Raw genomic sequence first — 57,433 nt, 5'->3', positions numbered from 1 at the left:
TGGCGGTCGTCAGGTTGTCGAGTAGCAAGCGGTGCAGTGCGTCGCTGATGGTCATTAGGACCTCTTTTGGAGCGTGGCGGCTCAGACGGGTCTGAATCGCGCGCGTGAACTGGGCGCTGATACGAGGAAAATGCAAAAAACAAACCAAGGCTCCGAAAAGAAGCGCTCAGGCCCTGAAACAGGCGTTTGACGCTCGTTTGCGCGGCGTTCTATCAGCGTTAGCGGGTACTTTCGAACCAAAATGGGTTGAAATATGGATGTGGTGCAGCATATTGCACCAATACAGTGCGCAAACCTGAGCGGTGTTCAGAAGAAAGAAAAAATCCCGACTTTTTCTTCTTCGGGCTTATCCGCGAGCGGACATTCCGGGCGTTGGCCGTAATCGGTCAGGGTGCAGGGCTTGATCTGGCGCTTCTGCGCCAGAGAGATACGCAGCATGTGGAAGGGCTGATTAGCCGTGCGTTCGACAATCCGCCCGTGTTCGTCGAGGATTTCCACCGCCAATTGATGGGTGCCGCGATCGATATTGCTCAAGGCGAACACCGGGCTCGGGCCGGGATCGGCAGTCGGTTGGCCGTCCAGTAACAACCGATAGTGATGGCCGCGCTGCAAAGTGGGTTCGTTGGTGACACTGACGATCACTTCCCCCGCGCTGCTGCGTACCGAAGCGTCCGGTTCCGGTACGAGTACGCGAAGCATGTCGTAGTGAAACAGTGGTTTTTCCTCAGGCTTTTTGGGGGCTGCTTGCCGTGCTGCATTGCCGGGGTTGGCCGACATGCGATTACCCGGCGCCAGTGTGACTCGCTTGGCGTTTCCAGGGCGGGGTTGATCGGTGAAGACCCGATTGCCCTGGGCGTCGACGTAGGTGTAGACCTCGGCCTGCACCGGCAGGGCGGTCAGCCACAGGCTCATGGCGATTATCCAGCGCCTCACGGGAGGTGTACCCGCTGCACGGTGAAGGTGAGGGTCGGGCTTTGCTGTACCAGGCTTTCTCCGGCGAGCACCTGCACCGCGAGACTGTGTTCGCCGCGATCGATGTTCACCAGTTGCAAGCGCGGCACATTGCTCGGCTGGCCATACGGTTGACCGTCCAGCAGCAATCGAAACAGATGCGACCCTTGCAGGCGTGGCTGAATCTGCACGCCGACGGTGAAGGTGCCGTTATTGGCGCGCAAGGCTTCATCGCTGGGCAGGCCGGTCAGTTCCAGCACTGAATACACGGCGTTTTTGTCTGCGTGTGCGGCCGGTTGTTCGGGCGCTATCGGCGCTTGGCGTTCGATGCTGTTGAGTGGTGGCAACTCGACGGCCTGACTCTTCACGCCATCGGGCGGTTGATTGCTGTAGGCGGTATTGCCGCTGGCGTCGGTGTAGCGGTAGATCTGCGCGATAGCGGGCTGGGCGATCAGCAACAGGATGAACAGAAAAACACGACCCATAAAAAACGACCAATAAACAAAAGCGTTGGGTTGCAGCATAGGTCAGGGTCAGGTGTTGGCCCACGTCACTTACACCCTGACACGAAAGATCAATAAATCTCGCCAGCTCCTATGGATGGACGCCGCACAATTCGGCGGTGGCGCGTACCAGTGCAAGCTCGCGCAGCGGCACTTGGGTTGCGGCTTTATTGGCTTTGGCCAGCCATGACGGGCAGTGAGGATCATTGCGATACGGGGTGAAATCGGCCAATTGCTGCAGCAGGCGTGTTTGCAGCAGGTCGAGTTGCGGGCGGATCAGGCCAACGAGGTCGGGGCGAGGGTCGTTGGGTGCTTTGCCTTGTGCGTGCCAGTCGGACAAATGCGCGTACTGCACTAACTTGTTGGCTTCGATCTGCGCCGAGAAGAACTGCTCAACGGCTTCATTGCTCAATTTATAGTAGGGCGCCTCGGCGAGAGCGTCGGCAATGACTTCGCGTTCACGCTGACGATCCTCGACAGGCTTGCCGCTGTCCCACTTGCTCAGCGCGACCTTGTCAGCAATCACCAGTCGCTCCTGAATGGTGCTGAGCAGCGGGGCGAGGGCCGCGGGTGCCGGGGTTGGAGCTGGAGCATGAGTGGCAGTGGTGGCAGCGCAGGCAGTGTTGGCGAGCAGGGCGGTGAACAGTGCAAGGCTCAAACGTAGGTACATGGGATGTCTCTTCTTCATTCCGTGGAAAGGCATGATGCCTATAACAGTAGGCCCGATAATAAGCGTTCGCCCACAAAAAAGGCCTCCCGAAGGAGGCCTTTTCGCATTACGCCGCTTGCGCGAGCGTTACTGGATCAGCAGCTGTAGTACAGCTCGTATTCCAGTGGGTGTACGAAGGTACGTACTTTGATTTCTTCTTCGCTTTTCAGGGCGATGTAAGCGTCGATGAAGTCGTCGCTGAAAACGCCGCCTTTGGTCAGGAACGCACGACCTTTGTCCAGCTCTTCCAGGGCTTCTTTCAGGCTGCCGCAAACTTGTGGGATCTCTTTCGCCTCTTCAGGCGGCAGGTCGTACAGGTTTTTGTCAGCCGCATCGCCTGGGTGGATCTTGTTCTGGATGCCGTCCAGGCCAGCCATCAACAGTGCAGCGAAGCCCAGGTACGGGTTGGCTGCCGGATCCGGGAAGCGAGCTTCGATACGGCGAGCGCGAGGGCTCGACACGTAAGGAATACGGATCGAAGCGGAGCGGTTGCGAGCCGAGTAGGCCAGCATCACCGGAGCTTCGAAACCTGGGACCAGACGCTTGTAGGAGTTGGTCGACGGGTTGGTGAAGCCGTTCAGGGCCTTACCGTGCTTGATGATGCCGCCGATGAAGTACAGGGCGGTATCGGACAGGCCGGCATAACCTTCGCCAGCGAAGGTGTTCTTGCCATCTTTGGCGATGGACAGGTGAACGTGCATACCCGAACCGTTGTCGCCGTACAGTGGCTTAGGCATGAAGGTCGCGGTGCGGCCGTATGCATCGGCAACGTTGTGTACGCAGTACTTCAGGGTCTGAACTTCGTCAGCCTTGGCGACCAGGGTGTTGAACTTCACACCGATTTCGTTCTGGCCGGCAGTCGCCACTTCGTGGTGGTGAACTTCGATGACCAGGCCCATTTCTTCCATGGCGTTGCACATGGAGGTACGGATTTCGTGGTCGTGGTCGAACGGCGGAACCGGGAAGTAGCCGCCTTTGACGCCTGGACGGTGGCCTTTGTTGCCGCCTTCCACGTCCTGGTCGGACATCCACGAACCTTGTTCGGAGTAGATCTTGAACATCGAGCCGGAGATGTCGGACTTGAACTTCACTTCGTCGAAGATGAAGAACTCAGGCTCTGGACCGACGAAAACGGTGTCGCCGATACCGGTGGACTTCAGGTATTCCTCGGCGCGCTTGGCGATGGCACGTGGGTCACGGTCATAGCCTTGCATGGTCGAAGGCTCGATCACGTCGCAAACCAGGATCAGGGTCGGCTCTTCGGTGAACGGGTCCAGAACGGCAGTGGTGTCGTCCGGCATCAGGATCATGTCGGAAGCTTCGATGCCTTTCCAGCCAGCGATGGAGGAACCGTCGAACATTTTGCCTTCTTCGAAGAAAGCTTCATCCAGCGCATCGCGAGCCGGCATGGTCACGTGGTGCTGAGTGCCTTTTGTGTCCGTGAAGCGCAGATCAATCCACTTGACGTCATGATCTTTGATGAGTTGAACCGACTTCGACATAGTGTCCTCCGGGTGGCTTCGGGCTTGGTAATGGATGCCCTTACAATGTGGGTGATGCCGGCGCGAATACTCTGCCTTGGCAACCTGCCTCACAAGGGAGCAAATTGCATGCCAGTGCCCCGGATTGGATTTATTGCCCCAATATCACGCTTATAAGGGTGCAAGGCGCTTTAAAACAGAAAATCTCGCCCTTAAATGTAGCGCTAAAATTAATAAATGACCTGTTTTGGTGCGTTGAAAACCTTCTGCACATTAACTGGTTAAACCTTGAGCAATTTCCGCTATAATCCGCGCCCCCCTTTTTCGGCTGGCCCTGCGCGCGCTGTTTTCATGAAACTAATCGTAAAAGTCTTCCCCGAGATCACCATCAAGAGCCGCCCGGTACGGACGCGTTTCATCCGTCAATTGGCCAAGAACATCCGTGCCGTGCTCCGCGACCTGGACCCGGCTGTGGTGGTGAACGGCGTGTGGGACAACCTCGAGCTGGAAACGCACGTCAGTGACCCCAAGGCCTTGAAGGACATGACCGAGCGCCTGAGCTGCATGCCGGGCATCGCGCATTTCCTGCAGGTCGACGAGTACCCGCTGGGCGACTTCGACGACATCGTCGCCAAGTGCAAGCAGCACTATGGTGATTCGCTGGCCGGGAAGATCTTTTCGGTGCGCTGCAAGCGTGCCGGCAAGCACGAATTCAGCTCGATGGACGTCGAGAAATACGTCGGCAGCCAGCTGCGTCGTCAGTGCGGCGCCGCCGGGATTTCGCTTAAAGCGCCTGAAATCGAAGTTCGCATCGAAATTCGCGACAAACGGTTGTTTGTGATTCACAGCCAGCACAACAGCATCGGCGGCTACCCGCTCGGCGCGCTGGAACAGACCCTGGTGCTGATGTCCGGCGGTTTCGATTCCACCGTCGCGGCATACCAGATCATGCGTCGCGGGCTGATGGCCCACTTCTGCTTCTTCAATCTCGGCGGGCGTGCCCACGAATTGGGCGTAATGGAAGTCGCGCATTTCATCTGGAAGAAGTACGGCAGCTCCCAGCGCGTGTTATTTGTCAGTGTGCCGTTCGAGGAAGTGCTGGGAGAAATTCTCGGCAAAGTCGATAACAGTCATATGGGCGTAGTATTGAAGCGTATGATGTTGCGCGCTGCGTCCCGGATCGCTGATCGGCTGGACATCGAGGCGCTGGTCACTGGCGAAGCGATTTCCCAGGTTTCCAGCCAGACGCTGCCGAACCTGTCCGTGATCGACTGCGTGACCGACAAGCTGGTGTTGCGCCCGCTGATCGCCAGTCACAAGCAGGACATCATCGACCTGGCCAACGAAATCGGCACCGCCGATTTCGCCAAGCACATGCCGGAGTACTGCGGGGTCATTTCGGTGAACCCCAAGACCCACGCCAAGCGTCCGCGCGTGGAGCACGAAGAGAAAGAATTCGATATGGCAGTGCTCGAGCGTGCGCTCGAGAACGCCAAGCTGGTGCCGATCGATCGCGTAATCGATGAGTTGGGCCAGGACTTGCAGATTGAAGAAGTCAGCGAAGCGCTGGCCGGTCAGATCGTCATCGACATCCGTCACCCGGATGCCGCCGAAGACGACCCGCTGGAGCTTGCTGGCATCGAGGTACAAACGATGCCGTTTTATGCACTGAACGCTCGTTTCAAGGAACTGGACCCTACTCGCCAGTACCTGCTCTATTGCGACAAAGGCGTGATGAGTCGCCTGCATGCCCACCATTTGCTCAGTGAGGGGCATGCCAATGTGCGCGTTTATCGACCGAGCTAAGAGCCCGGGGCTGTTTGCCTGTGGCCTGCGTCACCGGCCCCCCGACTCTGCCGTCAAGCTGTAACGGCAAGGCCTGACTCTACTGTAAATCGCTGCCAAGACTTGTCAGCACACCGAATCCTCTGATCGAGATACACAAGTGATCGAAAATCTACGTAACATCGCCATCATTGCTCACGTTGACCATGGTAAAACCACCCTGGTAGACAAACTCTTGCGTCAATCCGGCACTCTGGAGCGCAACGAGCTCAACGACGAGCGCGTGATGGACTCCAACGACCAGGAGAAAGAGCGCGGTATTACCATTCTGGCGAAAAACACCGCCATCAACTGGAACGGCTACCACATCAACATCGTGGACACCCCGGGCCACGCCGACTTCGGCGGCGAAGTTGAACGCGTAATGTCGATGGTTGACTCCGTTCTGCTGCTGGTTGACGCTCAAGACGGCCCTATGCCGCAAACCCGTTTCGTGACCAAGAAGGCCTTCGAAGCCGGCCTGCGTCCGATCGTGTGCATCAACAAGGTTGACCGTCCAGGCGCGCGTCCGGACTGGGTTCTGGACCAGATCTTCGACCTGTTCGACAACCTGGGCGCCACCGAAGAACAGCTGGACTTCAAAGTCGTCTACGCCTCGGCCCTGAACGGTATTGCCGGTCTGGACCACACCGACATGGCTGAAGACATGACCCCGCTGTACCAGTCGATCGTCGACAACGTACCTGCGCCGAAAGTCGACCGTGACGGTCCGTTCCAGATGCAGATCTCCGCACTGGACTACAACAGCTTCCTGGGTGTTATCGGCGTTGGCCGTATCGCTCGTGGTCGCGTCAAGCCGAACACCCCGGTTGTCGCTATCAGTGCCGACGGCAAGAAGCGTAACGGTCGTATCCTGAAGCTGATGGGTCACCACGGTCTGCACCGTATCGACGTTGAAGAAGCCGCCGCAGGCGACATCGTGTGCATCAGCGGTATGGACGAGCTGTTCATCTCCGACACCCTGTGCCAGCTGGACACCCCGGAGGCGATGAAGCCTCTGACCGTTGACGAGCCAACCGTTTCCATGACCTTCCAGGTAAACGACTCGCCTTTCTGCGGTAAAGAAGGCAAGTTCGTGACGTCCCGTAACATCAAGGAACGTCTGGACAAAGAGCTGCTGTACAACGTTGCACTGCGCGTTGAAGAAGGCGACTCGGCTGACAAGTTCAAGGTTTCCGGCCGTGGTGAGCTGCACCTCTCGGTACTGATCGAAACCATGCGTCGCGAAGGCTTCGAAATGGGCGTTGGTCGTCCGGAAGTGATCATCCGTCAAGTTGACGGCGTGAAGCAGGAACCGTTCGAAAACGTCACCATCGACACCCCTGAAGAATCCCAGGGCAAGGTCATGGAAGAGATGGGCCTGCGTAAAGGCGACCTGACCAACATGGTGCCGGATGGCAAAGGCCGTGTTCGTCTGGAATACAACATCCCTGCTCGCGGTCTGATCGGTTTCCGTAACCAGTTCCTGACCCTGACCAACGGTGCCGGCATCCTGACCTCGATCTTCGATCGCTACGACACCATGAAGTCCGGCGACATGTCCGGTCGTCAGAACGGTGTTCTGGTATCGGTAGAAACCGGCAAGGCGCTGACCTACTCCCTGGAAACCCTGCAGGCGCGTGGCAAGCTGTTCGTTGAACACGGTCAAGAGATCTACAACGGTCAGATCGTTGGTCTGAACAGCCGTGACAACGACATGGGCGTCAACCCAACCAAAGGCAAGAAGCTCGACAACATGCGTGCTTCGGGTAAAGACGAAACCATCGCTCTGGTCCCACCTGTTCGCTTCACCCTGGAACAGGCTCTGGAATTCATCCAGGACGATGAATTGTGCGAAGTGACACCTAAGTCGATCCGCCTGCGTAAGAAGATCCTGGACGAAGGCGAGCGTACCCGCGCTGCCAAGAAAGCCAAGAACTGAGTTAACTCAGGCTGAATGAAAACGCCCCCGGTCGAAAGGCCGGGGGCGTTTTTTTTGTCTGGGGTTTGTGCGGTGTTTGTCCCGGCCTCATCGCGAGCAGGCTCGCTCCCACAGTGGGCTGTGGTGTTCACATAATATGTGTTCAGCACCGAACCTTGTGGGAGCGAGCTTGCTCGCGATGGGGCCCTGTCAGGCAGCGAAGATACGGATCAGAACTTATCGAGGGTTCGCGGATTGCTCTCGCGCACGACTTCTTTTGGCTTGTACGCGCAATACCCAGGCCGTGGGCCGATTTTCGGGTGGTTGCGGCAAGTATCCGGGCGCTTTTCATAAATAGTGCACAAACGGCTCTTACGATCCAGATACAGGCAATCGTTGTTGCTCATGCGCTGGAGCGTGAAGATCTCGGACTTCTGGTTGTAGCGCTCGACGATGCCTTCCTTCTGCAAGCGCTTGGCGATGTTCTTGGGTGGATCGCCCAGTTCGAATTCGTCGACGATGCCGATGCGGATCAGGTCTTTGATCTTGACCTCGACCGGCAGCGTGCAGCAGCTGGACACGCATGAGCCGCACATCGGGGCAGAGTACTTGGCCCAGGTATCGAGACGGTCGATCTCCGCGGCGGCGATCAGGTTCGGCTTCATCATGTGGAATTACCAGCGTGCATCAGGGCGCGCGATCATACCGGGACTGGTGATTTTTTGAACGACCATTTGCCGGTTTTTTTATGGCTACACTGAATTTTTCGAGCGGTCGGCATGGCATCTGCATCTTTTCAACGTGTATCGGCAAGGGGATAGGCTCGATTCAGGCGATTGAAAAAACGCCGAACGAGTGCATTCATCTCATGTCAGACCGACTAGGCTCAGTCAATTTCATGCTCGTCCGAGGTCCTATCGATGACTCAAGAACCACTAGTTCGCGAAGCTGAAGTGGCCGCATTTCGCGACGCCGTATTGACCAAACTTACTTATGCAGTGGGCAAGGACCCGGATCACGCCTTTGACCATGACTGGTTTGAAGCGATTGCCCTGGCGGCGCGTGATCACATGGTCGAACACTGGATGGACCACACGCGGCAGATCTACCGCAAAGGCCAGAAGCGCGTTTACTACCTCTCGCTGGAATTCCTCATCGGCCGCTTGCTCTACGACAGCCTGAGCAACCTTGGCCTGCTCGATGTGGCTCGTGAAGCGCTGACCGAGCTGGGCGTCGACCTCGAACGCATTCGCCTGCTGGAGCCGGATGCTGCGCTCGGCAACGGTGGCCTCGGCCGTCTGGCGGCGTGCTTCATGGAAAGCATGTCGACGCTCGGCATCGCCGGCCATGGCTACGGTATTCGTTATGAACACGGCTTGTTCCGCCAGGCGGTTGTCGATGGCTGGCAGCAGGAGCAGACCGAAAACTGGCTGGATTTCGGCAACCCCTGGGAGTTCGAGCGGCCGGAAGTGGCTTACCCGATCGGCTTTGGTGGCAGCGTTGAAACCGTGACCGATGAGACCGGCAACTCCAAACAGGTCTGGTCGCCGGCGGAAACCGTTCGCGCAATTGCTTACGACACGCCAGTCGTCGGCTGGCGTGGCGCTAGCGTCAACACCTTGCGCCTCTGGCGTGCTCGAGCCATGGAGGACTTGCACCTGGAGCGCTTCAACGCCGGCGACCACTTGGGTGCGGTGGCCGAAGTGGCCCGTGCGGAAAGCATCTCCCGCGTGCTCTATCCTGCCGACAGCACCGAGGCCGGTCAGGAGCTGCGGCTGCGTCAGGAGTACTTCTTCGTCGCCGCGTCCTTGCAGGACCTGCTGCGCCGTCACCGCAATATGCACACCTCGGTACTGACCCTGGGCGATCACGCAGCGATCCAGCTCAACGACACGCACCCCTCGATCGCCGTGGCCGAGTTGATGCGCCAACTGGTCGATGTGTACGGCGTGGCGTGGGACGCGGCCTGGCAGATCACCGTCGATACGCTTTCCTACACCAACCACACGCTCTTGCCCGAAGCGCTGGAAACCTGGCCAGTCGGTTTGATGGAGCGGATGCTGCCACGGCACATGCAGATCATCTATTTGATCAACGCCCATCACATCGATTCGCTGCGCGCCAAAGGCATGCATGACTTTGACGTATTGCGCGCGGTGTCGCTGATCGAGGAAGACAACGGTCGCCGGGTGCGCATGGGCAACCTGGCGTTTCTGGGTTCCCACAGTGTCAACGGCGTGTCCGCCCTGCACACCCAGCTGATGCGCAGCACGGTGTTTTCCGAGTTGCACAAGCTGTATCCAGAGCGAATCAACAACAAGACCAACGGCATTACGTTCCGCCGCTGGCTCTATCAGGCCAACCCGGAACTGACCTCGATGATGGTCGATGCACTGGGCCCGGATCTGCTGGATAACCCGGAGCGGAAACTGATCGGCCTGGAGCCGTTTGCCGAGAAAGCAGCGTTCCGCAACAAGTTCGCCGAGCAGCGCCTGCACAGTAAAAAGGCCTTGGCCTATCTGATTCATGAACGGCTGGGGATTGCGGTCAATCCGGCGGCAATGTTCGACGTGCAGGTCAAACGGATTCACGAGTACAAGCGCCAGCTGCTCAACCTGATGCACACCGTGGCGCTGTATCAGGCGATCCGCGCCGAGCCGGAAGTCGATTGGGTGCCGCGGGTGAAGATCTTTGCCGGCAAAGCTGCCGCGAGTTATCACCAGGCCAAGCTGATCATCAAACTGACCAACGACATCGCCCGGGTGGTCAACAACGACCCGACGGTGCGCGGTTTGCTGAAAGTGGTGTTCTTGCCCAACTACAACGTCAGCCTGGCGGAAAGCATCATTCCGGCGGCCGACCTGTCGGAGCAGATATCCACGGCCGGTTTTGAGGCTTCCGGCACCAGTAACATGAAGTTCGGCCTCAACGGCGCGCTGACCATCGGCACGCTGGACGGTGCCAACGTGGAAATGAGCGAGCGCATTGGCGTCGAGCACATGTTCATCTTCGGCCTGACGGCGCAGCAGGTTGAGGCGCGCAAGCAGAATCACGAGTTCTATGCCGCACCGGACATCGCCGCCTCCCGTCGATTGGGGGATGTACTGCAAGCGATTCGTGGCGGTGTGTTCTCGCCCGATGAGCCATCGCGTTACACCGGACTGATCGATTCGTTGATCGAATATGACCGCTTCCTGGTCTGCGCCGACTTCGATTCCTACTGGAATGCCCAGCTGCGGGTTGAAGAGCACTGGCACGACTCGAAGGAGTGGTGGCGCTCGGCAGTGCTCAACAGTGCACGCATGGGCTGGTTCTCGTCTGACCGGACCATTCGCGAGTACGCCACGGATATCTGGAAAGCGCTGGAGTAACTTTTAGCAATAATTGCGAGCAAGGCCCAGCGGTTGTGGGGCCGGATCGATATACTAGGCGGCAGTTTTACCGGGCCGCAGTGTCAAAGGGCTCAGTCAAATTTGGACGCACAGGCAACCCAATGTGGGAGCTGTTTCACACTAGACTGAACCAGACGCTGTTGGGCCCGGACTCGCCCGGCAATGGGCCGCTTAGGGATATCGACCATGCAATGGATGTTCATGCTGATAGGGATGGTGCTGGGCTGGGTGCTCGATGAGTCATTCAGCGATGCGCTGATTGGCGCGTTGATCGGCCTGGGGATGGGGCAGGCGATTGTGCTCAGGCGCCTGAATTCACAAACGGACGAACAGCGTCGCCAACTGGAGCAGGCGCAGGTCGCCCTCGGCGCGGTCGAGCAACGGCTGGCGCTACTCGAAACCCATGGCGTCCAGTCAACTTCGGTCCCTGAGTCGACAACGGCCAGCGAGCCGACTATTTCTCCTGATATCGTCTTCGATCAAGCGCCTGAGCCTGGCCCGGCGCCGTTGTCTGCCGCGCAGGAACTGGTTTGGGAATTGCCGCCCGAATTCGAACCGGTACACGCGAGCATCACCCCTGAGCCTGCCGATCTCTGGGCCCCGCAACCCAGCGAACCACCACAACCGGCCGAACCCCGTGGTCCGAATCTGATCGAGCGCGGTATTACCGCCGCACGCAATTGGCTGTTCGGTGGCAACACCGTACTGCGGGTCGGCGTGGTGCTGTTGTTCTTCGGTTTGGCGTTTTTGCTGCGCTATGCCACCGAAGGCATGGTGGTGCCGATTGAGTTGCGTTACGCCGGGGTCGCTGCGGCCGCGTTGGCTTTGCTGGGTCTGGGTTGGTGGTTGCGACTGCGCAACACCAACTACGCGTTGATCCTGCAGGGCACCGGCATTGCCGTGCTGTACCTGACGGTGTTCGCCGCCATGCGCTTGCACCCGTTGCTCGACCCGTCGGCGGCGTTGGGCTTGCTGGTGGCGGTGACGATCTTCTCGGCGATTCTGGCGATCACCCAGGACTCCCTCGCGCTGGCCTGCGCCGCGGCGTTGGGCGGGTTTGCCGCGCCGATCCTGACCTCCACCGGCGCCGGCAACCATGTCGCGCTGTTCAGCTACTTCGCCTTGCTCAACACCGGCATCCTCGCCATTGCCTGGTTCAAGGCCTGGCGCCCGCTGAACCTGATCGGCTTCGCGGGCACCTTCGGCATCGGTTTCGCCTGGGGCGTGCGTTCCTATACGCCGGAACTGCTGTGGAGCACCGAGCCGTTTCTGATTCTGTTCTTCCTCATGTACCTGGCGATCGGCTTGTTGTTCACCCGCCGCAAACTGCTCGAGATGACTGACGCGCCGGAGGATGACAGCCGTGACGCGCTGCTGCGCTGGTCGGCGCGCAAGGGCGACTACGTCGATGGCACGATGCTGTTCGGTCCGCCACTGGTGGGCTTTGGCATGCAGTTCGCGCTGATCCATCATTTTGAGTTCGCTGCCGCGTTCAGTGCGCTGGCGCTGGGCATCGTGTACATGGGCCTGGCGCGTTTTCTCAGCGGCGGTCGAGCCCTGCTGCTGGCGGAAACCTGCCTGGCGCTGGGGGTGATTTTCGCCAGCCTGGCGATTCCGCTGGGTCTGGATGCGCGTTGGACAGCGGCCGCCTGGGCAGTGGAGGGCGCGGGAATTTTCTGGCTTGGCTTGCGTCAGCATCGGCCGTTGGCGCGGGCTTTTGCCTTGCTGTTGCAGCTGGGTTCGGCGCTGGCGTTCCTCAGCAAACTGAGCCAGGGCGACAGCAGCCTGCTGGCTGGCTCACCGCTCGGTGCGCTGATGCTCGGCGTGGCGTTGCTGTTCAGTTTCTATCACTTGCGCAACGCTTCGCCTGAGCAAACCGCGGCCTGGGAACGCAAGGGCCTGCCGGTGTTGGCCTGTGCGGGGCTGACGTTCCTTTATCTGCTGGCGCCGTTGTTTTTCTTCACCCACGGCACCGCGATCAGCTGGGCGCTGGCCGGTTTGGTGACGTTGTTTGTCGGCTTGCGCCTGCAATCGCGGACCTTCCTGTTTACGGCGTTCGCGGTGCAACTGCTGGGCGGTGTGTTGTTCCTGCTGCGGCTGCAAGGCGCCAGCGGTGAGGAGGCGGCGGTGTTCAGTGCTGGCTGGAGCGGTTTGCTCACTGCCTCGTTGATTGGCCTGGCGTTGATCGGCGGGATGCTGTTCGCCGCCCGCGACGACATGGTGCGCAGTGACGCGCGGTTGCTGCGTGGGCTGTCGGTGGTGTTGCTGGCCGGGTTGGTGCTGATCAATCTGGCGGTGCTGTTTGTGTTGCCGTGGCAAACGGCAAGCGCGGTTTGGGCCGCCAGTGGCCTGTTGATCATCTGGCTGAGCCTGTACTTGCAGCAGCGGGTGAGTTTTGTCTTCGGCTTGTTGTTGCAGGTGATCGGCGGCGCGGCATTCCTCATCGCCGGTCCCGAACTGCTCGGGCCGCTCGCCAGCGAAGGTCTGCGGCCACTGGGCCACAGCGGTTTCTGGACGCCGATGGTGCTCGGGTTGGCGGCGATGGTCGGTGCCTGGCGCTTGCAGCTTGGCAATCATGCCAGTGCGTTCGATGCCTTGAGTTTGCAGCGCTTGTCCGAGTTGTTGCTGGTGTGGGGCGCCGCCTGGTGGGCGCTGGCGCTGATCAGCGAAGTGCTGCGGTTTGCACCGCTGAACCTGCAAGCCACGCTGTTGCTGGGCCTCGCAGCGCTGAGCGTTGCAGTGTGGACGTTGTTGTCCCGGCGACTGCAATGGCCGGCACTGGGCGTGCTCTGCACGTTGCTGATTCCAGCGGCGGCGCTGGTATTGGTCGCAGCCTGGCATTCGCGTTATCACCCGGCGGCGAATTTCGGCTGGCTGGCGTGGGCGATGGTGTTCGGGATGCATTTCATCTCGTTGCGCCGCTTGGCGCCGATGCTTCCCGCGCGAGTATCGAGCGCGGCTCACGTGGTAGGTTGCTGGCTGTTGATCGGCGTGTTGGAGCTGGAGCTGCGTTATGGCTTGCTGGTGTTGTCCGAGCAATACAACGCCTGGCGCTGGCTGGGTTGGGCGATCTTGCCGAGCCTGTATCTGGTGCTGATGGCCGCACCGCGCGCCTGGCCGTGGCCGGTATCGACGTATGCCCGCGAGTACCGCGTGTACGCCGCACTGCCGCTGGCGCTGTTGATGCTCGGCTGGTTCTGGCTGGCGAACATTGCCAGCGACGGCACCGCCGAACCGTTGCCTTATCTGCCGTTGCTCAACCCATTGGAAATCGGCTTGCTGTTTGCCTTGTTCGGCGTTTATGCCTGGTCGCGCAGTGCGGTCAGTTCATTGGCGATTCGTACCGATTACGCCGAGCACGCCACGCAAGTCGTGGCCGGGGTTTCGCTGTTCGCCTTCTTCACCGCGCTGGTGATGCGCAGCGCTCACCATTGGGGCGGCGTGCCGTTTGAGCTGGATGCCTTGCTGGAGTCGATGTTGGTGCAGGCGGGCTTGTCGATCGTCTGGACCCTGATTGCCCTGAGCCTGATGATCGGCGGGCATCTGCGCCATCGTCGGGAGGTCTGGCTGGTCGGCGCAGGGTTGATTGCGCTGGTGGTCGCCAAACTGGTCTTTGTCGAACTGAGTAACCGCGGCGGTCTGGCGCGGATCGTGTCGTTTATCGGTGTGGGCGTGTTGCTGCTGGTGGTGGGCTATTTCGCGCCGCTGCCGCCCAAACGCGCCGAACCAACGCCCGGGCCTGAGAAACCGGCCAATGAATCTGAAGGAGTGTCGTCTTGAATCGGAAGTGGTCGCTGGGCGTTGTTGGACTCTGTGTGGCGTTGTCGGCCACGGCTCAGGAAGCACCGGCAGACTTCACCACGCAGGTGCCGTTGAGCCTGAGCGGCGAGGGGCCGTGGTATCGCCTCGAATTGCCGCTGGCGGTGCAATTGAATGCGCGCCAGACCGACCTCAGCGACGTGCGGGTATTCAACGCAGCCGGTGAAGTGCAGGCCTATTCGCTGGCGCGGGAACAGGCGCAGAGCCGCGAAAGCCTGGTGGTGAATGACGTTAAGTGGTTCCCGATTTACGACTCGGCCTCTGCCGGCGAGGCGTTGCCAAGTGTGCGCGTGCAGTCGAATGCCAGCGGCACGCTGGTGGATGTCCAGCCATCGAATCCGCTCAAGGCTGGCAAAGAAGTACTGCGCGGCTGGTTGCTGGACGCCAGTGCGATCAAGGCGCCGTTGCAGCAGTTGATCCTCGACTGGAGCAGTGAACGCGACGGCTTCCAGCGTTTCAGCATCGAAGCCAGTGACGATTTGCAGCATTGGCAACCGTGGGGCGAAGGCCAGGTGGCGCGCCTGTCGTTTGCCGACGAACGGGTCGAGCAGCATGAAGTCGATTTGCCGGGGCAGAGCGCGCGTTATCTGCGCTTGCTGTGGAAAACCCCGCAGGTGGCGCCCGCGCTGACCTCGGCGCAACTGCAAAGCGCCAGTTCCAGCTACCTGCCGCAGCCGTTGGTCTGGTCCGAGCCGTTGGCCGGCAGCAGCACCAAGGCCGGTGAGTACACCTGGCAATTGCCGATGGGCTTGAGCGTGGAGCGCTTGCAGGTTGAGTTGAGCCAGGCCAACAGCCTGGCGCCGGTGACCCTGTCGGGGCGTCGCGAAAGCAGCTTGCCGTGGCAGCCCTTGAGCAGTGGTTTGCTCTATCGGCTGACGCAAAATGGTCAGGACGTGGTGCAGAACCAATTGCAGCTGCCTGGCCATGTGGTGCAGCAGTTGAAACTGACTGTCGATGAGCGCGGCGGCGGCTTGGGCGCACAGGCTCCGACAGTGCGCTATGCCGTGCGCTCGACCCGGGTGGTGTTCCTCGCTCGCGGGGCGGGGCCGTACACACTGGCGCTGGGCAGCGCGACGGTTAAAACGGCGAGCTTGCCGCTGTCGACGCTGATTCCCGATTACAGTCCCAAGCGTCTGGCGACGTTGGGCCAGGCCAAGGTCGATGGTGCGGCGGTGGTGACTTCGCCGGCGACAGCAGTGGTGCCGATTGTCCCGGGCATGAACTGGAAGAGGATCGGCTTGTGGGCGGTGCTCTTGCTAGGGGTAGCGGGGTTGGCGGGGATGGCGTTCAGTTTGCTGCGCAAGCCACCCGTCAAATCCTGAAAGTGGGTGCTTCGCACCCAATCGCGATCAGGCTCGCTCCCACAGGGTTTTCGCCGTCCTTGTGGGAGCGAGCCTGCTCGCGATAGCGGCCTGTGTGCCGGCAAAAAACCGCAATTTGCCGCTACTCCTCACGCCACAACCCTCCCGATTCCGACTACGCTCAACCTCGCGCATGAACTCTATTCAGTGAATCTCGTCTGATAGGAGGAATTGCGCACCGACTCGCGTTAAACTGCGCGGGTTTTTAGCCCCCATTCCTTCGGAGCCTTCCATGTCCCGCGTTACCTTGAGTCGCTATCTGATTGAGCAGACCCGTAGCAACAACACGCCTGCCGATCTGCGCTTTCTGATCGAAGTAGTGGCGCGTGCTTGCAAGGAAATCAGCCACGCCGTTTCCAAAGGCGCCCTGGGCGGCGTTCTGGGCAGCATGGGCACTGAAAACGTGCAAGGCGAAGTCCAGAAGAAACTCGACGTAATCTCCAACGAGATCCTGCTCGAAGCCAACGAATGGGGCGGTCACCTGGCCGGCATGGCGTCCGAAGAAATGGACAACGCCTACCAGATCCCGGGCAAATACCCGAAAGGCGCGTACCTGCTGGTATTCGACCCGCTGGACGGTTCGTCGAACATCGATATCAACGCGCCGGTCGGTACGATCTTCTCGGTGCTGCGTTGCCCGAACGAATACCTGAGCCAGAACGAACCCTTGAATGAAAAGGCGTTCCTGCAGCCAGGCACCCAACAGGTCGCCGCCGGTTATGCCATCTACGGTCCGCAAACCATGCTGGTGCTGACCCTGGGTGATGGCGTGAAAGGCTTTACCCTGGACCGTGAAATGGGCAGCTTCGTGCTGACCCATGAAGACATCAAGATCCCGACCTCCACTCAGGAATTCGCGATCAACATGTCCAACGAGCGTCACTGGGAAGCGCCGGTACAGCGCTACGTGAGCGAGTTGCTGGCAGGTGAAACCGGTCCGCTGAAAAAGAACTACAACATGCGCTGGGTCGCCGCGATGGTGGCCGACGTACACCGCATCCTGACCCGTGGTGGCCTGTTCATGTACCCACGTGACAGCCGCGAGCCGTCCAAGCCGGGCAAACTGCGCTTGATGTACGAAGCCAACCCGATGTCGTTCCTGGTTGAACAGGCCGGCGGCGCGTCCACTGACGGTCACCAGCGCATTCTCGACATCAAGCCTGAAGGCCTGCACCAGCGTGTAGCGGTGTTCCTGGGCTCGAAAGAAGAAGTCGAACGCGCCACGGCTTACCACAAGGAATAAACCATGACTGCGCCCTGGCAGCCGTTGCTCGAATGGTGGTTCGGTTCAGCCGAAGCACCTGATGACGTAGCGGCTGACAAGGGCAAGTTATGGTTCGGTAAGCGTGACAGCCAGGACCTCGAAGCGCGCACGCGTTTCGGGGATCTGGTGGAACAGGCACTGGCCGGCGGATTGACCGAGTGGACGCAATGTCCCGAAGGTTGGCTGGCCCTGGTGTTGTTACTCGATCAGTTACCGCGAATGATCTTTCGCGAAACCCCCAAATCCTTTGCCGGCGACCTGAGAGCCCAGACGCTGGTGGCGCAAGGCATTGCCGCGGATTTCGATCGGCAACTGCGGCCTATCCAGCGGGTGTTCATCTACCTGGTGTTCGAGCATTGCGAGCACCTGGCAGTGCAGAACGAAGCCGTCTCACGCTTTGTCGACTTGCTGGCTGAGCAACCCGAGGCGGATCGTGCGGTGTTTGCCGATAACCTCGATTATGCCGAACGGCATCAGAAGATCATCGCAAGGTTTGGACGCTTTCCCCATCGCAATGCGGTGTTGGGAAGGGAGTCTACGGCTGAGGAGCTGGAGTTTCTTGCAGGGCCTGGGTCTCGGTTCTAGCTATTCGTTGTTGCTGATACCGCCATCGCGAGCAGGCTCGCTCCCACAGGGATTTCGCCGTCCTTGTGGGAGCGAGCCTGCTCGCGATGGGGCCTTCAAGGGCGTGTCAGATCCTGAAACTCCCCACCAACTGCTTCAGCCGCGCCGCTTGTTGCTCAAGATCGGCACACGCGCGCAAGGTCGATTGCAGGTTTTCCACGCCTTCCTGGTTCAGGGTGTTGATCTCGGTGATATCGACGTTGATCGACTCAACCACGGCGGTTTGCTCTTCGGTGGCGGTGGCCACCGACTGGTTCATGCCGTCGATTTCGCCGATGCGCTGGGTCACGCTGCCCAGGCGCTCGCCGGCCTGATTGGCGATGCCGACGCTGCTTTCGCTCTGGCGCTGACTGTCGGTCATGATGGCGACTGCCTCACGGGCGCCGACTTGCAGCTCTTCAATCATCGTCTGCACTTGTTGCGCCGAGTCCTGGGTGCGATGCGCCAGGTTGCGCACTTCGTCGGCAACCACCGCGAAACCACGTCCGGCTTCGCCAGCCCGCGCCGCTTCAATCGCGGCGTTGAGGGCCAGCAGGTTGGTCTGCTGCGAGATGCTGGTGATGACTTCGAGAATCTGCCCGATGTTCACTGTGTTGCTGTTCAGCGTTTCGATATTGCCGCACGAGTCGCTGATTTTCGCCGACAACTGCTGCATCGCCGCGATGGTTTTATCCACCACTTGCTGGCCTTCTTCAGCCAGGCTGCGGGCATCGCTGGAGTGTTGCGAGGCGAGGGCGGCGTTCTGGGCGATTTCCTGGGCGGCGGCGCCAAGCTGGTTGATCGCCGCAGCCACGCTGCTGGTGCGCGAGGCTTGCTGGTCGGAATTGAACATCGACGAGTTGGAAGCGCTGACGACACGCAGGGCGACTTCGTTGACTTGGCCGGTGGCCGACGACACTTCGCGGATCGAGGTGTGAATACGTTCGACGAAGCGGTTGAACGAAGTGCCTAGCGCACCGAATTCGTCCTGGCCATGAATCGTCAGGCGTTTGGTCAGGTCGCCTTCACCTTCGGCGATGTCATGCATGGCACGGCCCATGGTCAGCAACGGCTGCATCAGGACGCGGATCAGCATGCCGAGCAGCGCGATGATGATCACCACGGCAATCACCATGGCGATGATCGCCGAGGTGCGGAATTCGCTGAGCATCGAGAATGCGGTGTCCTGGTCGAGCACCAGCGCCACGTACCAATCGGCCGACGGCACGCCATTGACGTGGGTGAACGAGATGAACTGGGTCTTGCCGTCCACCTCGACTTCCTTCATGCCGGGGCTGACCTTCGGCGCGCCGGTGGGATAGGCCTCGGTGAGGCTTTTGAGCACCAGTTTGCTGTCCGGGTGAATCAGGATCTTGCCATCGGCGCTGACAATGAATGCGTGACCGTGGCCACCGAAGTTCAGCGAGTTGATGATCGCGCTGATGCTGCTCAGGTCGATGTCTGCACCGGCGACGCCGATCATCTGGTTCTGATGCTGCACCGGGGTAGCGACGGTGATCACCAGCTTGCCCGAAGAGGCGGCGATGTACGGTTCGGTAACGATGGTCTGCTGTGCACTGTTGGCGGCTTTGTACCAGCCGCGGGCGCGTGGGTCGTAGTCCGCCGCGCGATTGCCGGCCGGCACCGAGAACATCACGCCATCGGCACCGCCGAAGTAGCTCAACTGAAAGTTGCTGGTGTAGGCCGGCAGACCGACTGCACGTTTCAGGCTGTCCGGCGCCGGGCCGTCGACGGCCACTTGCTGGGCCAGCGATTGCAACAACTGGATGCGGCTTTCCAGCCAGGTCTGAATGTTGCTGGTGGTCAGGCTGCCGAGTTCCTGCATCGAGGACTCGGTGCTGCTGCGCAGGGTTTGGCGCTGACGGTAGTCGTTGAACAGAATGAAACAGGCGAACGCTACCGCGACCACAAGGGCAGCAGCGAGCAGGATCTTGTGGCTGAACTTCATGTTTCTGGTCATTTAAGGCGCTACCGCGGGAGGACTGATCAACGAGGAGCGTCAAATTGCCACAGGGCAGGCTTGGCGCTGCTTCTATGTCGACAGGGAAGCGCCAAAGATTAGGCGCGTTTTACGAAAACCGACGAAATACCGATCAGCGCAAAAAAATGCCTGATTTTGGTGCGAAATGTCGATTTTACCCTTCAAGAAATACCCGGTACCGGTGGGAACCAGAAGGGGGTTTTCTCTTCTAAGCTTCTGGTTGGCAGCCATGCCTTCCCCTTTTTACCAGGAGTTACACCATGTCGCTGCGATCTATCGCCTTGTTGTCTTTTTGCGTGCTGTTGGCTGCGTGCAGCAAGATCAACCAGGAAAACTATTCGAAACTGTCGACGGGCATGCCCAAGGCCGAGGTCGAAGCGTTGTTGGGTAAACCTGCCGATTGTTCAGGCGCGTTGGGCATGTCCAGCTGTACCTGGGGCGACAAGAACAGCTTTATCAGCGTGCAGTACGCCGGTGACAAAGTGCTGATGTTTTCCGGGCAAGGCCTGAAGTAAACCGGGGCCAAACGCCCACGGGAGAAAAATAATGATGCGGTTAGTAATAGCTCTTTTGGCCGGTCTGTTGTTGGTCGGCTGCGCCACTTCTGGCGATGATTCGCTGGCCCCGAAAACGGCCAATAGCGTCAACCTCAAGCGTTACCAGGGTAAATGGTACGAGTTGGCTCGCATGCCGATGTACTTCCAGCGTAACTGCGCGCAATCCGAAGCCCATTACACCCTCAAGAACGACGGCGAAATGGAAGTGCTGAACCGTTGCCTGACCCCCGAGTGGAAATGGGAAGAGGCCAAGGGCACGGCAACGCCACAGATTCCCGGCAAGAACGACAAGCTGTGGGTGAACTTCGATAACTGGTTTACCCGGTTGTTGCCAGGCATGAGCAAGGGCAATTACTGGGTGTTGTATGTCAGCGATGACTACCAGACCGCAATTGTCGGTAGCCCCAATCGGCGCAACCTGTGGTTGCTGTCGCGCAAGCAGGAAGTCAACGCCGATACCCGCGAGGAACTGCTGAGCAGGGCGCGTCAGCAGGGGTACGACACCACACGCCTGATCTGGCGGGTGTCGGACACCAAAATGGCCCAGACCTCGAAGTAACAGCCACCGCATACCCCATGTGGGAGCGGGCTTGCTCGCGATAACGATCGATCAGTAAACACAATTGCTGAATGTGTTGCCGTCATCGCGAGCAGGCTCGCTCCCACAGGTTTGTTGCATCAGCCCAAGAGGTCGCGCAGCACTTGGGTGAACGCGCGGTTACTGTCTTCTTCGCCAGCGTGATGCCCGTCGCGTACCACCCACTTGCCGTTCACCAGCACGTCACGCACCTGACGATCGCCACCGGCAAACAGCCAGCGGTTCAGAATCCCGTCGCCACTGGCGGTTGCCAGGTAAGGGTCGTTGCCGTCGAGCACCAGCCAGTCGGCGCGTTTGCCGACTTCCAATGCGCCAATCGGCTGGCCCAGCGCCTGTGCGCCTCCGTCGAGTGCGGCGTCGTACAGGGTGCGCCCGACCATTGGCTGATCGGCGCCATACAAGCGGTTACGTCGCTGATCGCGCAGGCGCTGGCCGTATTCCAGCCAGCGCAGTTCTTCCACCACGCTCAGCGACACATGGCTGTCAGAGCCAATGCCCATGCGCCCGCCTTGGGCGAGGAAGTCCACGGCCGGGAAAATCCCGTCGCCCAGGTTGGCCTCGGTGGTCAGGCACAGGCCGGCGATGGCGCGACTCTTGGCCATCAGACTGACTTCTTCCGGGTTGGCGTGGGTTGCGTGGACCAGGCACCAGCGCTGATCGACATCGGTATTTTCATACAGCCATTGCAGCGGACGGCGACCGCTCCAGGTCAGGCAGTCGTCGACTTCCTTTTGCTGCTCGGCGATGTGGATGTGCACCGGGCAGTGTTTATCGCTGGCTGCCAGCACTTCGCTGATCTGCTGCGGGGTGACCGCACGCAACGAGTGGAAGCACAGGCCCAGTTGTTGCGCCGGTTGCTGCGCCAGCAGCGGCTGCAGGCGGGCTTGTAGCTTCAGGTAGTTTTCGGTGCTGTTGATGAAGCGTCGCTGGCCTTCATTGGGCGCCAGACCACCGAAACCGGAGTGGCTGTAGAGCACGGGCAGCAAGGTCAGGCCGATGCCGGACGCGCTGGCGGCCTGACTGATTTGCAATGACAGCTCGGCCGGATCCGCATACGGATGACCAGTGTGGTCGTGGTGCACGTAATGAAATTCGGCGACCGAGGTGTAACCGGCCTTGAGCATTTCGATGTAGAGCTGGCGGGCGATGATCCCGAGTTGTTCCGGACTGATTTTTCCGACGAGGCGATACATCAGATCGCGCCAGGTCCAGAAACTGTCGTTCGGATTACCCGCCACTTCGGCCAGTCCGGCCATCGCCCGCTGGAAGGCGTGGGAGTGCAGATTCGGCATGCCCGGCAGCAGCGGACCGCTCAGCCGTTCGGCGCCTTCAGCGCTGGCATCGGCCTGGATGTGGGTCAGCAGGCCATCGGCGCTGACCTCAAGACGTACATTGTTGGCCCATCCACTAGGCAAAAGCGCGCGTTCGGCAAAGAAGGCGGACATGGTTCAGTACCCCATCGTGTGTTATTTGTATATACATATACAGACGTTTGCCTGCTCGGTAAACTCCGGCAAGCTAGTGACTTTTATCAACGAACAAGGATTTCCTGTGCCGACTCCGCCTGTAGTTTCACCGCTGAGTGCCAATCTGGGCGACAGTCCGGCGCCCTTGTACGCTCGCGTCAAACAGATGATCACCCAGCAAATCGACAGTGGAAACTGGCCGCCGCATTACCGCGTGCCGTCGGAAAGCGAGCTGGTCAGTCAGTTGGGTTTCAGCCGCATGACCATCAATCGCGCCCTGCGCGAGATGACGGCTGACGGCCTGTTGGTGCGCATGCAGGGCGTCGGTACCTTTGTCGCCGAACCCAAGAGCCAGTCCGCGTTGTTCGAAGTGCATAACATTGCCGACGAAATCGCCTCCCGTGGCCATCGCCACACGTGCAAGGTCATCACGCTGGAAGAAGAGGCCGCCGGTTCCGAGCGCGCACTGGCGCTGGACATGCGCGAAGGGCAGAAGGTCTTCCACTCGCTGATCGTGCATTTCGAGAACGATATTCCCGTGCAAATCGAGGACCGTTTCGTCAACGCCCTGGTCGCGCCGGAATACCTCAAGCAAGACTTCACCCTGCAAACGCCATACGCCTATCTGAATCAGGTCGCACCTTTGACCGAAGGCGAGCACGTGGTCGAAGCGATTCTTGCCGAGCCCTCCGAATGCAAATTGCTGCAGATCGAAAAAGGCGAGCCGTGCCTGCTGATCCGCCGTCGGACCTGGTCCGGGCGTCAGCCCGTGACAGCCGCTCGTCTGATCCACCCCGGTTCCCGCCATCGTCTGGAAGGGCGGTTCCACAAATAAAGAGCCACAAATAAAGAGCCATAAATAATAAGAGGCCCAAATGAGTCAGTTGAACGTTTTGCGCGCGGCGAATTATCCGCGCATGCCGTGGAAAAACGGCGGCGGCAGCACCGAAGAAATCACCCGTGATGCAGGCACCGGCCTGGATGGCTTTGGCTGGCGCCTGTCGATTGCCGATATCGGTGAGTCGGGCGGGTTCTCGACCTTTGCAGGCTACGAGCGGGTCATCACCGTGCTGCAGGGCGAAGGCATGACCTTGACGGTCGACGGCCAGAACACGCGGCCCCTGTTACCGCTGGACCCGTTTGCGTTCAGTGGCGAAAGCCATGTTTCCTGCACCCTGCTTGGCGGTGCGATCCGCGACTTCAACCTGATTTATGCGCCGAATCGCTACCAGGCGCGGTTGCAGTGGTTGGCGGGCGAGCAACGGTTTTTCAGTTCTGCCGGAACGTTGCTGGTATTCAGCGTGGCTGATGCGCTTGAAGTGCGAATCGATGGCAATGCGGCCCAAGTGCTGGGTCGTCATGATTGCCTGCAACTGAACGGTAACACCGGGCTGCTGGATGTTTCCGTCAACGGCCAGTGCTGCGTGATTGAACTGACAGCACTCTGATTCAACCTCCTTAAAAAGATCGCAGCCTGCGGCAGCTTCTACGGAACAGGTTATTCCTGCGTAGGAGCTGCCGCAGGCTGCGATCTTTTGCTTTTCGGCTCCCTGAAATCCGTTTCCCTGTGCGCACCCATTTGTTACCGAACGCCCCAGCGTGGCGCAAAGCCTTGCTCAGGTAACAACTGTCACTCTTCGAAAAAATCCTTCCCCAAAAATTTAGACCCCCGTCAAACCCTTGTCCCAAGGGCTTTTCAGCCAGATTTAAAACTTTATTGAGCACTCACCTGGCAAGTTGGCCGCTTGATTGCATATGCTTGTATGTACAAGTAAAGACGTATGTGTATGAGTCACGAAGACTCGACCATCGTCCACTGATTCGCCGGTGTGCACCGTTTGCACATTGGCTTGCTCGCCCACTGCCTGGGCTGGTTTGGATTGATTGCTGAGGAGTTTTTTTCGTGACTGACAATACCCAGAAACCAACGAAATACCGTGACGTTGAAATCCGTGCTGCCCGCGGCAACAAGCTGACCGCCAAAAGCTGGCTGACCGAAGCGCCGCTGCGCATGTTGATGAACAACCTCGACCCGGAAGTTGCCGAGAACCCTAAAGAACTGGTGGTTTACGGCGGTATCGGTCGCGCGGCGCGTAACTGGGAATGCTACGACAAGATCGTCGAGAGCCTGACCAACCTGAATGACGACGAGACCCTGCTGGTGCAATCCGGCAAGCCGGTCGGCGTCTTCAAGACTCACAGCAACGCCCCGCGCGTGCTGATCGCCAACTCCAACCTGGTGCCACACTGGGCGAGCTGGGAGCACTTCAACGAACTGGACGCCAAAGGCCTGGCCATGTACGGCCAGATGACTGCCGGCAGCTGGATCTACATCGGCAGCCAGGGCATCGTTCAGGGCACCTACGAAACGTTCGTTGAAGCCGGTCGCCAGCACTACAACGACAACCTCACCGGTCGCTGGGTCCTGACCGCCGGTCTGGGCGGCATGGGTGGCGCTCAACCACTGGCCGCTACCCTGGCCGGCGCGTGCTCGCTGAACATCGAATGCCAACAAGTGAGCATCGATTTCCGCCTGAAAAGCCGTTACGTCGACGAGCAGGCCAAAGACCTCGACGACGCACTGGCGCGCATCGCCAAATACACCAAAGAAGGCAAAGCGATTTCCATCGCCCTGCTGGGTAACGCGGCAGAAATCCTGCCGGAATTGGTCCGTCGCGGTGTGCGTCCGGACATGGTCACCGACCAGACCAGCGCCCACGATCCGCTCAACGGTTACCTGCCAGCCGGTTGGACCTGGGAAGAGTACCGCGCTCGCGCCAAGACCGAGCCGGCTGCCGTGATCAAAGCCGCCAAGCAATCGATGGCCGTGCACGTCAAAGCGATGCTCGACTTCCAGAAGCAAGGCATCCCGACGTTCGACTACGGCAACAACATCCGTCAGATGGCGCAAGAAGAAGGCGTCGAGAACGCGTTCGACTTCCCGGGCTTCGTACCGGCCTACATCCGTCCGCTGTTCTGCCGCGGTATCGGTCCGTTCCGTTGGGCTGCGCTGTCGGGCAACGCTGAAGACATCTACAAAACCGACGCCAAGGTCAAAGAGCTGATCCCGGACGACGCCCACCTGCACAACTGGCTGGACATGGCGCGCGAGCGCATCAGCTTCCAGGGTCTGCCGGCGCGTATCTGCTGGGTTGGCCTGGGTCTGCGCGCCAAGCTGGGCCTGGCGTTCAACGAAATGGTCCGCAGCGGCGAGCTGTCGGCACCAATCGTGATCGGCCGCGACCACCTGGACTCCGGTTCGGTGTCGAGCCCTAACCGCGAAACCGAATCCATGCAGGACGGTTCCGATGCCGTGTCCGACTGGCCACTGCTCAACGCTCTGCTGAACACCGCGAGCGGCGCGACCTGGGTTTCCCTGCACCACGGCGGCGGCGTCGGCATGGGCTTCTCCCAGCACTCGGGCATGGTGATTGTCTGCGACGGTACTGACGAAGCGGCCGAGCGTATCGCTCGCGTGCTGCACAACGACCCGGCCACCGGTGTCATGCGTCACGCCGATGCCGGTTACCAGATCGCTATCGACTGTGCCAAGGAGCAGGGCCTGAACCTGCCGATGATCACCGGTAAATAACGCAACACCTGTAGGCGCAGGAGCTTTTGGTGGGAGCGAGCCTGCTCGCGATGAGGCCAGCACATTCAACATCGTTGTTGACTGACAAACCGCTATCGCGAGCAGGCTCGCTTCCACAAAAGCCAACACACCAACACCTGGTATACCCATAACAATCCACAGAGGTTGACCCATGGCTAATGATGATCGTGCACGCAGTAAACCGTTGATCGAGAAACGTTCGATCGACTACATCCCGGAAGCGGAAAGACACGGTCGTCTATTGAGTCAGTTCACCCTGTGGTTGGGTGCCAACCTGCAAATCACCGCGATTGTGACGGGTGCTTTGGCGGTGGTACTGGGCGGGGATGTGTTCTGGTCGTTGATCGGTTTGCTGATCGGCCAATTGCTCGGCGGTGGCGTCATGGCGCTGCACGCAGCCCAGGGCCCGCAACTCGGCTTGCCGCAAATGATCTCCAGCCGCGTGCAGTTTGGCGTGTATGGGGCGGTGATTCCGCTGGTGCTGGTGTGCCTGATGTACATCGGCTTCTCGGCCAGCGGCTCCTTGCTGGCGGGGCAGGCGGTCGCGCAGTTGCTGCACGTCGAAGACTGGGTCGGTATCACGCTGTTCGCAGGCTCGATCATGGTCTTCACCATCTTCGGCTATCGGGTGATTCACGGCATCGGCCGGGTCGCCAGTGTGCTGGGCGTGGTGGCGTTCATCTACCTGTTCTACAAACTGCTGGCCGGTAACGACATCGGCGCATTGCTGGGCAACAAGCACTTCTCGGTGGCGAGTTTCCTGCTGGCGGTGTCGCTGTCGGCGTCCTGGCAGATCGCGTTCGGCCCTTATGTGGCGGACTATTCGCGTTACCTGCCGCGCAGCACCTCTGCGTCGAAAACCTTCTGGGCCGTTGGCCTGGGTTCGGTGATCGGTGCACAGGCGTCGATGGTCTTCGGTGTGTTCGCCGCAGCCCTGGCCGGTTCGCAGTTCGCTCACCACGAAGTGTCGTTCATCGTCAGCCTGGGCGGTACCGGGATTGTCGCGGCGCTGCTGTACTTCGCCGTGGCTTTCGGCAAAGTCACCGTGACCACGTTGAACGCCTACGGCAGCTTCATGTCGATCGCGACGATCATCAGCGGCTTCCGTGGCAGCCGCCACATTGGAAGCGGCGTACGCCTGCTGTACATCTTCATCATGGTGTCGCTTGCCGCGGCTCTGGCATTGCTCGGCAAGGACTCGTTCCTCAAGGAATTCTCCGCGTTCATCCTGTTCCTGCTGGCGTTCTTCACGCCGTGGAGCGCGATCAACCTGGTGGACTTCTACTGCATCACCAAAGAACGCTATGACATCCCGGCACTGTCCAACCCCGAGGGTCGCTACGGTCGCTGGAACATCATGGGCATCAGCATTTACGTGTTCGGCGTGTTGATTCAAATGCCGTTCATTTCCACCCACTTCTACACCGGCCCTCTGGTCGCGAGCCTCGGTGATACCGACATCTCGTGGATCATCGGTCTGGTGGTCCCGGCAGCGATGTACTACGTCGCCGCCAAGAAGTGGCATAGCGCGGTACCTGATCGGCTGATACTGCCGGCAGAGCAGGACGAGGCTGTAAAAGTGAAAACAAGCGGGGCGGATCGCGTTGCAGCAATCTGACTGGACGAAACTGGCGAAGATCTTCGTGAAGGCACATCCTGAGATCTGGCAGTTGCGGGTTACCACCGACGCTGCCAGGAAAATCAACGCGGAACTGTAGGCAGATACCTCCCGGCTAACCGAGAGGCTGGCCGGGACGTTCGCTACATCCACTTGATTGAGAGTCTCTTATGTTTCCCGAAAGCTTCACCTTTTCCATCGCCGATCGGGTCAACGTTTGGGTTGATTCGCTGGTCGTCAACTACGGGGATGTGTTCCGCCACATCTCCGACACCTTGCTCTGGGCCATCGTCAACCTCGAAGGCCTGCTGCGCGCGGCGCCGTGGTGGTTGATGCTGGTGATCGTTGCCGGCATCGCCTGGCACGCTACCCGCAAGCTGGTGACGACGACGGTGATCGTTGGTTTGCTGTTCCTGGTGGGCGCTGTCGGCCTCTGGGACAAGCTCATGCAAACGCTGGCATTGATGCTGGTGGCGACGGTTATTTCGGTGCTGATCGGCATTCCGTTGGGCATTTTGTCGGCGCGCAGCAATCGCCTGCGTTCAGTGTTGATGCCGCTGCTCGACATCATGCAGACCATGCCCAGCTTCGTGTACCTGATCCCGGTGCTGATGCTGTTCGGACTGGGCAAGGTCCCGGCGATTTTCGCCACCGTGATCTACGCCGTACCGCCGCTGATTCGCCTGACCGATCTGGGCATTCGCCAGGTCGATCGCGAAGTCATGGAGGCGATCAATGCCTTCGGCGCCAACCGTTGGCAGCAACTGTTCGGCGTGCAACTGCCGCTGGCGCTGCCGAGCATCATGGCCGGGATCAACCAGACCACCATGATGGCTCTGTCGATGGTGGTGATCGCCTCGATGATCGGTGCTCGTGGCCTGGGTGAAGACGTGCTGGTGGGGATCCAGACCCTTAATGTCGGACGCGGTCTTGAAGCCGGTCTGGCGATCGTGATTCTGGCGGTGGTCATTGACCGCATTACCCAGGCCTACGGTCGTCCGCGGCATGAGGTGAGCCAATGAACAGTGCCGCCAAGATCGAAGTCAAAAACGTTTTCAAGATTTTCGGTAACCGTTCGGCCGACGCGCTGGACATGATCCGACAGAACAAGAGCAAGGATCAGGTACTGGCCGAGACCGGCTGCGTGATCGGCGTGAATGATCTGTCACTGAGCATCGCTACCGGCGAGATATTCGTGATCATGGGCCTGTCGGGTTCCGGCAAGTCGACACTGGTGCGGCACATCAACCGCCTGATCGACCCGACCAGCGGCGTGATCCTGGTAGACGGCGTGGACATCCTGCAATACGACATGGAAGCCCTGCGCGAATTTCGTCGGCACAAGATCAGCATGGTGTTCCAGAGCTTCGGCCTGTTGCCCCACAAGAACGTGCTGGACAACGTCGCCTATGGTTTGAAAGTGCGAGGTGAAAGCAAGCAGCTGTGCGCCGAGCGCGCGCAGCACTGGATCAACACCGTGGGCCTTCAGGGCTACGAAAACAAATACCCGCATCAGCTGTCTGGCGGTATGCGTCAGCGTGTGGGTCTGGCTCGCGCCTTGGCGGCGGACACCGACATCATCCTGATGGATGAAGCCTTCAGTGCCCTTGACCCGCTGATCCGCGCCGAGATGCAGGACCAGTTGCTCGAACTGCAACAGACGCTGCACAAGACCATCGTGTTCATCACCCATGACCTCGATGAAGCCGTGCGTATTGGCAACCGGATTGCGATTCTCAAGGATGGGCAGTTGATCCAGGTCGGCACGCCGAAAGAGATCCTTCACTCGCCGGCCGATGAATACGTCGACCGGTTTGTCCAGCGCCGAGCGGCGGTGGTTTAGGAGAGTTGCCATGTTCCAGGCTGAATTGATTTTGAAAGACCCGATACTGCTGTAAACCGCGTTACCCAAGCTGTACTGATTTCTACAAAAGCCAGCGTGCCAAGGCGCCACCCCCTCAAGAAGCGGGCGGCGACGGACAACGGAATCATCCGGAGCGTCTGGTTAGTTAACTGCTCTTATATAAAGAGCATAAAAAACTCTCAAAAGGAGAATAAATGTGACTGCTCTGAACCTTATCCCTGGCCAACTGAGTCTTGCCCAACTGCGTGCTGTTTATCAGCAACCGGTCAACGTCCGCCTCGACGACAGTGCATCGGCCCAGATCGAAGCCAGTGTTGCCTGCGTGGAACAGATCCTCGTGGAAAACCGCACGGCCTACGGCATCAACACCGGTTTCGGCCTGCTGGCGTCGACCCGCATTGCCAGCGAAGACCTGGAAAACCTCCAGCGTTCGCTGGTGTTGTCCCACGCTGCCGGTGTGGGCGAGCCAATCAGCGACGCCCTGGTGCGTCTGATCATGGTGCTCAAGGTCAACAGCCTGAGCCGTGGTTTCTCCGGCATTCGCCGGGTGGTGATCGACGCGCTGATCGCCCTGATCAACGCTGAGGTTTACCCGCACATTCCATTGAAAGGTTCGGTCGGTGCTTCCGGTGACCTGGCGCCTCTGGCCCACATGTCGCTGGTGTTGCTGGGCGAAGGCAAGGCCCGTTACAAAGGTGAATGGCTGCCAGCAACTGAAGCGCTGAAAGTCGCAGGCCTGCAACCGCTGACCCTGGCGGCCAAAGAAGGTCTGGCGCTGCTTAACGGCACTCAGGTGTCCACCGCTTACGCACTGCGTGGCCTGTTCGAAGGCGAAGACCTTTTCGCTGGCGCCCTGGCCCTTGGCGGTCTGACCGTTGAAGCCGTACTGGGCTCGCGCTCGCCGTTCGATGCGCGTATTCACGCTGCCCGTGGTCAAAAAGGCCAGATCGACGCCGCCGCCGCTTACCGCGACCTGCTGGGTGAGCGCAGCCAGGTTTCCGACTCGCACGAGAACTGCGAAAAGGTTCAGGACCCGTACTCGCTGCGCTGCCAGCCGCAAGTCATGGGCGCCTGCCTGACTCAGTTCCGTCAGGCCGCTGAAGTGTTGGCGATCGAAGCCAACGCCGTGTCGGATAACCCGTTGGTCTTCGCAGCTGAAGGTGACGTGATCTCCGGCGGTAACTTCCACGCCGAACCGGTTGCCATGGCGGCCGACAACATGGCCCTGGCCATCGCTGAAATCGGTTCCCTGAGCGAGCGTCGCATCTCGCTGATGATGGACAAGCACATGTCGCAACTGCCGCCGTTCCTGGTGGCCAACGGTGGCGTGAACTCCGGCTTCATGATCGCCCAGGTGACTGCGGCGGCTCTGGCCAGCGAAAACAAGGCACTGGCGCATCCGCATTCGGTCGACAGCCTGCCGACGTCCGCCAACCAGGAAGACCACGTTTCCATGGCTCCGGCCGCTGGCAAGCGTCTGTGGGAAATGGCTGAAAACACTCGCGGCGTTCTGGCTGTCGAGTGGCTGGCAGCCTGCCAGGGCCTGGACCTGCGCGACGGTCTGAAGACTTCGACGAAACTGGAAAAAGCTCGCAGCACCCTGCGCGCCAAAGTACCGTTCTACGAGAAGGACCGTTTCTTTGCACCGGACATCAACGCCGCGAGCGAGCTGCTGGCTTCGCGCTGCCTGAATGAGCTGGTGATGGCGAAGTTGTTGCCTAGCCTGTAATGCCCCATCGCGAGCAGGCTCGCTCCCACAAGGATTACGCTGAACCTGTGGGAGCGAGCCTGCTCGCGATTCGATTTTTGCGTCGATAAGAACAACTAAGGACGAGAAATGCAAAAGCCAGCAAACGGCTTGAAACGCGGGCTATCGGCCCGACATATTCGCTTCATGGCACTGGGGTCGGCGATCGGCACCGGGCTGTTTTACGGTTCTGCCTCCGCCATCCAGATGGCCGGTCCTGCGGTGCTGCTTGCGTACCTGATCGGTGGTGCAGCGGTGTTCATGGTCATGCGCGCCCTCGGCGAGATGGCCGTGCACAACCCGGTCGCAGGTTCTTTCGGTCAATACGCCAGCACTTACCTGGGACCGATGGCAGGCTTCATCCTCGGTTGGACCTACGCATTCGAAATGGTCATCGTCGGCATGGCCGACGTCACTGCGTTCGGTATTTACATGGGCTTCTGGTTCCCGGAAGTCTCTCGCTGGATCTGGGTATTGGGCGTCGTTTCCATCGTCGGCGGCTTGAACCTGTGCAACGTCAAGGTCTTCGGTGAAATGGAGTTCTGGCTGTCGCTGCTCAAGGTCGCCGCCATCGTTGCGATGATCCTCGGGGGCTTCGGCATCATGCTGTTCGGTATCAGCACGGCCCCAGGCCAGGTGACCGACATCAGCAACCTCTGGACCCAAGGCGGCTTCATGCCCAATGGCATGGGCGGTCTGATCGCTTCGTTCGCGGTGGTGATGTTTGCGTTTGGCGGTATTGAAATCATCGGCGTCACCGCCGGTGAGGCCAAAGACCCGCAGCACGTGCTGCCTCGTGCAATCAACGCCGTACCGTTGCGGATTCTGCTGTTCTACGTGCTGACGATGCTGGTGCTGATGTCGATCTTTCCTTGGCAGCAGATCGGTAGCCAGGGCAGCCCGTTCGTGCAGATCTTCGATAAGCTGGGGATCAGCTCGGCAGCCACCATCCTCAATATTGTGGTGATTACGGCGGCGATTTCGGCGATCAACAGTGACATCTTCGGCGCTGGCCGCATGATGTTCGGTCTGGCCCAGCAAGGGCACGCACCGAAGGGCTTCGCCCACCTGTCGCGCAATGGCGTGCCATGGATGACCGTGGTGGTGATGAGTGTCGCGCTGCTGCTGGGCGTGTTGCTGAACTACCTGATCCCGGAAAACGTGTTTCTGCTGATCGCGTCCATTGCGACCTTTGCGACCGTCTGGGTCTGGCTGATGATTCTGTTCACTCAGGTAGCGATGCGTCGCTCCATGACGCCTGAGCAAGTGGCGCAGCTGAAATTCCCGGTACCGTTCTGGCCGTATGCGCCGATGGCGGCGATTGCCTTCATGCTGTTTGTCTTCGGCGTGCTGGGTTATTTCCCGGATACCCAAGCGGCGCTGATCGTCGGCGTGGTCTGGATCGTGTTGCTGGTGCTGGCCTACCTGACGTGGGTCAAGCCGGCGGCAGGGCAGGCGGCGCTGGTCGCGCGTGATCCTTCTTTTTCCAATCGATAACTAACGGAGGCCTCGGATGAAAACTCTCTGGCAACACTGCCACGTTGCAAGCATGGCGCAGGGCACTTACTCGATCATCGAGGATGCCGCCATCGTGACGTCAGGAGCGCACATTGAGTGGATCGGCCCACGTAGCGAGCTGCCGTCCGGTGAATACCCCGAGGTCCATGACCTCGCGGGGGCCTGGGTCACCCCGGGCCTGATCGACTGCCATACCCACACGGTGTTCGGCGGCAATCGCAGCGGCGAGTTCGAGCAGCGTCTGCAAGGCGTGAGCTACGCAGAAATCGCCGCGGCCGGTGGCGGCATTGCCAGCACCGTGCGCGCCACGCGTGCGGCGACCGAGGACGAGCTGTTCGCCAGTGCGAAGAAGCGTCTGAAAAGCCTGATGCGTGACGGTGTGACCAGCATCGAGATGAAATCCGGTTATGGCCTCGACCTCGCCAGTGAGCGGAAGATCCTGCGGGTGATCCGTCGTCTCGGCGCCGAACTGCCGATCAGTGTGCGCAGCACCTGCCTGGCCGCTCACGCCTTGCCGCCAGAGTACGTCGACCGCGCCGACGACTACATCGAGCATATCTGCGCCGAAATGCTGCCGGCGCTGGCCGCCGAAGGCCTGGTGGATGCGGTGGATGCGTTCTGCGAATACCTGGCGTTCTCGCCAGCGCAGGTCGAGCGGGTGTTCGTCGCGGCGCAGCAACTCGGTTTGCCGGTGAAGCTGCATGCCGAGCAGTTGTCGTCCTTGCACGGCTCCAGCCTGGCGGCGCGTTATCACGCGTTGTCGGCCGACCATCTGGAGTTCATGACCGAAGAGGACGCCATCGCCATGGCGGCCTCCGGGACCGTTGCCGTGTTGCTGCCGGGGGCCTTCTACTTCCTGCGGGAAACCCAGTTGCCGCCGATGGATGCCTTGCGCAAGCACGGGGTGAAAATCGCCATCGCCAGCGACCTCAACCCGGGCACCTCGCCGGCGTTGTCGGTTCGGTTGATGTTGAACATGGCCTGCACCTGCTTCCGCATGACCCCGGAAGAGGCGCTGGCCGGCGCAACCATTCACGCCGCCAAGGCATTGGGCATGGAGCAAACCCATGGTTCGCTCGAAGTCGGCAAAGTCGCTGACTTCGTGGCCTGGCAGATCGATCGTCCAGCCGACCTGTCGTACTGGTTGGGCGGTGACCTGGAAAAACGCGTCGTGCGTCACGGCGTCGAAGTCGAGTTATAGGAGAACAGTTGTGGATAAGGTTCTGAACTTCAAACAAGGCCGGGTGCCACTGCTGATCAGCATGCCTCACGCTGGCGTGCGTCTGACGCCTGCGGTTGAAGCCGGCTTGATCCCTGAGGCACAAAGCCTGCCGGACACTGACTGGCATATTCCCACGCTCTACGAATTTGCAGCCGAGCTGGGCGCCAGCACCCTGGCCGCCGAGTATTCGCGGTTCGTCATCGACCTCAACCGGCCGTCTGACGACAAGCCGTTGTACGTCGGTGCGACGACGGGCCTGTACCCGGCGACCTTGTTCGACGGCGTGCCGTTGTTCCGCGAAGGGCTGGAGCCGTCTGCCCAAGAGCGCGCGACGTACCTGGAGAAAGTCTGGACGCCGTACCACAGCACCCTGCAGCAAGAACTGGCGCGGCTGAAGGCCGAGTTCGGTTATGCGCTGTTGTTCGATGCGCACTCGATTCGCTCGGTGATCCCGCACCTGTTCGACGGCAAGCTGCCGGACTTCAACCTCGGCACGTTCAACGGCGCCAGTTGCGATCCACAGCTGGCCAGCCAGCTTGAAGCGATCTGCGCCCGGCATCCGGCTTACAGCCATGTGCTCAACGGTCGCTTCAAGGGCGGCCACATCACCCGTCATTACGGTAATCCGGCCGAAAACATCCACGCGGTGCAGCTGGAGTTGGGGCAGTGCACTTACATGGAAGAGGTCGAACCGTTCCGCTATCGGCCTGACCTGGCGGCACCGACGCAGGTGGTGCTCAAGGAGTTGCTGCAAGGATTGTTGGCCTGGGGGCAGAAACACTACGGCTGACACTATCTTGTGGCGAGGGAGCTTGCTCCCGCTCAACTGCGCAGCAGTTGCAAAGCCTGCCAGTCGGATCTTGCAGATACTGAGAGGTGGCTGTTTTCAGGGCTGCTTCGCGGCCCAGCGGGAGCAAGCTCCCTCGCCACAACGATCGGTTGCTGTCGCCACCGTGCAAGACACGGTCGCCTCAGGGCGTTTTTGTCGCTCAGACGCTGCGTAACGTTGTGACCACGGTGCACGAAGACACCGGGCCCACAATAACCAGCTGCCGAGCGAGCCTTCCCGATGAAACGACTGTTCAACCGCTGTCTGTTAATCCTTACCGGCACCGCACTTCTAAGCGCCAACACCTTTGCCAGCGAACCGGCGTCCTGCCAATCCGTGCGCATGGGCGTGGTCAACTGGACCGACGTGATCGCCACCAGTGGCATGGCCGAAGTCTTGCTCAACGGGCTTGGCTACGAAAGCAAGCAAACCAGCGCCGTGCAGCAAATCATCTTCGCCGGCATCCGCGACAAACGCCTGGATATCTTCCTCGGCTACTGGAAGCCCGCGATGGACAAGAACATCGCGCCGTTCATCGCCGCCAATCAACTCAAAGTCATGGACAAGCCCAGCCTGTCTGACGCCCAGGCCACCCTCGCAGTGCCTGACTATGTCGCGGCAGCGGGCCTGAAAACCTTCGGCGATATCGCCAGATTCAAAGACCAGCTGGGTGGCAAGATCTACGGCATCGAGCCGGGCAGCGGCGCCAACACCACCATCAAAACCATGATCGAGACCAATCACTTTGGCCTCAAGGACTTCAAGCTGATCGAATCCGGCGAGGCCGGCATGCTGGCCGCCGTGCAGCGGGCGGTCAATCGCAAGGAGTTCGTGGTGTTCGTCGGCTGGACCCCGCATCCAATGAACATCAACATGAAGATCAACTACCTGACCGGCAGCGAGGACGTGTACGGCCCTAACGAAGGTGCGGCGACGGTCTCGACCGTAACTGCGCCGGATTATGCCCAGCGTTGCCCGAACGTGAACCGTCTGTTGGAAAACCTGACGTTCACCGCCGCTCAGGAAAGCCAGTTGATGGTACCGATCATGGAGCGCAAGACCGCGCAGGAAGTCGCCCGGCAATGGCTGCGTGACCATCCCGAGGATCTTCAGCGCTGGTTGGCGGGTGTCAGCAGTTTCGATGGCAAGGACGGTGTGAAGGCGGTACAGGCCAGCCTGAAACTCTGAGCCGTCGAGAACCTTATGGCTGATTATCCGATCTCTGCGCAGCTCTCGGCCTTTGTCGAGAGAACCCTCAGCTTCAACAGCCCCGACAGCAGCCTGGACGGGCTGCGTCAGGCTTACAGTCAAATGTGCCGGGCATTTTCCCCGGCTCGCCCGGACGGGCTGGAGGTCGCCGACTTCACGCTGGAAGGCGTTCGTGTCCGGTCTTACCAGCCAGCGGTGGCACCGCCGGATTCGGGTTGGCCGTGCATCCTTTATCTGCACGGCGGTGGCTGGGTGGTGGGGGATCTGGACTCGCACGACTTCATCTGCACCGAGTTGTCGGCGGTTTTGGGCGTGCTGGTGATTGCTGTCGATTACCGACTGGCTCCCGAGCATCCCTTTCCGGCGGCGTTTGATGACTGCCTGAGCGTCTGGCGAGCGCTGTGCGCGGGGGCGAGCCCGTTTGCGCTGGACGCGACGCGGATGCTGGTGGCCGGTGACAGCGCCGGCGGCAATCTTGCTGCTGCGTTGTGCCTGGCATTACGTGACCGGGGCGAGCGCCTGCCCTGCGCACAAGTCTTGATCTACCCGGGACTGGGCGGTGACGCCAGGCTTCCATCGCGCAGCGAATGTGCGGATGCGCCGCTACTCAGCAGCAGCGACCTGGACTGCTATCACGCGTTGTACTTGCGCGGTACGCGGCAACCGTCGGCCTACGCCATGCCATTGCTCGCCGATGATTTCAGCGGTTTGCCAGCGACAATGATCGCCGTCGCGCAGTTCGACCCGCTACGCGACGACGGCGTCAGTTATGCCCGGCGACTTGAAGCCGCCGGGGGCGAGGTCAACCTGTATTCGGGCAAAGGGCTGATTCACGGGTGTTTGCGGGGCCGGGGCGAGGTCGCGGAAGTGGATCTGCTCTATGAAAACCTGTTGGCGTATTTGCATCGGTTTCTTGTAAGCGAAGTCTGATTTTTTACGGGCATGCTCATTCACGTAATTCGGGTTTATGATGCCGGACGGCAGAATAATTGAAGTCCCCCCAGGGATGACCTCGACCCCTTACGGAGCGCGCAATGCAGACTTTGTACCCGCAGATCAAACCCTACGCCCGGCACGATCTGGCCGTCGATGCAATACACACGCTGTACGTCGACGAAAGCGGTTCACCGGAAGGTTTGCCGGTGGTGTTCATTCACGGTGGCCCGGGGGCCGGTTGTGACGCGCAGAGTCGGCGCTACTTCGATCCGAACCTGTACCGCATCGTTACCTTCGATCAGCGCGGCTGCGGTCGTTCCACGCCCCACGCCAACCTCGAAAACAACACCACCTGGGATCTGGTCGCCGACCTTGAGCGGATTCGCCAGCACCTGGGGATCGACAAATGGGTGCTGTTCGGCGGCTCCTGGGGTTCGACCCTGGCCCTGGCCTACGCACAAACCCACCCGGAGCGTGTGCACGGTCTGATCCTGCGCGGGATCTTTCTCTGCCGCCCGCAGGAAATCGAATGGTTCTACCAGGCCGGCGCCAGCCGTCTGTTCCCGGATTACTGGCAGGACTACATCGCGCCGATCCCGCTGGACGAGCGCGACGACCTGCTCAGCGCATTCCACAAGCGCCTGATCGGCAACGACCAGATTGCCCAGATGCACGCGGCCAAGGCCTGGTCGACCTGGGAAGGCCGCACGGCTACCTTGCGTCCGAACCCGATGGTGGTCGACCGCTTCTCCGAGCCGCAGCGCGCGCTGTCGATTGCCCGGATCGAATGCCACTACTTCACCAACAATGCGTTCCTGGAGCCCAACCAGCTGATTCGCGACATGGGCAAGATCGCCCATTTGCCCGGCGTCATTGTCCATGGCCGTTACGATGTGATCTGCCCGCTGGATAATGCCTGGGAACTGCATCAGGCCTGGCCGAACAGTGAACTGCAGGTGATCCGCGATGCCGGCCACGCAGCGTCCGAACCGGGTATCACCGATGCATTGGTGCGTGCGGCCAGCCAGATGGCCCGGCGTTTGCTTGATCTACCGCCTGAAGAAGCATGAAGGGCCTGTTACAACGCGTGCGAAGTGCACGCGTCGAAGTGGCGGGGGAGGTTGTTGGCGCTGTAGACCAGGGTTTGCTGGTGCTGGTGGCGGTCGAGCCGCAAGACACACGGGCCAGTGCCGACAAACTTCTGCATAAGCTGCTTAACTATCGGGTATTCAGTGACGCCGAGGGCAAGATGAATCTGTCCCTGGCCGATGTCGGCGGTGGCTTGTTGTTGGTCTCGCAGTTCACCCTGGCCGCCGATACCAAAAATGGTTTGCGTCCGAGCTTTTCTACCGCGGCCCCACCGGCACTCGGAGAAGAGCTTTTTGGCTATATATTGACCAAAGCGCAGCAGTTACATGGCAAAGTGGCATCAGGTAGATTTGGCGCTGACATGCAGGTGCATCTGGTCAATGATGGCCCGGTAACCTTCCTGTTACAGACCTGAAGACGCTTGAAACATCTTTTCAGGCGTGTTTCGGTCGAAAACAGGGGTTTTTCGCGATAAATACTTTGTTACCCCTGATGCGTTGTAACGCGGCCTACTAGATAATCCCGCGCTACGGGGATCAGCGTTCGTTGGCCCATTTTTGACTTAGGTAGAGACTTGTCCGCAACCGTTTGGGGAATCATTTAGCCCCATCGGAGTCGGAACAATGCTCGCCAACCTGGCATATAGATAGCTGGCCGTTGGTTTTTTGATCTGTTTTCGGCGAGGGTTGCTCGTGATTGTTAGTCCCTGTAATGCACCAAAATTGTCTGCCAAACGGTTACGAAACGCACTGGTGACGGGCTCTGCTTTGCTTTGCCTGCTCAGCGCTGGCCAGCTTTGGGCATTCAATCTGGATGATGTGTCGGCCAAGGCAAAAGAGCTGGCCGGGCAAAAATACGAAGCCCCGCGCAGCAATCTGCCGAACGAATTCCGTGAGATGAAATTCGCGGATTATCAGAAAATTCGTTTCCTGACCGAAAAAGCCGAATGGGCCGACCAGAAAACCCCGTTCAAGCTGTCGTTCTATCACCAGGGCATGCACTTCGACACGCCGGTGAAGATCAACGAAATCACCGCCAACAACGTTGAAGAGATCAAGTACGACCCAAGTCGTTTCGATTTCGGCGATGTGAAGTTCGATCCTAAATCCACCGAAAAGCTGGGTTATGCCGGCTTCCGTGTGCTGTACCCGATCAACAAGGCCGACAAGCAAGACGAAATCATGACCATGCTCGGCGCGAGTTACTTCCGCGTCGTCGGCAAAGGCCACACCTATGGCCTGTCCGCCCGTGGCCTGGCAATCGACACTGCGTTGCCGTCCGGTGAAGAGTTCCCGCGCTTTACCGAGTTCTGGATCGAACAACCCAAGCCGACCGACAAGCACCTGGTGATCTACGCCCTGCTGGACTCGCCGCGTGCCACCGGCGCCTACCGCCTGACCCTGCGTCCAGGCAGTGACACCATTGTCGACGTCAAGGCGCAGATGTTCCTGCGTGACAAGGTCAGCAAACTGGGGATCGCGCCACTGACCAGCATGTTCCTGTTCGGCGCCAACCAGCCGTCGAAAGTGCTCAACTACCGTCGCGAACTGCACGATTCCAGCGGCCTGTCGATCCATGCCGGCAATGGCGAGTGGATCTGGCGCCCGTTGAACAACCCGAAACACCTGGCCGTCAGCAATTTTTCGGTTGAGAACCCGCGTGGTTTCGGCCTGCTGCAACGTGGCCGTGACTTCAGCCACTACGAAGACCTCGATGACCGCTACGACAAGCGCCCAAGCGCCTGGATCGAGCCACAGGGCGACTGGGGCAAAGGCACTGTCGACCTCGTAGAGATCCCGACCGCCGACGAAACCAACGACAACATCGTTGCCTTCTGGAGCCCGGAAAAACTGCCTGAGCCTGGTCAGCCGCTGGACTTCGCCTACCGTCTGCACTGGACCATCGACGAAGCAGCCCTGCATTCGGCAGACAGCGCCTGGGTTCAACAGACCCTGCGTTCCACCGGTGACGTGAAACAGTCCAACCTGATTCGTCAGCCAGATGGCAGCGTTGCCTACCTGGTGGACTTCACTGGCCCGTCCCTCAAGGCACTGCCGGAAGATGCGCCGGTTCGCAGCCAGGTCAGCGTTGGCGACAACGCCGAAGTGGTCGAGAACAGCGTGCGCTACAACCCTGAAACCCAGGGCTGGCGCCTGACCCTGCGCATGAAGATCAAGGACCCGGGCAAATCCACCGAGATGCGTGCTGCGCTGGTCAAGGAAATCGTCGCCCCTGAGCCGGTGAAGGCTTCGCTGCCGAACGCCAATTCTTCCATTGCCAAGGCCGACAAGATCGCCGCCAAGCAACTCGAGAAGAAAGAAAAGGAATCCAAGGAAGCGAAAGACAAAGATGCCAAGCAGCCTGCCGCTGCCGAAGCAGCCCCTGCCACACCTCCTGCCCCGGATGCAGCCAAGACTGAACAAGTGCTGACCGAGACCTGGAGCTACCAGTTGCCAGCCGATGAGTAATTCCCAAGTACAGCCAGAAACTCTCAACGAGTATCTGGCGCACCTGCCAATGACCGATGAGCAGCGCGCAGAACTTGCGGGCTGCACATCTTTCAGCGAACTGCATGAGCGCCTGTCGTCGAAGACCTTCGACGCACCGGGCGAAGCGAACCAGGCTTCGGTCGGTCGCCGGCTGACCCTCAACTCCGCCGAGGAGCTGGAAGAAGCCGAGATGTTGGCGCTCGACGCCGCCGGTCGTGTGTGCCTGAAGGCAACCCCGCCGATTCGTCGGACCAAGGTCGTGCCCGAGCCATGGCGTACCAATATCCTGGTGCGTGGCTGGCGTCGCCTGACCGGTCGCACCAACCCTCCGGCACCGCCGAAGGATGAGCGCGTGCTGCCGGCGGCTCGCTGGCGCACCGTCGGTTCGATCCGCCGCTACATCCTGTTGGTGTTGATGCTGGGCCAGACCATCGTCGCAGGCTGGTACATGAAAGGCATCATGCCGTACCAGGGCTGGTCGTTCGTCGACCTCAACGAAGTCCTGCACCAACCGCTGCTCCAGACGGCCACGCAAGTGCTGCCCTATGCCTTGCAAACCAGCATCCTGATTCTGTTCGGGATTCTGTTCTGCTGGGTATCGGCCGGTTTCTGGACCGCACTGATGGGCTTCCTCGAGTTGCTCACCGGGCACGACAAGTACCGCATTTCCGGCGCCAGCGCCGGCAACGAGCCGATTCCCAAGGACGCTCGCACCGCGTTGGTGATGCCGATCTGCAACGAAGACGTACCGCGGGTGTTCGCCGGTTTGCGCGCGACCTTCGAGTCGGTCGCCGCCACCGGTGACCTGGATCGCTTCGATTTCTTTGTCCTCAGTGACAGTAACGACACCGATATCTGCGTTGCCGAGCAGCAAGCCTGGCTGGACGTCTGCCGCGAAGCCAAGGGCTTTGGCAAGATCTTCTATCGCCGTCGTCGCCGTCGCGTGAAACGCAAGAGCGGCAACCTCGACGACTTCTGCCGTCGTTGGGGCGGTGATTACAAATACATGGTCGTACTCGACGCCGACAGCGTGATGAGCGGCGAATGCCTGACCAGTCTGGTGCGCTTGATGGAAGCCACGCCGGACGCCGGGATCATTCAGACCGCGCCACGTGCCTCGGGCATGGACACGCTGTATGCGCGCATGCAGCAGTTCGCCACGCGGGTATACGGTCCGCTGTTTACCGCCGGCCTGCACTTCTGGCAGTTGGGCGAATCCCACTACTGGGGCCACAACGCGATCATCCGCATGAAGCCGTTCATCGAGCACTGCGCCCTGGCGCCGTTGCCCGGTAAAGGCGCATTCGCGGGGGCGATCCTTTCCCACGACTTCGTTGAAGCGGCGCTGATGCGCCGTGCCGGCTGGGGCGTGTGGATCGCTTACGATCTGCCCGGCAGCTACGAAGAACTGCCGCCGAACCTGCTCGACGAGCTCAAGCGTGACCGTCGCTGGTGCCACGGCAACCTGATGAACTTCCGGCTGTTCCTGGTCAAGGGCATGCACCCGGTGCACCGTGCGGTGTTCCTGACCGGCGTGATGTCTTATCTGTCGGCACCGCTGTGGTTCTTCTTCCTGGTGCTGTCGACGGCGCTGCTGGCGGTCAACACGCTGATGGAGCCGCAGTACTTCATGGAGCCGCGACAGCTGTATCCGCTGTGGCCACAATGGCACCCGGACAAGGCCGTTGCGCTGTTCTCGACGACCATCGTGCTGCTGTTCCTGCCGAAGTTGCTGAGCATCATCCTGATCTGGGCCAAGGGCGCGAAAGAGTTCGGCGGCAAGTTCAAGGTGACCTTGTCGATGCTGCTGGAGATGCTGTTCTCCATGCTGCTGGCGCCGGTGCGGATGATCTTCCACACCCGTTTCGTACTCGCCGCGTTTCTCGGCTGGGCGGCGACCTGGAACTCGCCACAACGTGATGACGACTCGACACCGTGGAGCGAAGCGGTGCGCCGCCATGGTCCGCAAACCTTGCTGGGCTTTTTCTGGGCCTTGCTGGTGGTCTGGCTGAACCCGAGTTTCCTCTGGTGGCTGGTACCGATCGTCGGTTCGTTGATGCTGTCGATCCCGGTGTCGGTGATCTCCAGCCGCGTGAAGCTGGGCCTCAAGTCCCGTGACGAAAGCCTGTTCCTGATCCCTGAGGAATACGCACCGCCGCAGGCCTTGCTGGCAACGGATCAGTACACCCACGAAAACCGTTGGCACGCACTGAACGACGGCTTCATCCGCGCCGTGGTCGATCCGCAGCAGAATGCCCTGGCATGCGCGCTGGCGACGTCGCGTCACGGTCAGGCCGAACCGATCGAGTGGCTGCGTATCGAACGGGTTCGCCATGCACTGAAAGCCGGYCCTGCCGGGTTGAACAACCATGAGCGTCTGCAACTGCTGAGCGACCCTGTAGCACTGGGGCGCCTGCATGAGCAGGTCTGGAGCGACAGTCACGCCGAGTGGCTGGATGCCTGGCGAGCGTCGGTGAAAGCCGATCCTCACGCACCGTTGTTGCCGCTCAAACCGCTGAGCGCACAGGCACAACCGGCTTGATGAAAAAGCCCCGCTACCAAGCGGGGTTTTTTTTGCGTGAGTGATCAGCAAACAACAAATCCCCTTCTGCCCCCTTGTGCAAACGGACGAGTGCGTTAGCATCGCCACCCTCTTTGTGCGCCCGGACAACTTTCTGTCCGTAACTGTCGGTTTTAAAAAGAAAATCGGCTTTTTGTGCGCCTGACAACACAATGGGTTAGGGGAGTTGATGATGAAGAAGTATCTCTCGATGCTGCTGCTCGGCGTCACGGCACTGGTTGCCGTCAACGCGGCGCACGCCGGCGCCATCGACGACGCAGTCAAGCGTGGCACGCTGAAAGTCGGCATGGACCCGACCTACATGCCGTTTGAAATGACCAACAAGCGCGGCGAGATCATCGGCTTCGAAGTCGACATCCTCAAAGCCATGAGCAAGGCCATGGGCGTCAAGCTGGAGATGGTCTCCACCGGCTACGACGGGATCATCCCGGCCCTGATGACCGACAAGTTCGACATGATCGGCAGTGGCATGACCCTGACCCAGGAACGCAACCTGCGCCTGAACTTCAGCGAACCGTTCATTGTGGTCGGCCAGACATTGCTGATCCGCAAGGAGCTGGAAGGCACCATCACCTCCTACAAAGACCTGAACACCGCGGACTACCGCATCACCTCCAAGCTCGGCACCACCGGCGAAATGGTCGCGAAGAAGCTGATCTCGAAAGCCAAGTACCACGGCTACGACAACGAGCAGGAAGCCGTGCTCGATGTGGTTAACGGAAAGGCTGACGCCTTCATCTACGACGCGCCTTACAACGTCGTGGCAGTGAACAAGGTCGGCAACGGCAAACTGGTGTTCCTCGACAAGCCGTTCACCTACGAGCCGCTAGCCTTCGGTCTGAAGAAGGGTGACTACGACAGCCTCAACTTCATCAACAACTTCCTGCACCAGATCCACGAAGACGGCACCTACGATCGCATCCATGACAAGTGGTTCAAAGACTCCGCCTGGCTCAAGGACATGGAATAAGGCTGATTGCGGCGGGGTGTCAATGACACCGCGCCGCTCCAATCGCGAGCAGGCTCGCTCCCACAATTGACCGCGTATTTATTGACGACTCGGTCCAATGTGGGAGCGAGCCTGCTCGCGATGGCAGTTTTCCTGGCGACACAGAATTCGGAACTCTCAAAGCAAATGAAACAGAAAAAAGCCCAATGGCCTTGGCACGTGTTGACCGTGCTGGTGCTGATCGGCATGGCTGGCGCGTTGTACTACGCCACCTCGCTGATGTCTTACGAATGGCGCTGGAACCGCGTGCCGCAGTATTTCGCCTATCAGGCCGAAGAAACCCAGCGTGCCGCTGACATTTCCACCGTCAGCGAGCTGGTGCGTACTGGCAATAAGGCCGAAGTGACCCTGCGCAATGACGCCGGGGTCGAACAGCGGCTGAGCGTTGATGACAACAGCCTGCAAGTGGCCCGTGGCGACGACGTGGCGGAAGGCGATGTGGTTGGCGTGACCCGGCATTGGGCGGCAGGACCGCTGTTGTGGGGCCTGTGGACAACGTTGTGGCTGTCGCTGGTATCGGGCGTGCTCGGGCTGCTGATCGGCCTGGCGACCGGCCTCTGCCGGCTGTCGAACAACCCGACCCTGCGCGACCTGTCGACCGTCTACATCGAACTGGTGCGCGGCACGCCGCTGCTGGTGCAGATCTTCATCTTCTACTTCTTCATCGGCACGGTGCTCAACCTGTCCCGCGAGTTTGCTGGGATCGCGGCTCTGTCGCTGTTCACCGGTGCCTATGTGGCCGAAATCATTCGTTCTGGCGTGCAGTCGATTGCCCGTGGGCAGAACGAAGCCGCCCGTTCGCTGGGCTTGAGCGCTGGCCAGTCGATGCGCCACGTGGTGCTGCCGCAAGCGTTCAAGCGCGTGCTGCCACCGTTGGCCGGGCAATTCATCAGTCTGGTCAAGGATACTTCGCTGGTATCGGTCATCGCCATCACCGAGCTGCTCAAGAGTGGCCGTGAAGTCATCACCACCTCGTTCTCGCCGTTCGAAATCCTGTTCTGCGTGGCGGGCCTGTACCTGTTGATCAACCTGCCGCTGTCGAAAATCGCCAGCCGGCTTGAGTGGAGGCTCGCGCAAAGTGATTGAAGTCCGCGATCTGGTAAAAGTCTTCGACGCGCGCGGCCAAGTGGTCCGCGCGGTGGATAACGTCACCACCCAAGTGGCCAAGGGCGAAGTGCTGGTGGTGATCGGCCCGTCGGGCTCCGGCAAGTCGACCTTTCTGCGTTGCCTGAATGGCCTGGAAGCATTCGACTCAGGCTCGGTGAGCATCGACGGTCTGCAATTGGCGGACCCGAAAACCGACGTCAACGCTTACCGTCGTGAAGTCGGGATGGTGTTCCAGCACTTCAACCTGTTCCCGCACATGACCGTGCTGGAAAACCTCTGCCTGGCGCAGAAAGTCGTGCGCAAGCGCGGCAAGCAGGAGCGCGAGGCCAAGGCGCTGGCCTTGCTGGAAAAGGTCGGCATCGCGCAGAAGGCCCACGAGTTTCCGTCGCGCCTCTCTGGCGGTCAGCAACAACGCGTAGCGATTGCCCGGGCGCTGGCCATGGAGCCGAAGGTGATGTTGTTCGATGAGCCAACGTCGGCGCTGGACCCGGAAATGGTCGGCGAAGTGCTGGACGTGATGAAGACCCTGGCCGTGGAAGGCATGACCATGGTCTGCGTGACCCATGAAATGGGGTTTGCGCGGGAAGTCGCGGATCGGGTGCTGTTCTTCGATCACGGCAAACTGCTGGAAGACGCCTCGCCGGCCGAGTTCTTCGATGCGCCGAAGGACCCGCGAGCTCAGGCGTTTTTGCGGCAGGTTCTATAACCTCGTCTCCTGTCAGACCGCTATCGCGAGCAGGCTCGCTCCCACAGTTGATTTTCGGTGTGCACACTATTTGTGCTTGCAGGACACCTGTGGGAGCGAGCCTGCTCGCGATGGCATCACCTCGGTCTCAGATGGACCGAGGCCTGCATATCACCTCAAACCCTGAACTTGCCCACCAGCATCTGCAAATGGGTGCCCAGCCGTGCCAGTTCGACGCTGGAGGCCGCGGTTTCTTCGCTGGCGGCCGAGGTCTGGTCGGAAACGTCGCGTACGTTCAGCACGCTGCGGTTGATCTCCTCGGCCACCGCGCTCTGTTGTTCGGCGGCTGCGGCGATCTGCTGGTTCATCGCCTGAATTGCCGAGACAGTGCGAGTGATAGTGGACAGCGAACCGCCGGCGCGGCGAGTCAGTTCGACGCTGCTGTCAGTGAGGCTGCGGCTGTTGTCCATGATGGTGGCGACCTGTTGAGTACCGCTTTGCAGGCCGACAATCAGCTCTTCGATCTCTTCGGTGGACTTCTGGGTGCGTTGCGCCAGGCTGCGCACTTCGTCGGCAACCACGGCAAAACCGCGTCCGGCCTCACCAGCCCGTGCAGCCTCGATCGCGGCATTGAGGGCCAGCAGGTTGGTTTGTTGGGCCACGGATTTGATCACGTCCAGCACGCTGCCGATCTTGTCGCTCTCACGCTTGAGATGCCCCATGGCTTCAGTGGAGTTGCCGACTTCGGTGGCCAGGCGTTCGATCTGGGCGATGGCTTCGCCGACCACCTTGTCGCCTTCGCGGGCCTGTTGGTCGGCGGCGACGGCGGCTTCCGATGCTTCTTCGGCGTTGCGCGCGACTTCCTGCACGGTGGCGGCCATTTCGTTCATGGCGGTGGCCACCTGGTCGGTTTCAATCTTCTGGCTGTTGACCCCGGCGCTGGTCTGCTCGGTCACGGCAGAGAGTTCTTCGGCAGCGCCGGCGATCTGTGTCACGCCTTCGCTGATGCCGCCGATCAATTCACGCAGGCCGACGGTCATGCTCTGCATCGCGCGTTGTAGTTGGCCGAGTTCATCGCGACGCTGGGAAATGAGATTGTGAGTCAAGTCGCCGGCAGCCACCCGTTCAGCAACTTTCAGCGTCTGGTTCAGCGGGATGATGATCTGCCGGGTGATGGCCCAGGCAGCGAGCAGACCGAATGCCAGTGCCAGCGCGGTCACCAGCAGCAGGGTGTTTTTGGCTGCGGCGGCATCGCTATCACGCACGACGGTTTGGGCTGCGGTGAGTTTCTTGCTCAGCTCGAGCAGCAAGTCGCCTTGCTCGGCCATGCCCTTGAGGGCGGTGGCGCTGGTCACCTGGGAATCGCGGTATTGGCTGACGGCTGCGCGGTAGGCGATCAACAAGTCGGTGGCTTGTTGCAGGTTGGCGGTGTGTTGCTCCGGGAGTTTTTCCGGCAGGGCCTTGAGGGACTTCAACGCGTTATCGATGGCGTCCAGTGCCGGCTGTTCAGCCTCGACCTTGCCGCTGTAGGTATAGCCGCGCACCTGGAAGCGTGCCTGTTGGATCAACTTGCTCAGCTCGATGACGCTGTTGAACTGGGCGACGCTGTCACCTTGCAGCAGGGCTTTTTCGACTTCCGCCACGTGGGCTACGGCATTGTCGGCGCTGGCACCGAGTTTGGCGCGGGCGGCCTCGCGGTTGGCGGTGGCCTGGGTCATGTCGGTAAAGGCGTGCTTGTACTTGCTGACGGCTTCAATCTGCTGATTGAGCATCGCCACGTCGGCTGGCTGCTCGATCATCTTGAGGGCGCCTTGCAGGCCTGAATCGAGCTTGTCCAGCAACTCGCTGACAGCAGCGGGGCCTTGTTCACCGCGACGCATTTCATAGTCCAGGCGAGCAATGCGCAGGTCTTTGGTCAGCTCATTGAGGCTGGAAATATACCCGAGCTTGTCACCGCGACTGATGATGCTGCTCATGCCCGTCCAGCCATCCACGGTGATCAGCAGGGTCAGGAGCAACACCAGGCCAAAGCCGATGCCAAGCTTGCGATTGACGCTCACATTCCCAAGGTGTTCGGCTAACCATCGGTACATGCTGCGGACTCCCTACGACCACGTTAATTGGATTTATAGAGAGACTATCGGCCGACAGATGGAGATCTGAAGGCCGCCGCAATGTCTGGGCCGGTAGTCACTTATGGGGAGGGAGCTGTGTTAGAACAGCCGTGACAGCAGGGCCGTGACAGCGGTTTCGACCCGCAGGATTCGGTCGCCGAGCTGTACCGGTTGCAGGCCGGCCTTGGTCAGCAGGTCGACTTCGTAGGGGATCCAGCCGCCTTCGGGGCCGATGGCCAGGGTCACCGGTTCGTCCAGCCCGCGGGGGCAGGGCGGGTACTGGCCGGGATGGCCGATCAGCCCGAGGGTGCCGTCGGCGATGGCCGGCAGGCGGTCTTCGACGAAGGGCTTGAAGCGCTTTTCGATGACGATCTCGGGCAGCACGCTGTCGCGAGCCTGTTCGAGACCAAGGATCAGTTGCTCGCGGATCGCCTCGGGTTCAAGGAACGGCGTCTGCCAGAAGCTCTTCTCGACCCGATAGCTGTTCACCAGCACGATTCGCGGCACACCCATGGCGGCCACCGTCTGGAATACCCGGCGCAGCATCTTCGGCCGTGGCAGGGCCAGCAGCAGGGTCAGCGGCAGCTTGGCCGGCGGTGGCTGGTCGAGGGTGACGCGCAGTTCGGCTTCGGTGGCTTCCAGGCGCAGCACTTCGGCTGAGCCCATCAAACCGCCAAGCCGTCCGACCCGCATGCTGTCGCCGACTTCACAGCGGTGGACTTCCTGCATGTGGGTCAGTCGGCGATCGCGCAGGATTACCCGGTCGGCCGCAATGAAATCGGCATCGATGAGGAGCAGCAGGTTCACGGTTGAGTCGCTGGCGGCTGGTCGTTGTGATCGTCCGCCGGCTGGTCATCCGCCGGTTTTTCGCGTTTGCTGACCAGGCTGCCAAACAGGATACCGATCTCGAACAGCAGCCACATCGGCACGGCCAGCAGGGTCTGCGAGAAGATGTCCGGCGGGGTCAGGATCATGCCGACCACGAAGCAGCCGATGACCACGTACGGGCGGATCTTCTTCAGGTATTTGACGTCGACCACGCCGATCCACACCAGCAGGACTACGGCCACCGGGATCTCGAACGCCACGCCGAAGGCGAAGAACAGCGTCATGACGAAATCCAGGTAACTGGTGATGTCGGTCATCATTTCCACGCCCGCCGGAGTGGCCGAGGCGAAGAACTTGAAGATCAGCGGGAACACCAGGAAGTAGGCGAACGCCATGCCGGTGTAGAACAACAGGATGCTGGAGACCAGCAGCGGCACCGCGATGCGCTTTTCATGCTTGTACAGGCCCGGCGCGATGAAGCCCCAGATCTGATGCAGGATCACCGGGATCGCCAGGAACAGCGAGACCATCATGGTCAGCTTCAACGGCGTCAGGAACGGCGAGGACACGTCGGTGGCAATCATCGTCGCGCCGGCCGGCAAATACTGGCGTAGCGGAATCGAGACGAAGGTGTAGATCTGCTGGGTGAAGGCAAACAACCCGGCGAAGATCAGGAAAATCGCCGCGACGCAGCGCAGCAGGCGAGTGCGCAACTCGGTGAGGTGCGAAACCAGCGGCATGTGCTGGTCGGATTCCGGAATATCGCTCATGGGGCTCGCGGCGGCAGTGTTGGGTCGTGGGGAGCCGGCGCAGTGGTTGCCGCCGCAGGAGTAACAGGGGCTGTCGGTGGTGCGGCAACGACCGCTGGAGGCGGCTCGACCGGTGTTGCGACAGCCGCAGTTTCGGCAGCAGGCGCAGGCGCCTGGACCGTCTGCTCGGCTACCGTCTCGACTGGCGTCGGCTGCTGGGCTGGATTGAGGATTTTGCGGGCCTCTTGTTCCAGCGACAGAATGTGCTCGTTGTGCAGTTGCCGGCKAATCTCGTCGGCACCGATTTCACGTTCAACTTCCTGTTTGATCGCGTTAAAGCTGCGCTTCAGGCGTCCGATCCACAGGCCGGCGGTGCGCGCAGCGCCCGGCAGACGCTCGGGGCCCAGCACCAGCAGGGCAACGAGGCCGACAAGCAGCAGTTCAGAGAAGCTGATACCGAACATTAGTCTGTGCTCACGAGTCTTTGCGGGTCGGCTCTTCGACTTTATGGGCCTGCACGTCGATGGTGTGCGGCTCCTTCAGGGTCGAGGCCTGTGGCTGCACCGGCGCTGTTGGCTGTGCAGTGGTCGGCGGCACGACGGGTTCGGCAGGCTTCTCTTCGTCGTTCATGGCTTTGCGAAAGCCCTTGATCGTTTCGCCGACGTCGGTGCCAAGGTTTTTCAGTTTTTTGGTGCCGAATACCAGTACGACGACAATCAGGATGACGATCCAGTGTTTCCAGTCAAAAATGCCCATGTTGCTGCTCCTCTCTAATAGTTATTCAGGCGGACGGGCGCGAGGCTTTCTCGACGTGACCGGACAGGCCGAAGCGGCGGTCCAGTTCATCGAGCACGGCCTGCGGATGCTGCCCCAGTTGGGCGAGCATGACCATACTATGGAACCACAGGTCAGCGGTTTCGTAGATTACATCACTGCAATCTCCGCTGATGGCGGCGTCTTTGGCGGCAATGATCGTCTCGACCGATTCTTCGCCGACTTTTTCCAGAATCTTGTTCAAGCCCTTGTGGTAAAGGCTGGCGACATAGGAGCTGTCGGCGGCGGCGCCTTTACGCTCTTCCAGCACTTGGGCCAGACGGGTCAGGGTGTCAGTCATGTTTGTGGTCCGAATAGATGGCGTGCGGGTCCTTGAGCACCGGATCGACGGTTTTCCAGTCGCCGTTCTCATAGACGCGGTAGAAGCAGCTTTGGCGGCCGGTATGACAGGCGATGTCGCCGATCTGCTCGACCATCAGAATGATCACGTCGGCGTCACAGTCCAGGCGCATCTCATGCAGGGTTTGCACATGACCGGACTCTTCGCCCTTGCGCCACAGCTTGCCACGCGAACGTGACCAGTAGATGGCGCGGTTCTCGGCGGCGGTCAGTTCCAGCGCTTCGCGGTTCATCCAGGCCATCATCAGCACGCGCCCGGTTTTATGATCCTGGGCGATCGCCGGCACCAGGCCGTCGCTGTCCCATTTGATCTCGTCCAGCCAATCTTTCATCTTCGACTCCGACAGCGGGTTCGACACTTCAGTAGTGCAACCCTGGCGTTGAAACAGTGTGCCAGTGCGCGGCCCAACTGGCTATCGTCGAACGATCAGATACAAGCCCACGGCCACCATGATTGCGCCGGGCCAATGGCCGAGTCCGTCCAGAGGGCCGCCGGCCAGCAGGATCGCACCGCCCGCCAGATGCGCGGTGCCGAGCAGGCGCAGGAACCAGTCGTCCGAGCGGCGATGCCAGGCCGGTGGCGGGTTTACGGCGTGCGGCTGCGACAGGCGATCGAGCAGGTCACGGGTCATGTTGGCCAGGTGCGGCAACTGCTCGACCTGGTTGTGCAGGTTGCCGAGCAAGGTTTTCGGGCTGACGCGCTCGCGCATCCAGCGTTCGAGGAACGGCTGGGCGGTGTTCCACAGGTCCAGCTCCGGGTACAGCTGACGGCCGAGGCCTTCGATGTTGAGCAGGGTTTTCTGCAAAAGAACCAATTGCGGCTGCACTTCCATGTTGAAGCGCCGCGCCGTCTGGAACAGGCGCATCAACACCTGGCCGAAGGAAATATCCTTTAGCGGTTTTTCGAAGATCGGTTCGCAGACCGTACGGATTGCCGCTTCGAATTCGTTGAGTTTGGTTTCCGCCGGCACCCAGCCCGAATCGATGTGCAGTTGGGCGACACGGCGATAGTCACGCTTGAAGAACGCGAACAGGTTGCGTGCCAGATAGTCCTGGTCTTCAGGCGTCAGGCTGCCGACGATCCCGCAGTCGATTGCAATGTACTGCGGGCTCCACGGCTGCACGGTGCTGACGAAGATGTTGCCGGGGTGCATGTCGGCGTGGAAGAAGCTGTCGCGGAACACCTGGGTGAAGAAGATTTCCACGCCACGTTCGGCGAGCATTTTCATGTCGGTGCGCTGGTCGGCGAGGGTCGCCAGGTCCGTGACCTGAATCCCGTAGATACGCTCCATCACCAACACTTTTGGCCGGCACCAGTCCCAGTACACCTGCGGCACGTACAGCAGCGGCGAGCCATCGAAATTGCGCCTCAGCTGGCTGGCATTAGCCGCTTCGCGCAGCAGGTCGAGTTCGTCGAAGATGGTCTTTTCGTAGTCGCTGACCACTTCCACCGGGTGCAGCAGGCGGGCGTCGGCGGAGAGTTTTTCCGCTGCGCGGGCGAGGATGAACAGCCAGGCCAGGTCCTGCGCGATGACCGGCTTGAGGCCCGGGCGTATGACCTTGACCACCACTTCTTCGCCGCTTTTCAACTGCGCCGCGTGGACTTGCGCCACTGAGGCCGAAGCCAGTGGCTCGATGTCGAATCGGCTGAACACATCGCTGATTTTCTTGCCCAGCTGTTCTTCGATCAGCTTGACCGCTACCTGCGAGTCAAACGGCGGCACGCGGTCCTGCAACAGCATCAGCTCATCGGCGATGTCTTCGGGCAGCAGGTCGCGGCGGGTCGAAAGAATCTGTCCGAACTTGATGAAAATCGGCCCCAGGTCCTGCAAGGCCAGCCGCAAGCGCGCGCCCCGGCTCAGGTCCAGGGTTTTACGCGGAAACCAGCGCCACGGCAGCGCATAACGCAGCCCCAGCAGGAACCACGGCAGTGGCAGGGCGAACAGCAGGTCATCGAGGCGGTAGCGGATCACGACGCGCTGGATGCGCAACAAACGGCGGACGGCAAGCAGCTTCATGCGTTATCGCTTGAATCAAGGGATCGGGAAAGACGCTCGAAGCGCGCCTCAAGACGTTCCAGATCAAGTTTGATCTGGTCCAGTTCACTAAACCGCGCTTCGGCTTCGCGCTGGCCGACGAGGGCCCGCGATTCTTCGGCGAGGTAGTCGGCAAGATTCTGGTTCAGGCTGGCGAAACCCTGCTGATACCAGCGTGCGCGGCTGCGCAAATGACCGCCCAGCAGTTGCGTGGCGACCGGGCCGAGCCAGCGCGAGAGTTCGTATTCCCAGTCCAGCTCCAGGTCCTGAAGGACTGCCGCAAGTTCCAGCAGCACGCCGCTGTCGCCGTCGAGTTCAACTTCAGGAGCATGCAGGACCGCCGTCTTGTCTTTGCTCAGGGCCAGCTTGAGCAGGCTTGCCGCCGGTGCACGCAAGGTGCAGTCGGCGTCCGCGGCCCAGTGTGCTGCCAGCATCAGGCCTTCGTCGCTGGGCACAATGAACATCTGCAACGCCGGGCTGCGGCAATCGACGGCAATCACCTTGCCGCTCAAATGCGCCAGGCGCGGCAGCGCCGTGCTGTCGAGCCGCAACACCCGGTTGAGGCCGAGTTCGACGCTGGCGAGCAGGCCGGCGAGCAACATCAGGGCTTGATGCCGCGGTGCAGGGCGACGATGCCTGCGGTCATGTTGTGGTAGGTCACGCGGTCGAAACCGGCTTCAACCATCATCGACTTCAGGGTTTCCTGATTCGGGTGCATGCGGATCGATTCGGCCAGGTAGCGATAGCTTTCCGAGTCATTGGTGATCAGCTTGCCCATCAACGGCATGAAGGCGAACGAGTAGGCGTCGTAGGCTTTGGACATCAGTGCGTTGGTCGGTTTGGAGAACTCCAGCACCAGCAAGCGCCCGCCCGGTTTGAGCACCCGCAGCATGGAGCGCAGGGCGTCTTCCTTGTGGGTGACGTTGCGCAGGCCGAACGCGATGGTCACGCAGTCGAAGTGGTTGTCCGGGAATGGCAGCTTTTCAGCGTCGGCCTGAACGAATTCGACGTTGCCGGCCACACCCAGATCCAGCAGGCGGTCACGACCAACCTTGAGCATGGATTCGTTGATGTCGGCGAGCACGACCTGGCCGGTCGGACCGACAAGGTGCGAGAACTTTCTGGTCAAGTCGCCGGTGCCGCCAGCGATGTCCAGCACGCGGTTGCCGGTGCGAACGCCCGACAGTTCGATCGCGAAACGCTTCCACAGACGGTGCATGCCGCCCGACAGGAGGTCGTTCATCAAGTCGTATTTGGCGGCTACCGAGTGGAAAACCTCAGCGACTTTTTCCGCTTTCTGGCTTTCCGGAACGTTTTTGAAGCCGAAGTGAGTGGTGGGTTCGGCATCGCTGCCTTTGCGCTGATCAGTCATATCGCTGTCACCAAAAGAGAATGCGCGACATTCTAATCCCGCAGGGATGCTTTGTCTTGGCAAGGCTGAAGGTAAGATAGGCAACCGCCCGGACGTTTTGACGCAGCAGGGGTCAGAATGCGTGAGGCAAGTCCCGATAAAGCAGGAGTCATTCAGTGGCCCATATCAGTGTTGAGCGTACCCACGGCCTGGGTAAGGAAGCAGCCCGCGAGAAGGCGGACAAACTGGCGGAAAAACTGGCGGCGCAATATGGCCTGGAACCTCAGTGGTCGGGCGACACCCTGAACCTCAAGCGTTCCGGGGTCAAAGGCGCGGTCTATGTGGGCGACACCTCGATCAGGGTCGATGTCGAACTCGGTCTGTTGATGTCAGCCATGAGCGGCACCATCAAGTCGGAAATCGAAAGAGCCCTGGATAAAGCGCTGGTCTGACTCTCATTCTTTCTGTGGAATGAGAACCCTGTGGGAGCGAGCCTGCTCGCGATGGCGGAGTATCAGGCCGCATCAATGGTGAATGATGAGCCGCTATCGCGAGCAGGCTCGCTCCCACAATAGAACGCTGTCATTCGCATTGTTTATGTCAGTTGTTAGGGTGCCGTTTCTAATTTTTCTCACTACGTTGTGCCTGAGCCCGACGCTTGACGGGCAGTTCCTCAAACCTTCTGCGCGTGAGGTGCACCATGGCCAAAGTTACTTTGAAGAAAAAAACTGACGTTCAGCCGACTGCGTTGAACGAGGTGAAATCCTATGCCCGCAAGATCTGGCTGGCAGGCCTGGGTGCCTACACCAAGGTCGGCCAGGAAGGCAGCGAGTACTTTCAGGAGTTGATCAAGGCTGGTCAAACTGTTGAAAAGAAAGGCAAAAAAGTCGTCGCCGAGAAGCTTGAAGCGGCCAATGCCGAGATTGATGAAGCCAAGAGTGAAGTCAGTACCTTCAAAGGCAAAGTCGAAGTTCAGCTCGACAAAGTCGAGAAGGCTTTCGACACGCGTGTTGCAAGTGCCTTGAATCGTATCGGCATTGCGTCTAAACATGACGTTGAGACACTCTCTGCCAAGCTCGATGAGCTGACGGCATTGCTCGAACGCGTCGCGCGTAAACATTAAGGAGAACGGGATGGCTGGCAAAAAGAACACTGAGAAAGAAGGCAGCTCGTGGATTGGGAAAGTCGAAGACTACTCCCGCAAAATCTGGCTTGCTGGTTTAGGCGTGTACTCGAAGATCGACACTGACGGCAGCAAACTCTTCGAGTCATTGGTTAAAGATGGCGAGAAAGCCGAGAAGCTCACCAAGAGCGCTGTCGGCAAAACTGTCGACGCTGCCAAAGACTCCGCTCAATCGGCCAAGTCGCGTATCAGTGGTGTCAAGGATCGTGCACTGGGCAAGTGGGATGAACTGGAAGGGGCTTTCGACAAGCGTCTGAACAGCGCGATTTCGCGTCTTGGCGTGCCAAGCCGCAATGAAGTCAAAGCGCTGCACAGCAAGGTCGATACCCTGACCAAGCAAATCGAAAAACTCACCGGTGCCAAGGTTGCGCCTGTTGCCGCTAAAACGGCAGCAGCCAAACCGGCCGCTAAAACTGCCGCCAAACCCCTGGTCAAAGCTGCCGCGAAACCGGCTGCCAAACCAGCGGCTAAAGCGCCAGCCAAGCCAGCAGCCAAAACCGCGGCAGCCAAACCTGCAGCGGCCAAGCCTGCTGCTGCGAAGAAGCCGGCAGCCAAAAAGCCTGCTGCTCCGAAAGCGGCCGCACCGAAACCGGCAGTGGCTGCCGCCAAACCGGCAGCACCGGTCAGCCCGGCGAACTCCGCTGCGGCGCCAACCCCTGCTGTGACCCCGACTGTAGCGCCAACCCCATCGGCGCCAACCAGTCAGTCCTGATTAACCCAGGGCACGCAAAAACGCCCGGCCTGCGAAGGTCGGGCGTTTTTGTTGGTGCCGCAAAAGCTGAGTGGCTCGCCAACCGGTGTAGCAGCTGCCGAAGGCTGCGTTCGGCGACGAAGTCGTCGTAAATCGGTCACCCGGTTTTATCAGGAAGGTTGTGCTATCCGGATTGCGACTGCTGCGCACTCGAACGCAGGCTTCGCCAGCTGCTACAGGGGCGGTGTTGCTCCTTCAGTCGTGTTCTTCCAGATACTGCAACGCCAACTGCTCGGTTGCGAGTTTCGCCGACGGCGGCAGGTGCGGCGCCACCAGCATCATGATCTGGTAGACCACCACCCGTACTTCGCCTTCGCGATCGAGAATCCGTTGATAGTCCAGGGAAAACAGCAAGGTCATGGTGATCTGTTCCACCAGTTGCCCGAGTGCCTGGGTATCGCTGACCAGTTGCCCCTGAGCCTTCAACTGCGCCAGTAACGAGGCCAGTGTGCGCTTGAGGGCATTGAGCAGATTGCGGATGCCCTTGGCCAGTTTCGGCAAGCGTCCGGCCAGGTTCGACAGGTCCTGGAACAGGAAGCGGTAGTGCGCCAGGCGTTCGACGATCAGGTGCAGGAACAGCCAGTAATCCTCCGGTGCCAGTTGCACGTCCGACGGCGGATCGAGCAATGGCGTCAACTCACCCTGAAAGCGCTCGAACAACCCGAGAATCAGCGGCTCCTTGCCGTGAAAGTGGTAGTAGAGGTTGCCAGGGCTGATCCCCAGCTCATTGGCCACTTCCATGGTAGAGACATTCGGCTCGCCCTTTTGGTTGAACAGCAGCAGGGCACATTCAAGAATCCGGTCGCGGGTTTTCATCCAGTCTTCTTAGTGATTCGTCAGGCCACGGCCGACACTTCAGGCCGTGGCACGGGGAGAGTTCAGCGTACGCGCACGTAGGTGCCTGGCGCCGCCTCCATCGGTGGATAGTTCTGGTTACCAAGGGCCATCAGCGTTTCGCGCTGAGCACCGGAACGTTCCTGGATCCAGACCAGCCACTGGTTCCACCAACTGCCGTCGACGTGTTTGGCGTCGTAGTACCAGGCGCGTGGATCGCTGCTCAGTTTCGGGCTCTCGACGTAGTTGGCCTTGGGGTTGCTCGGTGGATTGAGAATGCTCTGCACATGGCCGCTGTTGGACAGCACGAAGCGCCGCTCACCGCCCAGCAGGAGTGTCGAGCGGTACACCGCATCCCACGGCGTGATGTGGTCGTTGATCCCGGCGACGCTGAAGCTGTCGACGTTGACTTTCTGCAAGTCGATCGGCGTGCCGCAGACCTCCAGT

The 57,433-nt window shown here is 60.1% G+C and carries 51 protein-coding genes and 2 pseudogenes (2 of these 53 only partly in view); 31 read left to right on the top strand and 22 right to left on the bottom strand.

The window, feature by feature from the left end; genetic code table 11:
• From glnL to glnA, 5 genes are all read right to left on the bottom strand, one after another.
• Positions 1–55, bottom strand: partial view of a nitrogen regulation protein NR(II) gene (glnL, locus tag AC1DIH_RS02580; RefSeq protein WP_054595169.1) — the beginning only. Its footprint begins 1,031 nt before the window's first position; the window shows 55 of its 1,086 coding nt (coding positions 1–55); the start codon lies at positions 53–55; the stop codon falls past the left edge of the window.
• Positions 56–306: 251 nt separating this feature from the next.
• Positions 307–912: a DUF4124 domain-containing protein gene (locus AC1DIH_RS02575; RefSeq protein ID WP_477770480.1), complete on the bottom strand. Its 606-nt coding sequence runs from the start codon at positions 910–912 to the stop codon at positions 307–309.
• Between the two features lie 17 nt (positions 913–929).
• On the bottom strand, positions 930–1,436 hold the full coding sequence (locus tag AC1DIH_RS02570; protein WP_477770479.1) for a DUF4124 domain-containing protein: 507 nt from the start codon (positions 1,434–1,436) through the stop codon (positions 930–932).
• A gap of 109 nt (positions 1,437–1,545) precedes the next feature.
• Positions 1,546–2,124, bottom strand: coding sequence for a chorismate mutase (locus tag AC1DIH_RS02565; protein ID WP_477770478.1), 579 nt, complete (start codon positions 2,122–2,124; stop codon positions 1,546–1,548).
• A gap of 134 nt (positions 2,125–2,258) precedes the next feature.
• Positions 2,259–3,665 carry a glutamate--ammonia ligase gene (gene glnA, locus AC1DIH_RS02560; protein ID WP_019691316.1) on the bottom strand — a complete coding sequence of 469 codons (1,407 nt, stop codon included), beginning with the start codon at positions 3,663–3,665 and terminating at the stop codon, positions 2,259–2,261.
• Between the two features lie 330 nt (positions 3,666–3,995).
• Here glnA and thiI point away from each other — a divergent pair, with 330 nt between their 5' ends.
• Together thiI and typA are read left to right on the top strand one after the other, a co-directional pair.
• Positions 3,996–5,450, top strand: a complete 1,455-nt coding sequence (gene thiI / locus AC1DIH_RS02555) for a tRNA uracil 4-sulfurtransferase ThiI (protein ID WP_477770477.1) — start codon at positions 3,996–3,998, stop codon at positions 5,448–5,450.
• Positions 5,451–5,589: 139 nt separating this feature from the next.
• Positions 5,590–7,410, top strand: a complete 1,821-nt coding sequence (typA, locus tag AC1DIH_RS02550; RefSeq protein ID WP_477770476.1) for a translational GTPase TypA — start codon at positions 5,590–5,592, stop codon at positions 7,408–7,410.
• A 209-nt stretch (positions 7,411–7,619) separates the two neighbouring features.
• On the opposite strand, the gene AC1DIH_RS02545 is transcribed toward typA, so the two are convergent.
• Positions 7,620–8,057, bottom strand: coding sequence for a YkgJ family cysteine cluster protein (locus tag AC1DIH_RS02545; protein ID WP_019691319.1), 438 nt, complete (start codon positions 8,055–8,057; stop codon positions 7,620–7,622).
• Between the two features lie 252 nt (positions 8,058–8,309).
• Here AC1DIH_RS02545 and AC1DIH_RS02540 point away from each other — a divergent pair, with 252 nt between their 5' ends.
• From AC1DIH_RS02540 to AC1DIH_RS02520, 5 genes are all read left to right on the top strand, one after another.
• Complete coding sequence (locus tag AC1DIH_RS02540; RefSeq protein ID WP_477770475.1) at positions 8,310–10,760, top strand: glycogen/starch/alpha-glucan phosphorylase; 2,451 nt, start codon at positions 8,310–8,312, stop codon at positions 10,758–10,760.
• A 207-nt stretch (positions 10,761–10,967) separates the two neighbouring features.
• The gene (locus AC1DIH_RS02535; protein ID WP_477770474.1) at positions 10,968–14,561 is read left to right on the top strand and encodes a DUF2339 domain-containing protein; all 3,594 of its coding nucleotides are present in this window, start codon (positions 10,968–10,970) and stop codon (positions 14,559–14,561) included.
• Positions 14,558–15,922 carry a DUF3999 domain-containing protein gene (locus AC1DIH_RS02530; protein ID WP_477770473.1) on the top strand — a complete coding sequence of 455 codons (1,365 nt, stop codon included), beginning with the start codon at positions 14,558–14,560 and terminating at the stop codon, positions 15,920–15,922. Before AC1DIH_RS02535 ends, AC1DIH_RS02530 begins: the two co-directional genes overlap by 4 nt.
• Positions 15,923–16,193: 271 nt before the next feature.
• Positions 16,194–17,204: a class 1 fructose-bisphosphatase gene (locus AC1DIH_RS02525; protein WP_427529213.1), complete on the top strand. Its 1,011-nt coding sequence runs from the start codon at positions 16,194–16,196 to the stop codon at positions 17,202–17,204.
• Positions 17,205–17,207: 3 nt separating this feature from the next.
• Positions 17,208–17,810: a DUF924 family protein gene (locus AC1DIH_RS02520; RefSeq protein ID WP_477770472.1), complete on the top strand. Its 603-nt coding sequence runs from the start codon at positions 17,208–17,210 to the stop codon at positions 17,808–17,810.
• 106 nt (positions 17,811–17,916) lie between these two features.
• Here AC1DIH_RS02520 and AC1DIH_RS02515 read toward each other — a convergent pair whose 3' ends face one another.
• Together AC1DIH_RS02515 and AC1DIH_RS02510 are read right to left on the bottom strand one after the other, a co-directional pair.
• Positions 17,917–18,681: a methyl-accepting chemotaxis protein gene (locus tag AC1DIH_RS02515; protein WP_477770527.1), complete on the bottom strand. Its 765-nt coding sequence runs from the start codon at positions 18,679–18,681 to the stop codon at positions 17,917–17,919.
• Positions 18,682–18,774: 93 nt separating this feature from the next.
• A pseudogene (locus tag AC1DIH_RS02510) lies at positions 18,775–19,797 on the bottom strand (HAMP domain-containing protein); the annotation flags it as partial.
• A 293-nt stretch (positions 19,798–20,090) separates the two neighbouring features.
• Here AC1DIH_RS02510 and AC1DIH_RS02505 point away from each other — a divergent pair.
• Both AC1DIH_RS02505 and AC1DIH_RS02500 read left to right on the top strand, forming a co-directional pair.
• A complete protein-coding gene (locus AC1DIH_RS02505) occupies positions 20,091–20,345 on the top strand; it encodes a hypothetical protein (RefSeq protein ID WP_054595181.1) in 255 nt (84 codons plus the stop codon).
• Positions 20,346–20,376: 31 nt separating this feature from the next.
• Positions 20,377–20,946, top strand: coding sequence for a lipocalin family protein (locus tag AC1DIH_RS02500; protein WP_477770471.1), 570 nt, complete (start codon positions 20,377–20,379; stop codon positions 20,944–20,946).
• Between the two features lie 119 nt (positions 20,947–21,065).
• Here the strand turns inward: AC1DIH_RS02500 and AC1DIH_RS02495 are convergent, their stop codons facing one another.
• A complete protein-coding gene (locus AC1DIH_RS02495) occupies positions 21,066–22,430 on the bottom strand; it encodes a formimidoylglutamate deiminase (RefSeq protein WP_477770470.1) in 1,365 nt (454 codons plus the stop codon).
• Between the two features lie 187 nt (positions 22,431–22,617).
• Here AC1DIH_RS02495 and hutC point away from each other — a divergent pair, with 187 nt between their 5' ends.
• The 19 genes from hutC (at position 22,618) to AC1DIH_RS02400 (ending at position 45,988) form a co-directional block, all read left to right on the top strand.
• Positions 22,618–23,286 (top strand): histidine utilization repressor, encoded by a 669-nt coding sequence (gene hutC, locus AC1DIH_RS02490; protein ID WP_232252242.1) that lies wholly within the window; start codon positions 22,618–22,620, stop codon positions 23,284–23,286.
• A 40-nt stretch (positions 23,287–23,326) separates the two neighbouring features.
• Positions 23,327–23,899: a HutD/Ves family protein gene (locus tag AC1DIH_RS02485; protein ID WP_477770469.1), complete on the top strand. Its 573-nt coding sequence runs from the start codon at positions 23,327–23,329 to the stop codon at positions 23,897–23,899.
• Between the two features lie 455 nt (positions 23,900–24,354).
• Entirely contained in the window at positions 24,355–26,043 is a 1,689-nt protein-coding gene (hutU, locus tag AC1DIH_RS02480; protein WP_123423981.1) for a urocanate hydratase, read from the top strand.
• Between the two features lie 172 nt (positions 26,044–26,215).
• Entirely contained in the window at positions 26,216–27,682 is a 1,467-nt protein-coding gene (locus AC1DIH_RS02475; RefSeq protein ID WP_477770468.1) for a purine-cytosine permease family protein, read from the top strand.
• 170 nt (positions 27,683–27,852) lie between these two features.
• Complete coding sequence (locus AC1DIH_RS02470) at positions 27,853–28,704, top strand: ABC transporter permease (protein WP_216742866.1); 852 nt, start codon at positions 27,853–27,855, stop codon at positions 28,702–28,704.
• The gene (locus tag AC1DIH_RS02465; protein WP_477770467.1) at positions 28,701–29,525 is read left to right on the top strand and encodes a quaternary amine ABC transporter ATP-binding protein; all 825 of its coding nucleotides are present in this window, start codon (positions 28,701–28,703) and stop codon (positions 29,523–29,525) included. Before AC1DIH_RS02470 ends, AC1DIH_RS02465 begins: the two co-directional genes overlap by 4 nt.
• A 217-nt stretch (positions 29,526–29,742) precedes the next feature.
• Complete coding sequence (gene hutH / locus AC1DIH_RS02460; RefSeq protein WP_427529228.1) at positions 29,743–31,275, top strand: histidine ammonia-lyase; 1,533 nt, start codon at positions 29,743–29,745, stop codon at positions 31,273–31,275.
• A 108-nt stretch (positions 31,276–31,383) separates the two neighbouring features.
• On the top strand, positions 31,384–32,790 hold the full coding sequence (locus tag AC1DIH_RS02455) for an amino acid permease (protein ID WP_103317061.1): 1,407 nt from the start codon (positions 31,384–31,386) through the stop codon (positions 32,788–32,790).
• A 16-nt stretch (positions 32,791–32,806) separates the two neighbouring features.
• The gene (gene hutI / locus AC1DIH_RS02450) at positions 32,807–34,012 is read left to right on the top strand and encodes an imidazolonepropionase (protein ID WP_477770466.1); all 1,206 of its coding nucleotides are present in this window, start codon (positions 32,807–32,809) and stop codon (positions 34,010–34,012) included.
• Between the two features lie 10 nt (positions 34,013–34,022).
• Complete coding sequence (hutG, locus tag AC1DIH_RS02445; RefSeq protein WP_477770465.1) at positions 34,023–34,823, top strand: N-formylglutamate deformylase; 801 nt, start codon at positions 34,023–34,025, stop codon at positions 34,821–34,823.
• Between the two features lie 279 nt (positions 34,824–35,102).
• Complete coding sequence (locus AC1DIH_RS02440; RefSeq protein ID WP_477770464.1) at positions 35,103–36,050, top strand: choline ABC transporter substrate-binding protein; 948 nt, start codon at positions 35,103–35,105, stop codon at positions 36,048–36,050.
• 15 nt (positions 36,051–36,065) lie between these two features.
• Positions 36,066–37,001 carry an alpha/beta hydrolase gene (locus tag AC1DIH_RS02435; protein ID WP_477770463.1) on the top strand — a complete coding sequence of 312 codons (936 nt, stop codon included), beginning with the start codon at positions 36,066–36,068 and terminating at the stop codon, positions 36,999–37,001.
• A gap of 104 nt (positions 37,002–37,105) precedes the next feature.
• Entirely contained in the window at positions 37,106–38,077 is a 972-nt protein-coding gene (gene pip, locus AC1DIH_RS02430; protein ID WP_054595195.1) for a prolyl aminopeptidase, read from the top strand.
• Entirely contained in the window at positions 38,074–38,511 is a 438-nt protein-coding gene (gene dtd / locus AC1DIH_RS02425) for a D-aminoacyl-tRNA deacylase (RefSeq protein ID WP_427529238.1), read from the top strand. Before pip ends, dtd begins: the two co-directional genes overlap by 4 nt.
• Positions 38,512–38,788: 277 nt before the next feature.
• A complete protein-coding gene (locus AC1DIH_RS02420; RefSeq protein WP_477770462.1) occupies positions 38,789–40,564 on the top strand; it encodes a glucan biosynthesis protein G in 1,776 nt (591 codons plus the stop codon).
• Entirely contained in the window at positions 40,557–43,127 is a 2,571-nt protein-coding gene (gene mdoH / locus AC1DIH_RS02415) for a glucans biosynthesis glucosyltransferase MdoH (protein WP_477770461.1), read from the top strand. Before AC1DIH_RS02420 ends, mdoH begins: the two co-directional genes overlap by 8 nt.
• Positions 43,128–43,338: 211 nt before the next feature.
• Positions 43,339–44,136 carry a transporter substrate-binding domain-containing protein gene (locus tag AC1DIH_RS02410; protein ID WP_477770460.1) on the top strand — a complete coding sequence of 266 codons (798 nt, stop codon included), beginning with the start codon at positions 43,339–43,341 and terminating at the stop codon, positions 44,134–44,136.
• A gap of 165 nt (positions 44,137–44,301) precedes the next feature.
• Positions 44,302–45,261, top strand: a complete 960-nt coding sequence (locus AC1DIH_RS02405) for an amino acid ABC transporter permease (protein WP_477770459.1) — start codon at positions 44,302–44,304, stop codon at positions 45,259–45,261.
• Positions 45,254–45,988 carry an amino acid ABC transporter ATP-binding protein gene (locus tag AC1DIH_RS02400; protein ID WP_477770458.1) on the top strand — a complete coding sequence of 245 codons (735 nt, stop codon included), beginning with the start codon at positions 45,254–45,256 and terminating at the stop codon, positions 45,986–45,988. The genes AC1DIH_RS02405 and AC1DIH_RS02400 overlap by 8 nt, the downstream gene beginning before the upstream one ends.
• A gap of 155 nt (positions 45,989–46,143) precedes the next feature.
• On the opposite strand, the gene AC1DIH_RS02395 is transcribed toward AC1DIH_RS02400, so the two are convergent.
• The 11 genes and pseudogenes from AC1DIH_RS02395 to ubiE all read right to left on the bottom strand — a co-directional run bounded on the left by AC1DIH_RS02395 (position 46,144) and on the right by ubiE (position 54,239).
• Entirely contained in the window at positions 46,144–46,857 is a 714-nt protein-coding gene (locus AC1DIH_RS02395; protein WP_477770526.1) for a methyl-accepting chemotaxis protein, read from the bottom strand.
• A 144-nt stretch (positions 46,858–47,001) separates the two neighbouring features.
• Positions 47,002–47,943: pseudogene (locus tag AC1DIH_RS02390) on the bottom strand (methyl-accepting chemotaxis protein); the annotation flags it as partial.
• 237 nt (positions 47,944–48,180) lie between these two features.
• Complete coding sequence (locus AC1DIH_RS02385) at positions 48,181–48,888, bottom strand: 16S rRNA (uracil(1498)-N(3))-methyltransferase (protein ID WP_477770457.1); 708 nt, start codon at positions 48,886–48,888, stop codon at positions 48,181–48,183.
• A complete protein-coding gene (gene tatC / locus AC1DIH_RS02380; RefSeq protein ID WP_019691352.1) occupies positions 48,885–49,679 on the bottom strand; it encodes a twin-arginine translocase subunit TatC in 795 nt (264 codons plus the stop codon). The genes AC1DIH_RS02385 and tatC overlap by 4 nt, the downstream gene beginning before the upstream one ends.
• A complete protein-coding gene (gene tatB / locus AC1DIH_RS02375; RefSeq protein WP_477770456.1) occupies positions 49,676–50,122 on the bottom strand; it encodes a Sec-independent protein translocase protein TatB in 447 nt (148 codons plus the stop codon). Before tatB ends, tatC begins: the two co-directional genes overlap by 4 nt.
• Before the next feature lie 10 nt (positions 50,123–50,132).
• Entirely contained in the window at positions 50,133–50,414 is a 282-nt protein-coding gene (locus AC1DIH_RS02370) for a twin-arginine translocase TatA/TatE family subunit (protein ID WP_103317087.1), read from the bottom strand.
• Between the two features lie 25 nt (positions 50,415–50,439).
• Entirely contained in the window at positions 50,440–50,772 is a 333-nt protein-coding gene (locus tag AC1DIH_RS02365; RefSeq protein ID WP_018929162.1) for a phosphoribosyl-ATP diphosphatase, read from the bottom strand.
• On the bottom strand, positions 50,765–51,163 hold the full coding sequence (gene hisI, locus AC1DIH_RS02360; protein WP_054595207.1) for a phosphoribosyl-AMP cyclohydrolase: 399 nt from the start codon (positions 51,161–51,163) through the stop codon (positions 50,765–50,767). The genes AC1DIH_RS02365 and hisI overlap by 8 nt, the downstream gene beginning before the upstream one ends.
• Positions 51,164–51,244: 81 nt before the next feature.
• Entirely contained in the window at positions 51,245–52,849 is a 1,605-nt protein-coding gene (gene ubiB, locus AC1DIH_RS02355) for a ubiquinone biosynthesis regulatory protein kinase UbiB (protein WP_477767804.1), read from the bottom strand.
• The gene (locus AC1DIH_RS02350; protein WP_216742883.1) at positions 52,846–53,469 is read right to left on the bottom strand and encodes a ubiquinone biosynthesis accessory factor UbiJ; all 624 of its coding nucleotides are present in this window, start codon (positions 53,467–53,469) and stop codon (positions 52,846–52,848) included. Before AC1DIH_RS02350 ends, ubiB begins: the two co-directional genes overlap by 4 nt.
• Positions 53,469–54,239 (bottom strand): bifunctional demethylmenaquinone methyltransferase/2-methoxy-6-polyprenyl-1,4-benzoquinol methylase UbiE, encoded by a 771-nt coding sequence (gene ubiE, locus AC1DIH_RS02345; RefSeq protein ID WP_007989286.1) that lies wholly within the window; start codon positions 54,237–54,239, stop codon positions 53,469–53,471. Before ubiE ends, AC1DIH_RS02350 begins: the two co-directional genes overlap by 1 nt.
• A 155-nt stretch (positions 54,240–54,394) precedes the next feature.
• On the opposite strand from ubiE, the gene AC1DIH_RS02340 reads away from it, so the two are divergent.
• The 3 genes from AC1DIH_RS02340 (at position 54,395) to AC1DIH_RS02330 (ending at position 56,113) form a co-directional block, all read left to right on the top strand.
• Positions 54,395–54,670, top strand: a complete 276-nt coding sequence (locus AC1DIH_RS02340; RefSeq protein ID WP_427529255.1) for a polyhydroxyalkanoic acid system family protein — start codon at positions 54,395–54,397, stop codon at positions 54,668–54,670.
• A 248-nt stretch (positions 54,671–54,918) separates the two neighbouring features.
• The gene (locus tag AC1DIH_RS02335; RefSeq protein WP_019691360.1) at positions 54,919–55,341 is read left to right on the top strand and encodes a phasin family protein; all 423 of its coding nucleotides are present in this window, start codon (positions 54,919–54,921) and stop codon (positions 55,339–55,341) included.
• A 10-nt stretch (positions 55,342–55,351) separates the two neighbouring features.
• On the top strand, positions 55,352–56,113 hold the full coding sequence (locus tag AC1DIH_RS02330; protein ID WP_477770455.1) for a phasin family protein: 762 nt from the start codon (positions 55,352–55,354) through the stop codon (positions 56,111–56,113).
• A 234-nt stretch (positions 56,114–56,347) separates the two neighbouring features.
• Here the strand turns inward: AC1DIH_RS02330 and AC1DIH_RS02325 are convergent, their stop codons facing one another.
• On the bottom strand, positions 56,348–56,968 hold the full coding sequence (locus tag AC1DIH_RS02325) for a TetR/AcrR family transcriptional regulator (RefSeq protein WP_477770454.1): 621 nt from the start codon (positions 56,966–56,968) through the stop codon (positions 56,348–56,350).
• Between the two features lie 62 nt (positions 56,969–57,030).
• A protein-coding gene (gene phaC / locus AC1DIH_RS02320; RefSeq protein WP_477770453.1) for a class II poly(R)-hydroxyalkanoic acid synthase crosses the window boundary here: on the bottom strand, positions 57,031–57,433 show its 3' portion. 1,280 nt of this gene lie beyond the right edge of the window; 403 of the gene's 1,683 nt are visible here — the last part of the coding sequence; its start codon lies beyond the right edge, outside the window — the gene reads right to left on this strand; the stop codon is at positions 57,031–57,033.

This window comes from Pseudomonas sp. 05N36 (genome assembly GCF_056397385.1).
This window is presented reverse-complemented; position numbering and strand designations above follow the sequence as displayed.

What these genes read in the sequence shown, in the direction of transcription:
- AC1DIH_RS02440 (WP_477770464.1), top strand. Translation starts at nt 35,103, where the DNA reads ATGAAACGACTGTTCAACCGCTGTCTGTTAATCCTTACCGGCACCGCA.
- AC1DIH_RS02535 (WP_477770474.1), top strand. Translation starts at nt 10,968, where the DNA reads ATGCAATGGATGTTCATGCTGATAGGGATGGTGCTGGGCTGGGTGCTC.
- dtd (WP_427529238.1), top strand. Translation starts at nt 38,074, where the DNA reads ATGAAGGGCCTGTTACAACGCGTGCGAAGTGCACGCGTCGAAGTGGCG.
- AC1DIH_RS02395 (WP_477770526.1), bottom strand. Translation starts at nt 46,857, where the DNA reads ATGAACGAAATGGCCGCCACCGTGCAGGAAGTCGCGCGCAACGCCGAA.
- AC1DIH_RS02520 (WP_477770472.1), top strand. Translation starts at nt 17,208, where the DNA reads ATGACTGCGCCCTGGCAGCCGTTGCTCGAATGGTGGTTCGGTTCAGCC.
- AC1DIH_RS02470 (WP_216742866.1), top strand. Translation starts at nt 27,853, where the DNA reads ATGTTTCCCGAAAGCTTCACCTTTTCCATCGCCGATCGGGTCAACGTT.
- AC1DIH_RS02495 (WP_477770470.1), bottom strand. Translation starts at nt 22,430, where the DNA reads ATGTCCGCCTTCTTTGCCGAACGCGCGCTTTTGCCTAGTGGATGGGCC.
- AC1DIH_RS02540 (WP_477770475.1), top strand. Translation starts at nt 8,310, where the DNA reads ATGACTCAAGAACCACTAGTTCGCGAAGCTGAAGTGGCCGCATTTCGC.
- AC1DIH_RS02545 (WP_019691319.1), bottom strand. Translation starts at nt 8,057, where the DNA reads ATGATGAAGCCGAACCTGATCGCCGCCGCGGAGATCGACCGTCTCGAT.
- thiI (WP_477770477.1), top strand. Translation starts at nt 3,996, where the DNA reads ATGAAACTAATCGTAAAAGTCTTCCCCGAGATCACCATCAAGAGCCGC.
- AC1DIH_RS02515 (WP_477770527.1), bottom strand. Translation starts at nt 18,681, where the DNA reads ATGTTCAATTCCGACCAGCAAGCCTCGCGCACCAGCAGCGTGGCTGCG.
- ubiB (WP_477767804.1), bottom strand. Translation starts at nt 52,849, where the DNA reads ATGAAGCTGCTTGCCGTCCGCCGTTTGTTGCGCATCCAGCGCGTCGTG.
- AC1DIH_RS02330 (WP_477770455.1), top strand. Translation starts at nt 55,352, where the DNA reads ATGGCTGGCAAAAAGAACACTGAGAAAGAAGGCAGCTCGTGGATTGGG.
- AC1DIH_RS02325 (WP_477770454.1), bottom strand. Translation starts at nt 56,968, where the DNA reads ATGAAAACCCGCGACCGGATTCTTGAATGTGCCCTGCTGCTGTTCAAC.
- AC1DIH_RS02410 (WP_477770460.1), top strand. Translation starts at nt 43,339, where the DNA reads ATGAAGAAGTATCTCTCGATGCTGCTGCTCGGCGTCACGGCACTGGTT.
- AC1DIH_RS02335 (WP_019691360.1), top strand. Translation starts at nt 54,919, where the DNA reads ATGGCCAAAGTTACTTTGAAGAAAAAAACTGACGTTCAGCCGACTGCG.
- glnA (WP_019691316.1), bottom strand. Translation starts at nt 3,665, where the DNA reads ATGTCGAAGTCGGTTCAACTCATCAAAGATCATGACGTCAAGTGGATT.
- AC1DIH_RS02365 (WP_018929162.1), bottom strand. Translation starts at nt 50,772, where the DNA reads ATGACTGACACCCTGACCCGTCTGGCCCAAGTGCTGGAAGAGCGTAAA.
- AC1DIH_RS02475 (WP_477770468.1), top strand. Translation starts at nt 26,216, where the DNA reads ATGGCTAATGATGATCGTGCACGCAGTAAACCGTTGATCGAGAAACGT.
- AC1DIH_RS02565 (WP_477770478.1), bottom strand. Translation starts at nt 2,124, where the DNA reads ATGTACCTACGTTTGAGCCTTGCACTGTTCACCGCCCTGCTCGCCAAC.
- AC1DIH_RS02465 (WP_477770467.1), top strand. Translation starts at nt 28,701, where the DNA reads ATGAACAGTGCCGCCAAGATCGAAGTCAAAAACGTTTTCAAGATTTTC.
- AC1DIH_RS02435 (WP_477770463.1), top strand. Translation starts at nt 36,066, where the DNA reads ATGGCTGATTATCCGATCTCTGCGCAGCTCTCGGCCTTTGTCGAGAGA.
- tatC (WP_019691352.1), bottom strand. Translation starts at nt 49,679, where the DNA reads ATGAGCGATATTCCGGAATCCGACCAGCACATGCCGCTGGTTTCGCAC.
- hisI (WP_054595207.1), bottom strand. Translation starts at nt 51,163, where the DNA reads ATGAAAGATTGGCTGGACGAGATCAAATGGGACAGCGACGGCCTGGTG.
- hutC (WP_232252242.1), top strand. Translation starts at nt 22,618, where the DNA reads ATGATCACCCAGCAAATCGACAGTGGAAACTGGCCGCCGCATTACCGC.
- AC1DIH_RS02575 (WP_477770480.1), bottom strand. Translation starts at nt 912, where the DNA reads ATGAGCCTGTGGCTGACCGCCCTGCCGGTGCAGGCCGAGGTCTACACC.
- AC1DIH_RS02405 (WP_477770459.1), top strand. Translation starts at nt 44,302, where the DNA reads ATGAAACAGAAAAAAGCCCAATGGCCTTGGCACGTGTTGACCGTGCTG.
- pip (WP_054595195.1), top strand. Translation starts at nt 37,106, where the DNA reads ATGCAGACTTTGTACCCGCAGATCAAACCCTACGCCCGGCACGATCTG.
- AC1DIH_RS02500 (WP_477770471.1), top strand. Translation starts at nt 20,377, where the DNA reads ATGATGCGGTTAGTAATAGCTCTTTTGGCCGGTCTGTTGTTGGTCGGC.
- hutI (WP_477770466.1), top strand. Translation starts at nt 32,807, where the DNA reads ATGAAAACTCTCTGGCAACACTGCCACGTTGCAAGCATGGCGCAGGGC.
- AC1DIH_RS02370 (WP_103317087.1), bottom strand. Translation starts at nt 50,414, where the DNA reads ATGGGCATTTTTGACTGGAAACACTGGATCGTCATCCTGATTGTCGTC.
- AC1DIH_RS02570 (WP_477770479.1), bottom strand. Translation starts at nt 1,436, where the DNA reads ATGGGTCGTGTTTTTCTGTTCATCCTGTTGCTGATCGCCCAGCCCGCT.
- AC1DIH_RS02350 (WP_216742883.1), bottom strand. Translation starts at nt 53,469, where the DNA reads ATGTTGCTCGCCGGCCTGCTCGCCAGCGTCGAACTCGGCCTCAACCGG.
- AC1DIH_RS02485 (WP_477770469.1), top strand. Translation starts at nt 23,327, where the DNA reads ATGAGTCAGTTGAACGTTTTGCGCGCGGCGAATTATCCGCGCATGCCG.
- AC1DIH_RS02455 (WP_103317061.1), top strand. Translation starts at nt 31,384, where the DNA reads ATGCAAAAGCCAGCAAACGGCTTGAAACGCGGGCTATCGGCCCGACAT.
- AC1DIH_RS02505 (WP_054595181.1), top strand. Translation starts at nt 20,091, where the DNA reads ATGTCGCTGCGATCTATCGCCTTGTTGTCTTTTTGCGTGCTGTTGGCT.
- AC1DIH_RS02525 (WP_427529213.1), top strand. Translation starts at nt 16,194, where the DNA reads ATGTCCCGCGTTACCTTGAGTCGCTATCTGATTGAGCAGACCCGTAGC.
- ubiE (WP_007989286.1), bottom strand. Translation starts at nt 54,239, where the DNA reads ATGACTGATCAGCGCAAAGGCAGCGATGCCGAACCCACCACTCACTTC.